The following is a 57212-nucleotide window of genomic DNA, read 5'->3' on the forward strand; positions in this document are numbered from 1 at the left end:
GGCCGCCGTCGACTTCGCGCGTCACGGTTGCCTTGCCATCACCGATTTCGATCTTCGAGGCGAAGGTTGCCTGCGCGGTGCCAAGCAGTGCCGCCAGCATCTGGCCGGTCTGGTTGGAATCGTCATCGATCGCCTGCTTGCCGACGATGACAAGACCCGGCTGTTCGGCGTCGGCGATGCCCTTCAGGATCTTGGCAACGGCGAGCGGCTCGACGGCATCGTCGGTCTCGACCAGGATCGCCCGGTCCGCGCCCATGGCCAGCGCCGTGCGCAGCGTCTCTTCAGACTTGGCAGGACCGATCGACACGACAACGACTTCCTCGGCCTTGCCGGCTTCCTTCAGCCGCAGCGCCTCCTCGACCGAAATCTCGTCGAACGGGTTCATCGACATCTTCACATTCGAAAGCTCGACGCCTGTGCCGTCCGGTTTCACGCGGATCTTCACGTTGTAATCAACCACCCGCTTCACGGGAACGAGAATTTTCATGACTGCACCTGTTCGTTAGAGTTCGGAAACGAGCCATCGCTTGTCGAACGCCATATTGCGGGTCCCGCAAGGTTCGTTGTGACGCCCTCTTGGCCTAAAGATCCTTTGCTATCCGCAGACCATCGTATATGGCCGCATGGGTATTGCGTGCTGCCACCGCATCCCCGATCCGAAAGAGCTGGAACAGACCTTCCCCGTTGCGGACCACCGACTGCGGCTCGCCAGCGAGGAGCTCGTCATAGGAGGTCTCGCCCAGATTGCTCGAAAGAGGCTTGAGGTCAAAATAGAGTTCGTCGAGGGGGATCGTGCCGTGGTTGACGACAATCTGGTCGACGACGCGCTGTTTTGACACGCCGCCGTAATCGCTGCCGACGCTGGCAACGATCTGGTTTCCGTTCCTTTCGGCGGATTCGAGGCGAAAGGTGACTGTGAACGTCACATCCAGTTTCTGAAGAGACCGCATATAAGGGACGAGGTTCATGGCCATGACCTCCGGCGCGAAAGAGCGATCCGGTGTCATGATCTCAACCTTCGCGCCCGCCTTGGCCAAAACCTCCGCGGCCTGCAAGCCCGCGTGATCTCCGGCATCGTCGAACACGAGGACATTCGAACCCGGTTTCACATCACCGGAAATGATATCCCAAGACGACACGACAAGATCGTTCCCCTTGGTCAGCACTTCCGTGTGAGGCAGGCCCCCTGTCGCGATAATGACAACGTCGGGCCTCTCCGCGGTGATCGTGTCTGCTTCGGCCCAGGTATTAAAGTGGATTACGACGCCGTATTTTTCGCATTGCGCCATCCGCCAGTCGATGATGCTGATCATCTCTCGGCGACGTTCGCTCTGGGCGGTCAGCCTGATCTGTCCACCAGGATTGCTTGCCGCCTCAAATACGATCACCTCGTGCCCACGCTCGGCGGCGACACGAGCGGCTTCGAGACCGGCCGGCCCCGCGCCAACCACTATCACTTTCCTGCGGACCTCAGTCTTCGGGATCACGTGGGGCATCGTCTGCTCTCGCCCGGTGGCCGCATTGTGAATGCAGAAGGCCATGCCCCCCTGGTAGATGCGGTCGAGACAATAGTTGGCGCCAACGCACGGCCGGATGTCTTCCTCCCGTTTTTCGATGATCTTGCGAACGATGTGAGGATCGGTCATGTGCGCGCGCGTCATGCCGACCATGTCGATCTTCCCTGACGCAATTGCGTAACGCGCCGTGGCAACGTCGGGGATCTTGGCCGCATGGAACGTCGGGAAGTTCGTCGCCGCCCGGATTTCCCCGGCAAAGTCCAGATGCGGTGAGTTGGCCATTCCCTGGATCGGAATGACGTCAGTGAGACCCGGATCAGTGTCGATATGCCCTCGGATGACATTCAGATAGTCGATCAAGCCGCTGTCGCGCAGCCGCTTCGATATCTCGATGCCCTCTTCCTTGCCGTTGCCACCAGGAAGGCGTTCGTCTGCGGTATATCGGACACCGAGTATGAAGTCGCTACCCACTCTCTCTCGCATCGCCTTGAAGACGTCGAAACAGAAGCGCATGCGGTTTTCGAGCGGCCCTCCGTACGGACCCCCGAGTTCGTTGGTCAGTGGCGAAGCGAACTGGTCGATCAGATGGCCATAGGCCTCGAGTTCAACGCCGTCCATACCGCCTGCTTTCATGCGCTCGGCGGCGTCGGCGAAGTCCTTGATGATGCGCTCGATATCCCAATCTTCCAGTTTCTTCGGGAATGCCCGATGCGCCGCTTCACGATGATGAGACGGAGCAACCACGGGGAGCCAGTCCCCCTTGTCCCAGCGTGTTCGCCTGCCAAGGTGGGTGAGCTGGATCATGATCGCAGCACCCTGTTCGTGGACGGCGTCCGTCATCTCCCTAACCCAGGGAACGATCTCATCTTTGTAGGCCAGAAGGTTGTTGAAGACGGGCGGGCTGTCCTTCGACACGGCGGCAGACCCTGCCGTCATTGTCATCGCGACGCCACCCTTCGCTCGCTCGACCGTATAGGCCCGGTAGCGCTCCTTGGGCATACCGTCCTCCGGATAGGCCGGCTCATGGGATGTCACGATGATACGATTGCGCAGTGTCAGATGCTTGAGTTTGTAGGGCTGCAGCAGGGGATCGTTCAACATCGGTCATGCTCCGGATTAGCATTTGGTCAGGACGCTAGGCGGAATGTACACATGTGTCAACATTGAAAACATACCAGTTAATTAATTTGACAGTAATGTACATTTTATTTGAATTGACCTTCCGGATTTGGTAGGAGTTGCTCATGGACCAGAGTTTGAGCGACAGTGGCTGGCGTGGATCGCAGGAGGGATGGCTCGAGGCAGCCTATGACTCCCTGCTGGAGTCTGGAATAGATTCCGTGAAGATCTTGCCCCTGGCAAAAAAACTCAACCTGTCGCGCACCAGCTTCTATTGGTTCTTCAAGGATCGCGAAGAACTTTTGGACGGGCTGGTCTCGCGCTGGCGGGAGAAGAATACAGGTTCCATCGTCAAGCAGTCGCAAGCCTACGCCGAGACCTTGGCAGAAGCGATGCTGAACGTCTTCGACTGCTGGCTGGACAGCCGGCTATTCGACAGCAAGTTCGAGTTTGCCGTGCGAAGCTGGGCCCTGCAGTCGGAGGATATCCTTCAGGAGGTCCAGGAGGCGGATCGAACGCGGATGGATGCGCTTGCCGGCATGTTCAAACGCTTTGGGCATCCTGAAATCGGCGCGGATGTTCGCGCACGGACAACCTACCTCGTTCAGATCGGCTATATATCGATGCAGTCGAACGAAAGCGTCAGCCTCCGCATGAAGCGCATCCCCGAATACATCGCAATCTACACGGGTGAAACGCCGCAGCAGCGAGAGCTTGACCGGTTCTTCGCGAGACATGGCTACAAGCCGGATTAGGGCCAGGTTAGGGCCGAGTTAGGAACAAGATGAGCGGAAAAGGAAGGATCGGGATCATTGGCGGCGCAGGTTGGCTTGGCGGTTCCATCGCAGGCTCGATCCTTCGCGCAGGCATTGCCGATCCCGCGGACCTTACGCTGTCCTATCGCCGCTCTCGACCAGACCGCTTCGCCGCGTCGCATTGGACGACGGACAATCAACTGCTTGCAGACCGTTCAGATGTCGTGATCATGTCTGTGCGCCCGCAAGACTGGGGTTCGGTGCCTGTGAAGCTGGAGCGGAAACTTCTGATCTCGGTCATGGCCGGTATTCGCGTCTCGGCGCTCATCGAAAGGCATGCGACCGAAAGAGTGGTCAGAGCCCTGCCCAACGCTGCCGCCGAAGTCTGTTGCTCCTATACGCCCTGGATGGCCTCGCCCGGCGTCGTTGCGGATGATCGCAAGCTGGTCCGAAAGATCTTTGGCGCCTGCGGTGTCGAAGACGAAGTGGGCAGCGAAACGGACATCGATTACCTCACCGGCATGTCGGGCACCGGGCCAGCCTTCCCCGCGTTCCTAGCCGCGGCAATGATGAAGCACGCGATTGCTCAGGGCTTGCCTGCAGATATCGCTGAGCGAGCCGTCGTGACGATGCTGACGGGAACCGGACGCCTCCTGGAACGACAGCAAGACAATCCGACCGACATCGTAAACCGTTTTGTCGACTATCGCGGAGTAACCGCGGCTGGCATCGAGGAAATGCGCGCGTCAGGATTCGACGAGGCTATTTCCAACGGACTGGCTGCAGCCTTCAAGAAATCGGTGAGTATGGGAGACGCTTCCTAACGACCGTTGAAGCGGGTTCGCGGCACCCCGCTCAAGAGACACGCCGCTAAGAAAAGGGAACGATAATGAACAAGTTATTGGCTTCTACGTGCATGGTACTTGGCCTGTTGGGAACGGCCTCTTACGCAAATGCAGCGGATTGTGGCAGTGTCACGATCGCGAGCATGAATTGGCAAAGCGCGGAAGTTTTGTCGAACCTCGACAAGATCATCTTGAACGAGGGGTATGGTTGCAACGCGGAAATCACCGTCGGCGACACGGTTCCGACCATCACCTCGATGGCCGAAAAGGGCGAACCTGACATTGCTCCCGAAGCCTGGATTGATCTTCTTCCGGATGTTGTGAAGAAGGGCACGGAAGAGGGACGCATTGTCAAGGTGGGCTCGCCCCTTCCAGATGGCGGCATTCAGGGTTGGTGGATTCCCAAGTATATCGCGGACGCCCATCCTGATTTGAAAACCATTCCCGACATGCTGAAACACCCCGAACTGTTCCCGGACGCCGAAGATTCCTCGAAGGGAGCAATTTATAACGGACCGCAGGGCTGGGGTGGCACCGTGGTCACATCTCAGCTCTATAAGGCATTCGATGCTGAAAAATCGGGCTTCAAGCTGGTCGACACCGGCTCCGGCGCGGGTCTCGATGGCTCGATCGCAAAGGCATATGAACGCAAGCAGGGCTGGGTCGGCTATTACTGGGCCCCAACCGCTTTGCTTGGCAAGTACGAAATGGTCAAGCTCGAAGCCGGTGTTCCGGCTGATGCGGCCGAGTGGAAACGCTGCAACACCGTCGCAGACTGCGCTGATCCGAAGCCGAACGCATGGCCGGTTGATACGATTGTCACGCTGGTTGCAAAGCCCTTCTCTGAAAAAGCAGGGCCGGATGTGATGGCCTACCTCGAGAAGCGTTCGTGGAGCAATGATACCGTCAACAAGCTGATGGCCTGGATGACCGACAATCAGGCGAGCGGTGAGGACGGTGCCAAGCACTTCCTGAAGGAAAACAAAGACGTCTGGACAAAGTGGGTGTCGGAAGACGCAGCGAAGAAAATCGAAGCCTCGCTTTGATGGGTGAATGGGCGGCGCGTTTTGACACGTGCCGCCACTTCAGAAGCCGGAAAGTAACCCAGGAGACTTGTCACGGCTCGTTCAGAGAAAGGGGACCCGAATGGAATGGTTTTACAAATTTCCGCACATGAACGACGACAGTCTTCGTGACCTCAAGAAGATGATCGACGACGGATTTCGAGGTTTCACGAGGGCATACGGCGACACCATCGAGACCCTCTTCTCTCCCTTGCAGCACTTCCTGATTGCTGTTGACCGGTTCATGACCCAGACGCCGTGGCCGATCATTACGCTGATGGTTCTGGTGATCGCATGGCTAGGAAGCCGCAGCCTTAAGATTGTGCTCGGCTGTCTCGTAACATTGCTGCTCATCGGCTATTTCGGCATGTGGGACGATACCATGAAGACCGTCTCGATGATCTTCGTCTGCACTGTCCTATCCATCGCGCTGGGCCTGCCGATCGGCATTCTGATGGCTCGATCGGACCGATTCCAGCGTATTGTCCACCCAATCCTCGACGTGATGCAGACCATGCCGAGCTTCGTCTACCTGATCCCGGTCGTCATGCTGCTCGGAATTGGCCGCGTTCCTGGCCTCATCGCCGTAGTCATCTATGCGATCCCTCCCATGATCCGATTGACCGACCTCGGCATTAGGTTGGTCGACAAGGACGTACTTGAGGCAGCCGACGCCTTTGGCGTTTCAAACTCCCAGAAATTGTTCAAGGTGCAGATGCCTCTGGCATTGCCAACCATCATGGCTGGGATCAACCAGACCATCATGATGGCGCTGGCGATGGTCGTGGTTGCCTCGATGATCGGCGTCCAAGGACTTGGACAACCGGTCCTTAAGGCCATCGCCAATCAGTACTTCACCTTGGGTATTTTCAACGGCCTCGCCATCGTCGGCATCGCCATCATCTTTGATCGAGTGAGCCAGGCATATGGCAAGCGGCTCCAAAAGCATCGGGAGATCGTTCATGGCTGATCATGATTTTGGCGGCATAAAGATCCGGCACCTCTTCAAGATCTTCGGTCCGAATGCCACGTCTCATATCGAGGCAGTCCAGAAGGGACTGACCAAGGCTGAATTGAATCGAAAATACGGCCACGTGCTCGGTCTGCGCGATATCAATATCGAAATGCCATCGGGTTCGATCCAGGTCATCATGGGGCTGTCCGGTTCGGGAAAGTCGACGCTCATTCGTCATATCAACCGACTGATCGACCCGACTGCCGGCGAAGTGCTGGTCGACGGCGTGGATGTGGTCAAGATGGATGAAAACGAGCTGCGTACTTTCCGTCGGCACCAAACGGCGATGGTGTTTCAAAAGTTCGCGCTTCTGCCGCATCGCAACGTTCTCGACAATACACTCTTTGGTCTTGAGGTTCAGGGCTTAGAGCGTTCGAAAGCTGTCGACGTCGCAATGCGGTGGCTCGATCGCGTCGGATTGAAAGGCTTTGAAGAGAAATACCCGAATCAGCTTTCAGGTGGCATGCAGCAGCGCGTCGGCCTTGCGCGCGCCCTTTCGAATGACGCGCCGGTTCTATTGATGGATGAAGCCTATTCTGCGCTTGACCCGCTGATCCGAACCGATATGCAGACTGTGCTGCTCGACATCCAGCAGGAAATCAAGAAGACCATCGTCTTCATCACACACGATCTCGATGAGGCATTAAGGTTGGGAGACCAGATCGCTATCCTGCGCGATGGCGAGATCATCCAGCAAGGCAGCAGCCAGGACATCGTGCTGCGGCCCGCAGATGAGTATGTCGCCAACTTCGTGAAGGAAGTAAACCGCGGGCGTGTGGTTCAGGTCAGTGCCATCATGAGCCCCTTGCGACCCGGCGCTTCCGGCAGCGGCTTCACCGTCGACGCCTCCATGACCGTCGAGGAGGCCGTTCGCCTGCTTGCGTCGGTTCCCGATGGCGATGTGACTGTCGTCGGTGAAGGATCTCGTCCTGTGGGGATTGTCACGTTCCGCCAACTTGCAACCGCGATGGTCAATTCGGATATTGCTCAAACGCCCGAAGAGGCGATTGCGCTTGTCCGGTGAGGCTATTCGCAACGACGTTCGACCCTGACGCCGCCAAACGCGAGCATGGGCTTCATCCCGGCTTGCATGAGGCGTTATTGGCGATCGCGGTTCTGCCGATCGATATCCCAGAAAGCAAGCTCAGCGCTGACGTCGGCGCTGTGCGTTTTCTCCCCGCAGCACCCCGCCAAGCTCGGTGACATCCAAAAGGCTTCGTAACCCCAAACCCAACGATGACCCGCATCCGGGAGTGACTATGCCCGAAACGTTTCCCCGCCTCTTTAGCCCGCTTCGGATTCGCGGGCACACGCTTCGCAACCGGATCGTCTTTGGCGCCCATACAGCCAACATGGCTGTCGAAGGCCTGCCGACGGAGCGCCATGTCGCCTATTACGCGGAACGTGCGATCGGCGGCGCTGCGATGGTCGTCGTCGAACCGATGCCGGTTCATGCTTCCGCCGTTCTGACCAGAGGAAACTTCCGGCACTCTGACGACAGTGTCGTGCCGCATTTCATGACCGTTGTCAGCGCCATAAAGGGCAATGGCGCAGTGGCGATCCAGCAGCTTTATCACGTCGGAGCCCACGGCGATTCCGACAATTCCTTCCACCCCCACTGGTCGCCGTCCGGACTGCCGAGCTACCACGACAGCGACGGCTCGCATCCGATGACCGAAGCCGAAATCCTTGAGACGATTGACGGCTTTGTTCAGGCGGCACGACGATGCCGCGAGGCCGGCTTCGACGGTGTTGAAGTCTGGGCAGCCTATCTGGGGATGGTCGACCAGTTCTGGACACCTTGGAGCAATCGACGCGAAGACCGGTGGGGAGGCTCTCTTGAAAACCGCACGCGCATGTCTCGTGAGATTCTTGCCCGGATTCGAGAGATCTGCGGACCGGATTTCATCATAGGCATTGCGGTAAGCGACGAGCCGGATGTCAAGGCAGCCCTCCAGCGAGACGAACTTGCGCAGATCGTGAAGCTTCACGACGAGCTCGGTCTGATCGACTATGTCACCTGTGGGTCGGGGGGCTACCTCGATTTCTACAAGCTGATGCCGACGTTCATCTATCCAGAAAAACTCGGCGCCGATCTTGCCGCTTGTCTCAAGAAGGTCGTTAAAAAAGCCGTGGTCGTCGCCGAAAGCCACATCCGAACCCCTGAAAATGCCGAGACCGTCCTTGGTGAAGGCGCGTCCGATCTAGTATCCATCGTTCGTGGGCAGATCGCCGACCCTCATTTGGCGCGCAAGGCCCGCGAAGGCCGACCTCAGGACATTCGTGGCTGCATTTCCTGCAACCAGATGTGCTGGGGGCGCCGGTCCAGGGACTACTGGATAAGCTGTCTGATCAACCCTTCGGCGGGCCGTGAATTCGAATGGAACGGCGATCGCTTCACCAAGGCGACTCATCCAAAACGAGTGCTTGTCATCGGTGGCGGCCCAGCAGGGCTTGAGGCGGCAAGGGTAGCGGCGGAACGTGGCCACAGGGTCGTCCTCTCGGAGGCCGGAACGCGCCTCGGCGGCAACTTTCTACTCGCGGGACTGCAGCCGAGGCGCGCGCAGATCCTTGATCTGCTCGGCTGGTACGAACGCCAGTTGGAGGCGCTCGGCGTTGACGTCAGATTGAATACATTTGTGGAAGCCGATGACATCGACCCATCTAGGGTAGACGTGGTGATCGTTGCGACAGGATCCTATTCAGCGGAGACCGGGTTCCAGAAAGCCCTCCCGACGATTGAGGTGATGCCCGGTTTCGACAAGGGCTGCATATTCACGGTCGAAGCCGTCATGGCTAAGCAGGCAAGGCCTGGCAAGAATGTCCTTCTGCTGGATGAGGCAGGTGGCTGGCGCGGTTGCGGAACGGCTTGGAAATTGGCCGAAGACGGGCATCACGTTACGATCGTCACGCCCGACCCGTTTGTCGGAAAGGAGCTTCAGAGAACGGCCGCCGATGTCCCGATGCGCCAGGCTTTGAAAAAGCTCGGCGTCCAGTGGAGTACCGAGACCAGCATTGTCGAATGGCACGGAAACGGCGCAACCGTTCTGGATCACAATACCGGTAAACGCAGTTTTATGGAGGCGGATGCACTCGTCACCGCAACCACCAACCACCCAATGGACTGGCTCATGCCAGGCCTGCTCGAATTGGGCGTTACCGTGCGACAAATCGGCGACTGCGCGGCACCGCGCCAAGCTCCCTATGCGTTCTTCGAAGGCAGAAAGGCCGGATTGGAAATCTGACATGTCTGACCAGGTGGTGCTGAAAATAAAAAACGCCGAGGACCTTGCAATGGAAGCGTGCCTGGCCTGCGGCGCAGCCTTGTCGAGCGCGCGTTCGCTCGTCGAAGCTACGCTGTCGGCAGCAAGCTACGGGCCGCCGACGCTCGGGTTTCCACACCTCGTGGACTATCTCCATGGTTTCCTGGAAGGACGGATAAATTGCGATCCAAAACCCCGATCGGACCGCGCTTTCCCCGCATTTCTCGTTTCGGACGCAGATCGGGGTATCGCTCAGTTGGGTTTTGATCTGGCCTTTCCGGATCTGCTCGAGGCGGTTCGCAATTTCGGAGTGGCCGTCCTCACGCAGACAAACAGCTATACGGCCGGCGAACTCGGGTACTACGTTCGCAGGCTTTGCAATGAAGGTATAATCGGTCTGGCGGCGACAAATGCAAATGCCATGATGGTGGCCAAGGCCGGCGGCCCAGTGGTCTATAGCACAAATCCCATGGCATTCGGATTTCCACTCGGCGAGCGCACACCTCCGCTGATCATTGACCAAGCGTCGAGCGCGACCGCCTTCGTTAATATCGTGAGAGCTGCCGAAGAAGGAAAGACGATCCCCGAAGGCTGGGCAGTAGACGAAGAGGGTAACGCAACCCATGATGCCGAAAAGGCGCTGATGGGAGCCTTGTTGCCTTTCGGAGGGCGAAAAGGCGCAAATGTCGCGCTCCTTGTGGAGATGCTGGCGGCTGGCCTTTCGGGTGGCCCCTGGTCGCTGGACGCGCCAGATTTCAGGTCGGGAACGCAGTCGCCTGCGGTAGGGTTAAGCGTGATCGCAATCATGCCAAGGGAAAACACAGACGCGCAGATCGAGCGGGCCCGCGCCCACGTCCGCCGCCTGCAGGATCACGGCGTGTTCATACCCGGGGTTGATAGAAATTACTCCCCTCGGCCGCCAATGGACGTCACCATCCCCCGCGGTGTCTTCGAAAGGATCTCGGCTATCATCGGCAAGTAATACTTCGAATACGCTCGTCGCCAACCATCGGGTGTAGGCTCAGCGGCCGCGTACCAACCACATGGTCTTTGCGTAAGTTTGCCGCCCGAGTGACGCAATTTTGGTTGGGCCAAAGGCCCAGCTTGCCAGCGGGCTGCAGCGGCCGTCGAGCGCCTCTGCCCAATTCTGGGCACGCACCTTGAAATCTTGGGCGCAAGCCCTCTATCTCGAGCGAACCGGAGACGACATGTGGTTTATGACTGGTCAGGGACACGAGCTCGCCGACTCCGGCGAGCTAAGATTTTCGCCTATTGTTTCGTTGCGGCTGTTGTTTCACTTTCGGCCGTGCTGAAGTTTGCCGCTGTTGATATTAACTGAGCGTTAAGTCGCTTAATTAATGGCGTTGGAGAGAACAAACTCTTATGACCATAGTCGGTACGCCAGCACCATCACCCCTTAGTGCTGCAACGGACCCGGCGCTCCAAACGGCAAGCGACGGGTCCTTTTTCTTAGCTGTCGACCACCATTCAATTTGAATTGGATCTGCCGCAAGGAGATTCATGCCCGAGCTTGCAGTGCGGGTTTATGTCGAGACGTCCCAACCTTTTCAGGAGGTTATTTAATCACCGGCAGGTGGAACGACTAGCGCCACCAGGGATTTTACGCTTGGGCTTGCGGATCCGCCTCCTGCAACTCCGGTTGCAGCGCAGTCGAAGAAAGGTTCAAGCGATGGAAATCCACCCTAAGTTGCTTCCAAAAGGTGATTGGGTTCCAAATAATCCATTACTGCCCGTCGTCGTCTATCAGTCAGCGGTAGACGCCACCGGCGATATGGCGGGGCGATTTGAAACCTTGTTCCGGGAGCACGGTTGGACAGGAATCTGGCGAAACGGGATATTTGACTATCACCACTACCACGTAAACGCGCATGAGATCCTCGGAATAGCGAGGGGTCATGGGTCCGTCCAAATTGGGGGTCCTGGGGGTATCAGCTACGCCGTGAAGGCCGGTGATTGCCTGGCCCTGCCGGCAGGAACGGGGCACTGCCTCGTCGTAGCAAGCGACGATTTCCTCGTTGTTGGTGCTTATCCGCCCGGTCAGCGCCCGGATATCAAAAGATCGAACGCAACCGAAGAAGACCTTGAAGCTATAAGAAAGCTGCCTCTTCCCCCAGCTGATCCCGTAACCGGCCGTGCCGAGCCATTGCTGACCCAATGGCGATCACCAAGCGCGGATGAAAAGTGACGCTACGCGAAGCGGTAACGCCATCTCTAGCAACCCGCTCTGGCGATCGGCGACCGCCCAGGGGCAATCTACATTGTCGAGGTCGCCAGTTTTTTCAATCCAGCGGGTGTGACGCTGTGTCCGTCTCTGAAACACGTTGCTATTGCCCTCCTCTACGTCAGCTTTGACCGCTACAGCCTGCGAAATCTAGCATTGACCTTTTATTGAAAGGCGCTATCTCGCGCCGACACTTCCTCATGATCCGACTGTGAGGCCGCAACTCAATCTGGCCAGGCTTCCCGGATCGACCTCACACATTTGCGAGAAGCGTTTATGTTGCATGCCGCAGTATCCACCAACAGGCTCAAAACTGGCCTTGAGCCTGTCGTGGCATTGGCGTTGGCGAGCGCTATCGTCTTCTTCATCGTCAGCGGCGCGATCGGCTACTTCAATCTGCATTCACTCCGGGACAACAACGCTCGGGTCGTCCACACGCACGAGGTCATCGTGTCCCTGGGTAAGCTGCTGTCGAGTGTCCAGGATGCAGAAACCGGCCAGCGCGGCTTCGTGCTGACGGGAAACGAACGGTATCTTGATCCTTACCAAGCTGCCCTGGCGGACATTCCGCAGCGGTTCGCCGAGATTGCAGACCTGACAAATGACAATCCCGACCAGCAGCGCCTTCTACCTGTGCTCAGGCAGCGTGTTGATGCAAAGCTCTCGGAATTGAAGGACACAATCCACGCAAGGCGCGCGCGAGGATTTGAACCAGCTCTCGCTTTGATCAATTCAGATCGCGGCAAGATCGAGATGGATGCGTTGCGTTCGCACCTCTTCTCCATGACGCAGGAAGAATCCAATCTTCGCTCGCAGCGGCTGACCGAAATGGAGACCGCCTACACGACCGCGCTGGTGACCAGCGCTCTCGCGGCGCTGCTTGGAATTCTTCTCACGATTGCAATCGGTGTCCTCGTGCGCAGGGCCACAAACGCTCGGCGCTACGGTGACTGGCAGAGGACTGGTCATCTTGGCCTGGCTGGCGCCATGATGGGCGACCAGCGGACTGACGAGCTCGGCAACAGCATCCTCGAATTCATGGCACGCTACGCAGGGGCAGTAGCCGGCGCGATCTTCGTCGGCGACAAGGACTGGTATCGTCGAGCCTCCACCTACGGCGTGCCTTCTGGGGCTGCCATCCCGGCAAGGTTCAGCGGAAGAGAAGGACTGCTTGGCCAAGCGGCCGCCGAACACCGGATCCTCACCATCAACGATGTCCCTGACGGCTACCTTGCCTTTGGTTCCTCGCTCGGCAGCGACAAGCCCCGGAATCTGGTGATCCTGCCGAGTGTTGTCGATGGGAACGTCAATTCTGTTATCGAGCTCGGCTTTCTTCGGCCAGTCCCCGAACACGTGCTCGTCTTCCTCGAGCAGGCTTCATCGACCATCGCAACGTCAATTCGCTCGGCGAGCTATCGAAGCGAACTCCAGAACCTGCTTGAGGAGACTCAGCGCCAATCTGAAGAACTACAGGTTCAGAGCGAGGAGCTGCGCGTGTCGAACGAGGAGCTTGAAGAGCAAGGCCGGGCGCTGAAAGAATCTCAAGCTCGCCTGGAGCAGCAACAGGCGGAACTGGAGCAGACCAACTCGCAGCTCGAGGAGCAGGCCCGGCAACTTGAAATTCAACGCGATGATCTCGAACGCGTCAACACTTCAATAGAGCTTAAGGCGCGAGAGCTCGAACAGGCAAGCCGTTACAAATCGGATTTTCTTGCCAACATGTCGCACGAGCTTCGGACACCGCTGAATTCATCCCTCATTCTCGCCAAACTGCTCGCCGACAACGCGGATGAGAACCTCACGGAAGAACAGGTAAAATATGCCCAGACGATCCAGTCATCGGGCAATGACCTCCTCAATCTGATCAACGATATTCTAGACTTGTCGAAGATCGAGGCGGGACATGTTGACGTAAAGCCGGAGCCGGTATCGGTCGAGCGGCTAGCGGACAACTTGTCACAGCTTTTCAGGCCGGTAGCATTGAACAAGGGGCTTGGGTTCCAGGTTGAGCTTGCCCCCGACAGCCCGACCGTTATCGAAACCGACCCCCAGAAACTCGAGCAGGTCCTGAAGAACCTTTTGGCAAATGCCTTCAAGTTTACCGAAAGGGGACATGTAACCGTCGCGCTTGCGCCAGCGCCTGCTGGCCAGGTCGCTTTTGCCGTTCGCGACACCGGCATCGGTATTGCCGAAACGCAGCAGCAGAGTATCTTCCAGGCTTTCCATCAGGCCGATGGAACCATCAGCCGCAGGTATGGCGGAACCGGCCTCGGGCTCTCGATTTCACGTGAGCTCGTTCGCTTGCTGGGTGGCACCATCCACCTCACCAGCCGCGAGGGACAAGGCAGCACGTTCACTGTTGTCATCCCGCAATCCTACGATCCAGCGAAGGTCGCTCCCCGGGATTCCCTTCCAGCGATACCAGTTACACCAGCCGTAGCCACCCCAATTGATGAGCGAGCTGGCCCGCAACTGCAGCGACCTCAGATTATCGAAGATGATCGAGCCGCCCCCTCGGACGCTCGGCATCTTCTCCTCGTGATCGAGGACGATGACAGCTTCGCCACAATCCTTCGTGATCTCGCCCGCGAGAAGGGATTCCGTGCAATCGTCGCCGGTACCGCCCACGAGGCTCTTGGTCTTGCCCGGCAGTTCATGCCGAGTGCGATCGTGCTTGATGTTGGCTTGCCCGACCAGTCGGGCCTCTCCGTCCTCGACAGGCTGAAGCGCGACGTGCAAACGCGGCATATTCCAATCCACATCGTATCCGCCAACGATTACACGGAAACGGCGTTTTCTCTCGGGGCGGTGGGCTACATGCTCAAGCCTGTAAAAAGGGAACAGCTGGTCGAAGTACTCGAAAGGTTGGAATCGAAGCTCTCGCAGCGCATGCATCGCGTGCTGATCGTGGAGGACAACGAGGTTCAGCGCGAGGCTGTGGCGAGATTGCTGACGTCCCATGAAGTTGAAACAGTCAGCGCGGGGACCGCGGCAGAATGTCTGAAGTTGCTGAAAGAGCAGACATTCGATTGCATTGTCCTCGATCTGTCGCTGCCAGATGCTTCCGGATATTCGCTCCTGGAAACAATCAGCCAGGACAGCGATCATTCCTTTCCTCCCGTTATCGTCTATACCGGGCGGGTGCTTTCGGCCGACGATGAGCAAAAGCTGCGTCGTTACTCGAAATCGATCATCGTTAAAGGCGCGAAATCCCCGGAACGTCTGCTTGACGAGGTGACGTTGTTCCTACACCAGGTCGTTTCCGATCTTCCCGACGAGCAGCAGAAAATGATCCGGAAGGCCAGAAATCGGGACGCGCTTCTCGAAGGACGCAGAATCCTGGTAGTCGAGGATGACGTAAGGAACGTGTATGCGCTGACCAATATTCTGGAGCCGCGAGGAGCAATGATCGAAATTGCGAGGAACGGCCAGGAGGCGATCGATGCACTTTCGAAATCCACTGACGATCCGTCAAATGCAATCGACCTTGTCCTCATGGACGTAATGATGCCGGTCATGGATGGGCTGACGGCGACGCGGGAAATTCGGAAAAACGCTGCCTGGAAAAAGCTCCCTATCATCACGCTGACGGCGAAGGCGATGCCAGACGACCAGCAGCGCTGCATCGAGGCGGGCGCCAATGACTACATGGCCAAACCGCTCGACGTCGAAAAATTAATGTCACTGGTACGCGTGTGGATGCCCCGGTGACCGAAACGAATACTGCAAACATCGAGGACATCGAAATCCGGCTGCTGCTGGAAGCGCTCTACGTGCGTTACCACTACGATTTCAGAAACTATGCGATGGCGTCAATCAAGCGACGCCTGAAACAGGCGCGTGAGAACCTCGGCTTCACAACTTATTCCGCGCTCCAGGAGAACGTACTCCACGACCCGTCGGCGTTGCCCTATCTGCTAGGTTACCTGACGGTCCAGGTCAGCGAAATGTTCAGGGATCCGACCTACTTCAAGGCAATCAGAGAGAGCGTCATCCCGCACCTTCGAACCTATCCGTCCCTGAAGGTCTGGATCGCAGGCTGCAGCAGCGGAGAAGAACTCTATTCGATGGTAGTCCTCTTTCGCGAAGAAGGGCTCGAGGAGCGCACCATCTTCTACGCTACCGATATCAATCAGGAGGCGTTGAATGCTGCTGAGACTGGGATCTACGATCTGGACCGGATCCGGATGTTTACGGAAAACCACCGAAAGTCCGGCGGTAGATCCTCGCTGTCGGACTACTACATGGCTGCGTACGGACGGGCAACATTTGACAAAACCCTGCGCCGCAATGTCGTCTTTTCCGACCACAGCCTGGTTACTGACGCCGTTTTTGGCGAGATGAACCTGGTTTCCTGTCGAAACGTCATGATCTATTTCGATCGATTGCTGCAGGACCGGGCACTTGGGTTGTTCAAAGACTCCTTGCCCCGAAATGGCTTCCTGGGTCTCGGGTCCAAGGAAAGCATCCGGTTTTCGTCGCATTCACGATCCTTCAAGGAATTTGTTCGCGAGGAGAAGATCTACCAGAGGGTGTGGCGATGAGTATTGAACGCCATGGAGCTGTTGTGATCGGCGCGTCGGCCGGTGCGCTGGATGCGTTGTCGGTCATTCTGCCGGGTCTGCCGACCGGATTTCGCTTGCCTGTATTTGTGGTGGTGCATGTCCCTCCTGACAAACGAAGCGTGCTTGCCGAACTGTTCCAGGCAAAATGCGAGCTTGAAGTGTGCGAGGCGGAGGACAAGGAACCGATCAAAGCTGGCACGGTGTTTTTTGGGCCGCCAGGCTATCATCTGCTTGTTGAATCACCCCAGTCCCTGTCGTTATCCACCGACGATCCGATCATGTTTTCGCGACCATCCATCGATGTGTTGTTCGAAACCGCCGCACAGGTTTACGGCTCGGGTCTGATAGCGATAGTGCTGACCGGTGCAAATCAGGATGGAGCGGCAGGCTTGAAGGCGGTTGTCGAGGCAGGGGGTACAGCTGTCGTCCAAAATCCGCACGACGCTTTTGCCAAGGCAATGCCCGAAGCGGCGATCGGAGCCTGCCCGGACGCGAAAATCATGTCGCTTGTTGCGATAACCGAATACTTGAAGAAGGTGTAATGCTCATGGACCCCGTGTCCTTCCTCCTTGTCGACGATCTCGAAGAGAACCTCATCTCGCTGGAGGCGCTCCTACGTCGCGAGGGTTTGAAACTCCTGAAAGCACGCTCGGGTGACGAGGCTCTGGAGCTCCTCCTGAAGCATGATGTAGCGCTTGCTCTCATAGACGTGCAGATGCCCGGAATGAACGGCTTCGAGCTCGCCGAGTTGATGCGAGGCAATGAGCGTTCGCGTCGTGTTCCGATCATGTTCGTTACCGCAGGTAGCCCTGATGGCACCTGGCGTTTCCAGGGATACGAAGCTGGCGCCGTCGACTTTATCCAGAAGCCGATCGAAACCGACATTCTCCGCAGCAAGGCGGACGTTTTCTTCGAGCTCTATCGGCAGCGCCAGCAGCTGGCAATGCAACGGGACGAACTCGAGGCACGGGCGAAAGCCCTGAAGGAGGCTGACCAAAGGAAAGACATCTTTCTTGCGACACTGGCTCATGAACTGCGCAACCCCCTCACCCCTTTGCGACATGGGCTCGACGTTCTGAAGAGAAACCCAGCCAGTACCGAGGCCGATAGGATCCGTGCTACCATGGATCGCCAGCTCTCCCACCTCGTGCGGTTGATCGATGACCTTCTCGACGTCTCTCGCGTGAGCCAGGGCAAGATCGAACTTCGCAAGGAGCCCGTCAAGGTTCAGGACGTTCTCAACGCCGCAGTGGAGGCAAGCCGCCCCGCAATTGACGCGGCGAAACATGCCCTCAGCACCGATCTGCCTAGCGAGCCGATCTGGGTAGAGGGCGATCCCGCGCGCCTTTCGCAAGTTGTCGCCAACCTGTTGAACAATGCAACCAAATACACGCCTGATAACGGACAGATCGCAATATCCGCGCATGCCGATGGAACAGATGCCGTCATCACGGTGTCCGACACCGGTATCGGCATTCCCGACGACATGCGATCGAAGGTGTTCCAGCTTTTCACGCAGGTGGATGATCACCTGAACAGGTCTCAGGGCGGCCTTGGTATCGGTCTATCGCTTGTGCAGCAGCTCGTGACCTTGCACGGCGGTCATATTGTGGCGACAGCTGCTCCGGTCGGCAACGGAACCTCATTTATCGTTCGCCTTCCTCTCGTTGCCGCGCCGTTTGAAACTTCGGCGACCCTATGCGGACCATCCAGCGGCACAGTTTTGGAGAGCGCGCTTAAAGTTCTCGTAGTGGACGACAACGTGGACGTCGCTCGGGTCGTGGGCTGGATGCTGGAGGAGGTCGGGCATGAGTATCACCTCGTTCACGACGGTAGGGAGGCTCTACAGGAAGCGCGCCGGTTTCACCCCGACGTCGTGCTGCTCGACATCGGCCTACCGCATATGGACGGCTACGAGGTGTGTCGGGCTTTTCGAGCCGACCACGAGTTCAAGGACATACCCATTGTGGCGCAAACGGGCTGGGGCCAAAGCAAGGATAAGGCACTCGCCGCCGCCGCCGGCTTCAACCACCATCTCACGAAACCCGTGAATCTGGAGGAGCTCAGCGGAGTTCTCGCTTCTATCACTTAGGGATCATACCAAATTGGGGCAACCTCAAAATCGGTCATCGCCCGGGACAGGTTCCCTGAAGTTGATGCTTCTAAAAGCAATCTTTTCAACAGAGCACGCAAGCCTGGCTGGCCCGCCTCGATCGCGGCGTCATTGATCAGAAACCACCTGGTTTCCCGCGTCTTGTATTCGGGGAACGTGTCCGCGACCGACGTGACATGCAAGATGTGCGAGGTGACCTTGTATCGCTGCATGTCGGCGCCCTTGAAGTAGGTGAAATCACCGAAAGGTCGCACCGACACCTTCCCCCGTATCCCGGCCTCCTCGAACGCTTCTCGTTCTGCGGCCGCGTACGTCGTTTCGCTTCCCTCGATATGACCTTTTGGCAGCCCCCACCGGCCGTTTCGCTTGCTGCCAACGAGCAGGATCTCGACGTCTTGTCCCGTGCGCCGGAGGCAGACTGCGCCAGCCTGTGGAATGTCTGGGAGGCGGTGCCGCAAAACGGATTGAAACTCCGGAGTGTGCTCCAACATGGCATCTCCTTTGACGTGGCTATCAATAGCGTCGGGGAGCCGACATCCACACCGTTGCGTCTGGCGTGTTTATCGAAAAAGGCCCACGATAACCAGATACGAAAAGTTGAACTATTTGCCGGCTACAAACGTTGGAAGTCGGCAATCGTACCGTGTGGTGGCGGAAAACTGCCCGGATACCGGCGCGTTTCATGAGACGGACAGCAAAAGCTGTTTCAGGTCCGGCTCCCTGACGCAGTTTGCGGCTTCGGCCGGCCTCATCCAGGCTACATGGCGCTCTGCCATCTCTGGGAACTGCTTTTTCCGTCGTTGAACTTTCAACATGTGCACAGCGACGACAACCTCAACCTCGCGGCGGTCGTCGAGCACCTTCGCATGCCGGAAATGGTCATACAGCTTTCGCTTGACCTTCCCGATCACACCCTCTTCTTCCCAAGCCTCCCTTTCCGCCGTTCTGTGAGAGGAAAGGCCAGGGATCGGCCATCCCTTTGGGATCGTCCAGCGTTTGGATTCGCGTGTCGTGATAAGCAGTAATCCGGCCCATCCGGCGTGTCACGCACGCAGAGCGCCCCGACCTGCATCAGGAGATCCGACTGGCCCTCAGTCGCCTCGAATGTTCGGTCCTCAAACAGGTGTATCAATGGACGCCCTTCGATACATCTCGGAGCCCGGGTCCGCGGTTGTGTCTAAGCGCTAGGATCAGTGATCGATGGCGTTGCGTGGCCGTGGCTGGACGGGAACTTCCGGATTCGCGGGTGAATCCCCGAGCGACACGGAGTGACAGCACTGCAGTGATTAACCTGCAATTTTAAACATCAGCCATGACGGTGAGATGACTGATACCAACCGGCACCATGCGAGAAGCGCCCCCAGGCATGTGCGGCCCGATGCGATTGCTCAAGGGGGCGGCACATCAAGGCAGGCAGGAGGCTGGTGTGAACGGCTGTCAGAGCAACCGCTTCCTTTGTGTCCGGTAGGCTCACTATGTTGAGCCGGAACCACACTTAACGATTTATTAATTAGTGCTTGCTAAAACTCGCTTCGGAACTACCTCCCAGTTCCATGTGGCGAAAACTGGCCCGCCTCGGCGGGTCTCTTTTAGAAGCTGCTGCCGTCAAATGTGGCGACCTATTGTTCGATCGACACGTTGATCCTGGAGCCTACCCCAGCCCCTCTTGGATCAATGAGCATCTGGCCGGAGACCAAAACGGAGTTTCTCCGGCCGGATGCGTGGCGCTTGATGTGTGGATCCACTCCCGCCTCGCCGTTAGGCTGCTACTTCTCGAGATGGGGCGTTGCAACACCAGCGTCGGCATCTCTGCACAACCATCCTTCATCCATTAAGGCGGTTCGGTATCGCTAGCGGTGGAAGCAAGTATTGTTCAATGGCGCGCGCTTGAGGACGGCGCATTGCCGATGGAAAAGGCCGATCCGACATGGGTTCGGATCAAATACCCGGTGATTTCAGTTTCGCTGATGCCTATGGAGCAAAGCCTTATTGCGTCGTCACATAGCAACTCCGCAATTTTCTCATCGAAGGGTGTGACATAAAAGCGGAACCATGCGGCAACAGCCTCCACGACAATCGAGTTCTCGCTGTTGCTCATATCACCGTCGTTGTCCCGGCCTCTTCCGTGCTTCATCGACCAATCTCTCTCCTGTCTCGGAACGAAAGGCTCAACATTAAGTTACGCGTAAAGTTCCAGAGGGAGTTTTGACCATGGCCGCTAATCGTGCCCAGTGGAAAGGACACATCAAAATCGGCGAGATCAGCTGCGCTGTCGGGTTGTACACGGCCGCCTCAACGTCTGAGCGCATCTCATTCCATACGATCAACAAGGCGACCGGCAATCGCGTACGCCGCGAATTTATCGACAGCGAGACCGACAAGGTCGTCGAGCGCGAAGATCAGGTCAAAGGATTTGAAACCACCGCCGGCGACTACATCATGATTGATCCGGAAGAGGTGGCGGCCGTCATTCCTGAATCGGACAAAACGCTTGATCTCGAAGCATTTATACCCTGCTCAGAGGTAGATGACCTATATTTTGACAAGCCCTATTACCTTGTTCCGTCGGATGATGTCTCCGAAGAGCCTTTCGCCGCGCTCCGTGACGCCATGATCAAATCGGATGTTGTGGCGATCTCACGCACGGTACTGTTCCGCCGGATGCGGACGGTTCTCATCCGCGCCCACGATCGGGGAATGATCGCGACCACCCTCAATTTCGATTATGAGGTTCGGCCATCCGATCAAGCATTCAAAGACATACCGGACATAAAGGTCGAGGACGAAATGCTCGATCTTGCCAAGCATATCATCGAGACTAAAAAAGGGGATTTCGACCCGTCCACGTTCGATGACCGTTACGAAAATGCTGTAGCCGAACTGGTGAAAGCGAAAGCCGAGGGGCGTGCCCTTCCGAAAGCCAAGCCTATCCAGGTCTCCAAGCCCAATGAACTTCTGAAAGCGCTGCGCGAAAGCGCGGGCTTCGGCGGTGCGAAATCCGGCGGAGCAAAGCGCAAAACGAAAGCTGCAAATGCCAACGCCAGCAAGTCTGGAAAGACCGCAGCTTCGAAGTCTGCTGCGAAAGCCACGCGCAAGAAGGCGAGTTAGGGAGAACATCAATGGCAGCGCGCCGCCCGTACTGGAAGGGTTACCTGAAACTATCCCTCGTCACATGCCCGGTCGATCTGACACCTGCGACGTCCGAGAGCGAAAAAGTGCGGTTCCACACGCTCAACAAGCAAACCGGTCATCGTGTTGTTTCCCGATATGTCGATTCCGTGACCGGCAAGCCGGTCACAGAGGAGAACGAAGCCAAAGGCTATGTACGAGGTGAGAACGACTATGTGCTCCTGACAGATGAGGAGCTCGAGTCTGTTTCGCTCGATACGGTCAGGACGATAGACATCGAGACATTTGTTCCTAGGGAAAGCATCGAGTGGATCTATCTGGATACCCCCCACTACATGGTACCCAATGACAAGATAGGGAATGAAGCCTTCGCCGTTATCCGCGAAGCCATGAAGGCGGAAGGGGTGGTTGGCGTTTCCCGGGTAGTGATCGGACGCCGCGAACGGGCCATTGTCCTGGAACCGCGCGGCAATGGCATCGTTGTCTGGACGCTTCGATTTGGCGATGAAGTCCGACCTGAGGCGGCCTATTTCCAGGATATAGACAAAAAGGCCGAAGCAAAAACCGTTGCCTCCATCCAGAAGATGATCAAGCCGCGAACTGAGAATTGGTCGCCCTCGATGGTCACCGATCCCATTCAGGAAAGTCTGCTGAAGCTCATCGCCTCTAAAAAGAAGGCAACGAAGAAGACAGCCCCGGTGAAAGGCAAGAAAGAGGGCGACACCCAACCTTCCAACGTCATCAATATCATGGACGCCCTGAAAAGAAGCGTGCAGGCCGACCTGAAGGGGAGAAAGAGATCGGATTGAACCAGCGATCTCTATCTGTTGCGAGCATACATCGCTATAGGACGAGGTCCAATGAAATCTCGCTTGCCCACCATTTGCCCACTAGGGGAGAGATCCTCGACGATAGGTCCTAAACGCCGTGAGTTCCATCATAGCCGTTGACCTGCGATGGAATCCAACCCTCTGGCAGGCTCGACGGGCGATAGACTTCGACTTCAAGCGGAAAGCAGGCGGCAGCATCTGAAGAATGCTCAGTCGAGCAATCACCGCCTGGACAGGCGGACATACACGCGAGCAGATCTATTTCTGCGAAGAACTCCAGGTAGTCGCCAGGGCGCACCGGGCTCGCCTTCATGAAGTACTGGCCCGTGTCCCGGGTAAAACCGGTGCACATGAAGACGTTCAGCACATCGTGGATGTGTGTCGACGCTTCGTCCAAGGGCATTCCCGTTTCCTCAGCAAAGGCCCGTGTCAGATTTGAATGACAGCAGTGATGATACTGTCCCCCTTCGCTTAGAAGGTTATACGTATAGGGATCGCAGCGCGTACCAATTACGTCGTGCACCGAGCCCCCAAACGCGTCGAAGCCATACCAGTCAAGCGTATCATGGGTGATCGTAGCGATTGGCCTGAGATAAGGCATATTCGAGAACAGCTGGTCGCCAAGCCCAACATGGGTCCCGTTCAAGGCGCGGGTTTTGCCCGTATAAAGCCGCTCATTGATGTTGTTGGCATTGAACAGATTGAGATCACCGACCTGCGCACCCTCGCTGCAGACTATGCGACAGAAATACCCTGTCGGCACCGTCCAGCATGCCGCATCTCGCGCCGGAACCGTCACGCGCTTCACAAGCCTAAGATCGGCCCGCAAGGCCCGGTAGCCCTTGAGATCGGGACGTCGCAGGGCTTGCACCGGATAGCAGAGCACAGGAGCAATCCCCCTGCGCTCAGCGGCATCTGGGGGGGCGTCAGTGATGGGTTGAGGCTTCATCCCAGTCCTCTCCCTAGTGTTGTTGGAGGACATCTACCCATAACCGTGGCCGGTTTCAACCGACTCTTTTGCCCCAGCGTTACATTCACCGACGTCACCGGATCGTCGCCAGCTTGGCGCCGACGCCAAGGACCGCGTCGATCTCGGCGATAAGACTGATACGCCCGGACCGTGGTGCAGAAATCCGCGTTTCCATTTTCATAGCCTCCACGATCGCAACGACATCGCCTTCATTGACATCAGCACCATCATCGACAAGCCACTGACGAAGCGTGCCGGGAATGGGGGTCGTGACCGCTCCTTCGCTGACACGAGCCGTTTCGCCAGCCGGTTTGATCGCAGCGGCGCCAGAGGCCGAAAACAGGCCAGCTGGTAAACCGAGTTCATGGCGCTTGCCGTCGATCTCGAGAAAGCTGCGGATGAGGCCGCCCTCAACAGGGTCGACACGTGGTGCGGGCAGGACCCCGGCAAACTCCGTTTCAATCCAGTTTGTGGAGATCCTGAACCCATCCTCACCTGTGAAGTCACGCTCGTTGACAACTGCGCGGTGAAACGGCAGAACCGAGGCAACTCCCTCAATATGAAACTCGGCCAGTGCACGGCGTGCACGCTCAAGCGCCTGGGTGCGCGATGATCCGGTCACGATGAGCTTCGCCATCATGGAATCGTAAAGGTCCGGAATTTCGGAGCCTGCTTCGACGCCTGTATCCAGGCGAATGCCAATGCCCGACGGGGCTCGAAAGCCGGTGATCAGGCCTGGTGTCGGCAGGAACCCTCTTCCAGGATCCTCGGCATTGATACGGAATTCAAACGCGTGGCCGCGCGGTTGCGGTGTTTCTGTGACAGAGAGCGGCAGCCCGTCGGCGATGCGTAGCTGTTCGACCACGATGTCAATGCCCGTCGTCTCCTCGGTCACGGGATGTTCGACCTGGAGGCGGGTATTGACCTCGAGAAACGAAATGACGCCATCTTGCGACAACAGGAACTCGACGGTACCAGCCCCGCAGTATCCGACCTCGGCACAAATCGCCCTGGCGGCCTCATGAATGCGGTTGCGCTGCTCCTCGGTGATGAAGGGCGCAGGTGCTTCCTCGACAAGCTTCTGATTGCGACGCTGCAACGTGCAGTCCCGCGTCCCGAGTACAACTGTGTTGCCATGGGTGTCGGCGATCACCTGCGCCTCGATGTGGCGCGGTTTCTCGAGGAATTGCTCGCCATAGCATTCGCCACGGCCAAAAGCTTCGGTCGCCTCACGAACGGCGGAACTGAAAAGCTCGCCAACCTCATCGAGCCGGCGAGCGACTTTCATCCCACGACCGCCACCGCCAAACGCTGCCTTAATGGCAAGAGGTAGGCCGACTTCGCCTGCAAAGGCGACCGCGTCGGCCGCGGAAGCAATCGGGCCCTTCGATCCCATGACCAGCGGCGCGCCGACCTTTTCGGCAACGCGCCGTGCCTCGACCTTGTCACCAAGAGCTGCGATGACCTCAGGTGAGGGACCGACCCATGTCAGCCCGGCATCGATCACAGCGCTTGCGAATTCGGAACGTTCCGACAAGAACCCATAGCCCGGATGGACGGCATCCGCGCCTGAGCGCCTTGCAACCTCAAGGATACGCCCGATATGCAAATAGGTCTCTGCTGGACGGCCAGAACCCAGGCCATAGGCTTCGTCAGCGAGTTCTGCGTGCAGCGCGTTGGCATCCGCATCAGAATAAATGGCGACCGAAGCGATGCCATAGTCGCGCGCTGCGCGAATGATGCGGACGGCGATTTCACCTCGATTGGCGATCAGCAGCTTTTTCATCAAATCAGTCTTCCTGTGGGATCGAAGCGACCGGGGCAAGTGGTTCTGCCACCCTCACCTGTGGATCGAAGGCGGCAATCAGCTTGAAGCGGATTCGCGCCCCGATCGGGATCTGGCCAGCAAGATCCAGATGGTGGCCGGCCACGACACCGATAACGGGATAGCCGCCGGTTAGCGGATGGTCGGCCAGGAAAAGAACCGGTTGGCCATCGGCAGGAACCTGGATAGCGCCGAGCACGGTGCCTTCGGAAGGAAGTTCTTTTTGAACACTTCTCTCGATAGGAGAGCTTCCGGACAGCCGCATGCCGATGCGGCTCGAGTGTGGCGTGACGTGCCACTCCTGCGTCTGCAGCGTTTCAATTCCCGCCAGCGTGAACCAGTCAGTCCGCGGCCCGGGAATGACGTCAAGCTCGACCACGTCACCCGCACGCGGCAGGTCATAAGGTTCTAGCGGGATCGGGTCGACGGCAGAGGCCAGCTTTGCAGCTGGAACCAGAAGACTGCCCGCCTGGATGACTTCTGGCCCAACCTTTGCCAGCGTATCGGTTGCGGCGGAGCCAAGCACCCGCTCGACCACAAAACCTCCACGAAGCGCAAGATAGCTTCGCATCCCGGCGGACGGAACACCCATGGACAACTCGTCTCCCGCGTCGAGCGCAAAGGCGCGGGCAAATGGCGCTTTGACCTCGCTTCCAGCTTGCGTTCGGATCGTCAGGGAGCAAGGGGCACCAGTCACCGCGACGGTCACTGCCCGGTCCGCCTGAAGGGCGAATCCGCCAAGGGTCACTTCGATGACAGCTTCGTCGCGAGAATTACCGAGAAGAAGATTGGCAGCCTGCATTGCACCGCGGTCGACGGCCCCGGATTCCGAAACGCCCTGGCTTGACCGGCCCCTTCGACCAAGATCCTGATAGAGGGTGGGGCGATCCGACCGTGTCGCGCGAAGGCCCTCCGTTGCGAGCGGAGGCGCGGGTGTCGTCTGGCCTTCCCCCGAATTCAAGGCAATGGCCGCGCTCTCAGGCAGATTCCGAAATCGGACGCGATCGCCTGGCGCCAGCAGGGCCGGGCGGTCACGCGTGGTGTCCCACATTTTCAGAGACGTCGATCCAAGCAACTGCCAGCCTCCAGGACTGTCGGACGGGTAGATCCCGCCAAACTTTCCAGCCAATGCCACCGACCCGGCAGGGACCCTTACACGCGGGCTCTTGCGTCGCGGCACATCAAAGCCCTCGTCATCGCAGGTCATGTAGGCAAAGCCGGGAGCAAAACCGGTGAAGGCGACCGTATACGTCGCGTCTGTGTGCCGGCGGATAACCTCTTCCACCGACCAGCCAAGCAGCTTCGCCACCTCCTCGAGGTCAGCACCATCATAAGTTACCGGGATTTCAAACAGACCGCCCTGCCGGACACTGCGCTTCGACAGATCCATTCGCGAAATCGAATTCGTCAATGTCGGGCGATCGGCCAGAAACGGATCGAACTTTATCATCACGGTGCGCGCTGCAGGAATTGCCTCTACCACACCATGAAGCGGTGTGGCGAGAAGCGCATCGAGGAGCGTCAAGGTCGCGTCGAGATCCTCGAGCTCGACGAGAAAGCTGTCGCTGCCAGCAGGAAGAAAGCGGAACAGTTCACCCATTTGAGACGCCAGCGAAGGACTTCAGTTCAATACCGCGCTTTTCAAATGTTTCACGCAACGTGTGGGCGATGCCGACCGCCGCCGGAGTGTCGCCATGAACGCAAATCGACTCCGCCTCAAGCGGAATATCGATGCCGTCGATTGTCGTGACGCGCTTTTCTCTCACCATCTTGAGCATGCGTTCGGCAATGATCCCCGGATCGTGAATGACCGAACCCGGCAGCCGACGGCTGACAAGACTTCCGTCAGCATTGTATGCCCGGTCGGCAAAAGCCTCAGACACAACCGTCAAACCAGCGTCGCGGGCTTGCTTCACGACAGGGGCACCGGCAAGCGCCAGGAATACCAGGTCGGGATTGATCGCCTTTATGGCGGCAATGACATCCGCGGCCTGTCGAGCGTCGTTGGCTATGGTGTTGTAGAGCGCTCCATGGGGCTTGACGTATCGCACCGATGTTCCCGCCGCCCGAGCCAGGCCCTGCAATGCACCGATCTGGTAAATCGTATCCCCAACGAGCTCATCACTCGACGGGTCCATATTGCGGCGACCGAAGCCCGCAAGATCGCGATATCCAACATGCGCTCCGACTGCCACCCCTCGATTGGCCGCTTCGCGCAAGACGCTCAATATTCCAGCAGGATCACCAGCGTGAAAACCGCAGGCGATGTTGGCACTCGTCACGATCTGCAGCATGGCAGCATCGTCCCCCATTCGCCAAGGTCCGAAGCTCTCGCCGAGATCGCTGTTCAGGTCGATACTTGTCATGTCGCACACCACCGGAAAAATGAGGATTCGAGAGTATTGTTCTATAATTCCTCAGGGATCAACGGCGACAGAAATAATGCGCGGGCTTGTTGTTGCCGGCTTCTGAGAATGCCAGACCTGCCATGGAAAATCCGAGCGGATACGCGCGGCACAGGATTTCCAGGCGATGAGCGAGCTGACCCCCTCCCCCGTGGAAGAGCTTGGCCGATCACGTATCGGTCCGGCCATGCCCGCAGTCGATAAGCAGGACCGGTAGCCACCGAAAAATCGGGAGTGATGATGTTTACGGGTTTCGCGCCGTGACAATCAAACCGAAAGAGCGCTTCCCACCCAATACTAAACCTGATGCTTGAAATAGTAGGCCTGCTCTTTGGCTTCCCGCCAGGCCACACGGCCGTATCGACCTCCGGTTGCCACCTGATCGACTGTCGAAAGGAAGGCCATGAGGCCGATGAGAAAGATGAAACCGCGCATGCCTGGACATTAGCCGCATGACATTTAGAAACTTCTAACGCGACACCGCGATGGTTCTTTTGGCAGGCTGGACCAGGATTGAACTCGAACCAGGCCAGAACTTGCGCCGGAGATCGATGACCCAAGCCATCGTTCCCGCCGCAACAGGGTTGCCAGATAGGTCGACGGATCGGCCGAAGAGGTTCATTGGTGGCTGGGTACTGCCAACGGGCCTTGGAGACAGTCCACGACAGGCGCGTCTGATCGGGTGAGATTCGAGGTTTCGCGGGGCAGCGACACACCAAACCTCACCCTCCCTAGACTGCCCGTTCTTCACAGACAGATGATAGGATATTCTGTGCTTCAGAAAAGAGAAAGACGGACCAAAGTCCCGCAGGGAATCTCACGCGGTATCTTGGTCAGTCATCAAAACTGTCGCAAAACCTTCATAAGTGATTTCGTATGTCCGCCGAGGAAATTCCGGATGCGATTCTCTGAAATCTTGGCTCCTTCCTATTGGACGTGTCACATGGGCGCTGACAATATCGAGGCGACGAGCGGCGGGTTCACCTCCACACCTTCGTTGTCGGGTCGGCGATCTCCAGCGACCGTATTCAGCTGAGCCCGAAGCGGCCCCCCGCCGAGTGGAACTGCCTCGAGGCATCGGTCGTCGGAGAAGAGTTCGTCGGCGCAATCGCCGTGGTTCATCTCGAAGCTTCGGATCGTATCGAAATCAAGGCACAAAAGAGCCATGACGAATTGGATCGCCTTAATCTCGAACCTAGCCCGGATCTGGGTGTCATGGCGCCCGGAGGCATCACATATCCTGCCTGGCGAAAGTTAAGCTCATTATTGTTTGCCAAGTTCGGCCGATAAGTCATGCCGTACGCCTTTTGCTGGTTGGGGCGCCGACAATAACCCGAGGGCTGAACCCGGTACTGTAACTTCCTCCTTCACTGTCATGGTATCGTCGTCCCTACGTCTGGGGGCTCCAAACACAGCGGCTGGCCTCCGGCCAGACCCGGTCCAACCGATTGCCAACGTAATGGAATTACACGCCGATCGCCGATCTGATATTCCAACCCGCTGGGCACGCACGATGTTGAGACCGACAACTGGCGATGCACATTTTTTAAACCTGAACCTCGCTTGACACTTTTTTAACCCCTCCATATGGTTTTGAACCAAACGGTAAAAAAGGGGAACAATCATGACAAAAGACCTTCTCATGTCACGTCGCACGCTTATGGCCTCGGGCCTTGCCCTGGGCGTCAGCGGGTTGGTCCCGCTGGCCCGCGCCGCTGCACCCGTAAAGGTGGCGGGAATACATGCCTCGCCTGTCGAGAATGCTTGGAATTCCTGTCTTCACAAGGCCTTGCAGGATGCCGCCAAGGAAGGTGTGATCGAGTATGTATTCTCAGAAGGTGTTTCCGGCACGGACTATCCCCGCGCGATGAGCGAATATGCCGAGCAAGGCAACAAGCTGATCATTGGCGAAGCCTATGCTGTCGAAAAGGAAGCTCGTCAGGTAGCGGCCGATTACCCCGATACCGCTTTTGTTCTTGGCTCAAGTGGCAAGGAGGAGGGCAGCAATTTCGGTGTCTTCGGCACGTGGAATTACGACGGTGCCTATCTCGCGGGAATGCTGGCTGGGAAGATGACCAAGTCGAACGTGGTCGGCTCGGTTGGCGCGATGCCTATTCCTGAGGTCAACATGTTGATCAACGCCTTCGCCGAAGGCGTAAAATCTGTTAATCCTGGGTGCAAGCATCTCGTCGCCTTCATTGGTACGTTCTTCGATCCGCCGAAGGCCCGTGAGGCGGGTCTTGCCCAGATCGATGCTGGCGCCGACATTCTGTTTGGTGAACGCATCGGCACTGCCGATGCGGCCAAGGAGCGTAACATCAAGGCTGTCGGATCGCTGATCGACTATACCCCACGTTATCCCGACACCGTCTTTGCAAATGCCCTCTGGGGATTCCGGCCGATACTGAATGCGGCGATTGCCGATGTGGCTGCGGGCAAGCCCGTCGGTCGCAACTACACCGCCTTTGGCCTGATGAAGGAAGGTGGAAGCGACATCGTCTTCGTCAAGGGGGTGGCACCGGCAGAGGCGGAAGCGGCCATGGAAGCCAAGCGCGCCGATATCAAGGCCGGCAAGTTTGAGGTGCCACAGAACATGGAACAGCCAAAGTAATACGGCCGATCAATGCCCGGGGAACGTCCAGCAGACGCCACCGACGTTTCGGAACTGATCCGTTCCGGCCAACTGACTGCAACGGAGGCAATGCAGCTGTCACTGGCGGCTGCGGCCCATCAATCCAGTTTGGGTGCAATTGCCCATCTTGACGCGACGATAGGAATTTCAGCGGCCCGGGCGGCGGACGACGAACGTCGGTCCAGCCCGACGCGTTTCAACCCGCGCGCCTTTGGCGGCGTGCCGACGCTTGCCAAGGACCTTGGCGGCCCGTTCAAGGGTCTGCCGGTGGCAGCCGGTTCGCGCCTTTTCAAGCGAGATGCCGGCAACGCGGATTCCGAGCTTGCGGCTCGGTTCCGCGCGGCCGGCTTTTGCCTGTTTGGCCTAACCACAAGCCCCGAGTTCGGCCTGTCGCTCGCAAGCGAGCCGGCGATTGGTCCGGTCTGTCGAAATCCGCATGACCCGTCCCGAACTGCTGGCGGATCCTCGGGTGGTGCTGCCGCAGCTGTCGCCGCCGGCATCGTTTCCATCGCACATGCAACCGACGCCGGCGGCTCAATTCGCGTTCCTGCCGCTTGCTGTGGCCTGATTGGGCTGAAGCCCAGTCGTGGCGCCATGCCGGCGGGTCCTTCGTTCGGCAATCACCTCGGTGGCATCGCAAGCGAATTCGTCGTGACGCGCTCGGTCCGAGACACGGAGCTGGCGCTTAAGTCCTTGAGCGGTAAAGCCCGTGGCCCCTTTCCCGATGTGGTGATGACAGGCCACTCCCCGTCTGGACTGAGGATAGGCCTTTTGACCGATACCGGCGTGCGATTTCCAACCGCCGGGGACCGGCTAGATGCCGTCGAGGCGGCAGCCATTTCGCTGGAGGCCGATGGCCACGCGATCGTTCGTCTGCAGTGGACTGATTTTGAAACAGCCGTGGGATACAGCGCCCGCGCTTTCGAAGACATTGTTGCCGTCAATCTGATCAATTTGGTTCAGGACTTTAACCTCGACATGACAATGGCCGAGCGCCTGACACAGGCGGTTGTTGAACAAGGCTCTGCAATGCCCGCTGCGGCGCTTTGGGCATCCCTGAACAAGGCCCTTCTCGTCAGCCATCACATGTGGACCGTTTTCGACAAGGTTGATTGCGTTCTATCCCCAATGCTGTCTTCGGCGCCACTTGCAGTCGGTTCGTTCCCATCGGATCATGGCGACACCGAGCTGCATTTCGAACGCATGGCTGCTTTCGCACCGCTCGCACCACTCGCCAATGTTTCAGGGGTTCCTGCCTTGACCCTACCTTTCGGATCAGATGCTGCCGGTTTGCCGCTGCCGATCCAGCTGATGGCACCAGTGGGCCGCGACCTGCAGCTCCTGTCGCTTGCCCGGAGACTGGAAGCCGAAGAACGCTGGCGGCATCCCTTTCCAATCGCGGAATCGGCTGCATGAATACGGTTCTCGATATTTCCCGAGTCTCAAAGCGTTTTGGTGACAACCTTGCCAACGACGACATTTCGCTCTCCCTCAAGGAAGGAGAAATTATCGCACTCCTTGGCGAGAACGGCGCTGGCAAGACGACGTTGATGAGTATTCTCTTCGGCCACTATGTGCCCGATTCCGGGCGCATTATCATACACGGTCGTGAGCTGCCGCCTGGCAAGCCCCGCGAAGCAATCCGGGCCGGCGTCGGAATGGTGCATCAGCATTTCTCGCTGGCTCCAAATCTGACGGTTCTCGAGAACATCATGACCGGGACGCAGAAACTCTGGGCGTTGCGCTCGAAGACAAATGCTGCCCGCGAGAGGCTTCTGGCGATTGCGGACCGGTTCGGGCTTAAAGTCGATCCGGACGCGCGTCTCGGCGATCTGTCGGTCGGGGAGCAACAACGCGTCGAGCTTCTCAAGGCACTCTTCAACGATGCTCGAATCCTGATCCTTGACGAACCCACCGCCGTTCTCACCAATATTGAGGCCGAACGGCTGTTCTCGACATTGAAGGAGATGGCCCGCCAGGGATTGTCGCTAATCTTTATCTCTCACAAGCTGGACGAGGTCATGGCTGCCGCCGACCGGATTGTCGTGCTTCGCGGCGGCAAGATGGTCGCCGAACGTCTTCAGTTTGAAACCAGCAAAGCCGAACTCGCCGAACTGATGGTGGGACACCGGGTCAGCCGCCCCGTGCGTGAACCTTCGACGCCAGGCGCCCTTGTCTTGAAAGGCGTTGGCATCACGGCCAAAGTTGCCGGGGTTGACAGACTGAAGAGCATAAACTTTCAACTCAGCGAAGGTGAAGTGCTCGGGATTATCGGCGTTTCTGGCAACGGCCAGGCCCCCTTGGCAGCTTTGTTATCCGGTTTGCTATCCCGTACAGCGGGCGACCTCATGCTGTTTGGAAAAAACGTCGGCAATCTAGATGTTGGGGAAGTCGTTGCAGCTGATATCGGCCGCATTCCCGAAGACCGAAACAACGAAGGGGTGATCGGGGAAATGGCGATATGGGAAAACGTCGTGCTCGAGCGTCTTTCCGCGTTCTCCAGGGGTGGAATGGTGGACCGCAAGGCAGGCATGACGTTTGCTCGGGAGATCATCGATGCCTTCGACGTGCGAGGTGGTGCGCCGCGTAGCCGCACCCGGCTCTTGTCAGGTGGCAACATGCAAAAACTCATCCTCGGCCGAAATCTTCAGCAACGCCCGCGGATCTTGGTTGCCGCGCAGCCGGCACGCGGGCTCGACGAGGGCGCGGTTGCAGCCGTCCATGCCCGGATCCTGGAAGCCCGCAGGCAAGGCACCGCCGTGCTTTTGATCTCTGAGGACCTTGATGAAGTGATCGCGCTTGCTGACCGCATCCAGGCGATCGTTGGTGGGAGGCTGTCTCCACCGGTCGACGCTGGAGACATCGATGCCCGCCGCCTGGGCCTGATGATGGCAGGCGACTGGAGCGAGACGCCCACGGAGGCCACACATGCGCCTTGAACGCCGTGAGCATCGGCCGGTCTATCTCCTGGTCGGTACGCCGATTGCTGCCGTCATTGCGGCACTTCTGCTTGCCGGCCTTCTCATCGCAATTGCCGGCGCGCCAGTCCTCGAAGCCTATCGGCGCATTCTGGTCGGCGCCTTCGGCTCACGTCTCTCAGCGACCGAGACGTTGACCCGGGCCACTCCCCTTATCCTGACCGGTCTTGCAGCCGCGACTGCTTTTCGGGCAAGGCTTTGGAATATCGGCGCGGAAGGCCAGTTCTATCTCGGCGCTATCGCGGTCGCTGCCTGCGGCTCCAAACTGCTTGCGGGCCTACCGGGTCCGATCCTCATTCCTGCCTTGCTGATGATTGGTGCCCTCGCGGGCATGGTGCTGATCCTTATCCCGCTGTGGCTCAGACTACGGTTCTCGGTTGATGAGGTGGTGACCAGCCTCCTTATCAATTTCATCGCGGTGCTTTTTGTCTCCATGCTGATCAATGGTGTGCTGAAAGATCCAATGGCCTTTGGGTGGCCACAGTCGCAGTCTGTGGTCGACCATGCCATGCTGCCAAAACTGGTAGCCCGCTCGCGGCTACATGTCGGCTTCCTGATTGCGGTCGTCCTTGCCGTCATCATCCATTTCGTGCAAGCCCGGACTGTCTTCGGCATGCAGTCACGCGCGGCGGGTCTTAGTCCGCAAGGTGCAGCCTTTGCAGGCGTGCCTCTGACACGGACACTGGTCAAGGTCGCCTGTCTTTCGGGAGGGCTCGCCGGACTTGCGGGTGCAATTGAAGTCTTGGGCGTCAAAGGCTACGTCACCACAGATCTGTCTCCTGGTTTCGGCTATTCCGGCATTGTCGTCGCGATGCTCGCCAATTTGAACCCACTCGGCGTCGTGCTTGCCTCACTGTTCACGGCAACCATGTTCGTCGGAGCCGACGGCATGAGCCGTAGCCTCTCCATACCGACCTACATCGCCGACGTAACGGTAGCGTTGTCGCTGCTGACGATGCTCGTTGCCCTGTTTTTCACCCAATACAGGATCCGGCGATGAACATTATTTTCGACATCATCGCATCGGCGGGCCTGTGGGCGGCAATCCTTCGCATTGCCACTCCTCTGATCTTTGGAACACTGGGTGCGCTTCTGTGCGAGCGGGCCGGCGTTCTCAACCTCGGCATCGAGGGCATCATGACTTTCGGCGCGATGATCGGCTGGCTTGCGGTCTATCACGGTGCGGATCTTTGGACCGGTCTTTTTGTGGCTGCGCTGGCAGGCATGGTGTTTGGTTTCCTGCATGCCACAATGACTGTTTCCCTCGGCCTGTCCCAGCATGTTTCGGGCCTTGGCGTGACCCTTTTTGCCTCAAGCTTCAGCTACTATCTTTTCCGACTGATCGTGCCAGTGGCCGGTACGCCGCCAACGATCGTCCCCTTTCAGCCGATCAGCATACCTGGCCTTTCCACCTTGCCGTTTGTTGGCCCGGCCTTTTTTACGCAGACAGCACCGACCTATCTCGCCATCGTCACTGCGCTGCTGCTTGCCTACATCGTCTTCCGCACTCCACTTGGTCTTGCCATTCGCATGACCGGTGAAAATCCGCATGCGGCAGAAGCGCAAGGCGTCGATCCTGTACGAATACGCTATGGTGCAGTGATCATCGGCAGTGCGTTGATGGGCGTTGGCGGCGCATTCCTGACACTGTCTGCCTTCAACAGTTTCTTCCCGACTATGGTCCAGGGTCGTGGGTGGATCTGCATTGCGCTTGTCGTGTTTGCATCATGGAGGCCGGGGCGTGCGCTTTTTGGAGCTCTCCTCTTTGCTTTCTTCGACGCGTTCCAGCTGCGCCTGCAGACCGTGGTCCAGGGCATCCCCTACCAGATTTTTCTGATGACCCCGTATATCCTGTCGATCCTGGCGCTGGCCGTCATGGCGCGTCGCGCGCGCGTACCCCAGGCCCTGATGCAATCCTATCGCCGTGGCGAACGATAACAAGGAGACCCAATGTTCGAGCTGATCATCAGAAAAGCAAACCTTCCCGATGGCCGGACCGGGATCGACATTGCGGTGGAGAACGGTAAAATTGCCGCCATCGAGCATCAGATCGAGGCTTCTGCCGGAACGGAAATCAATGCGACTGGGCGGCTGGTAACGCCCCCCTTCATTGATCCTCATTTTCACATGGATGCTACGCTGTCACTCGGCCTGCCGCGAATGAACATTTCCGGCACCCTTCTCGAAGGCATCTCGCTCTGGGGCGAGCTTCGTCCGTCGTTGACACAGGAGGCGCTGGTCGAACGCGCCCTTCGCTATTGCGACCTTGCTGTCAGCCAGGGCCTGCTGGCTATTAGAAGCCACGTGGATACGTCCGATCCGCGCCTGATCACCGTCGAAGCACTGGTCGCTGTTCGCGAAAAGGTGAAGCCCTACATCGACTTGCAGCTCGTTGCCTTCCCGCAAGATGGCTATTACCGAGCCGAAGGAGGCGTTGAGTCGCTGAACCGCGCCCTCGACATGGGGGTAGACATCGTCGGTGGCATTCCGCACTTCGAGCGGACAATGGACGACGGGCGCGCCTCGGTAGAGGCGCTTTGCAGGATCGCCGCCGATCGCGGACTTCCAGTCGACATGCATTGCGACGAAACAGACGACCCGATGTCACGTCACATTGAAACGCTTGCAGCCCAGACCATGCGTTTCGGACTGCAGGGACGTGTTGCAGGCTCCCACCTCACGTCGATGCATTCGATGGACAACTACTACGTCTCAAAGCTCATTCCACTGATGGCCGAGGCTGAAATCAATGTCATCCCAAATCCCCTGATCAACATCATGCTACAGGGGAGGCACGATACCTATCCGAAACGCCGCGGCATGACGCGCGTCCGTGAACTCATGGATGCCGGCCTTAATGTCTCCTTCGGACACGACTGCGTTATGGATCCCTGGTATTCCATGGGCTCGGGCGACATGCTCGAAGTCGGACACATGGCGATTCATGTGGCGCAGATGGCCGGGATCGCTGACAAGAAAACGGTCTTCGACGCTCTTACGGTGAACTCGGCAAAGACGATGGGTCTTGAAGGCTACGGGATGATGAAAGGCTGCAACGCGGACTTTGTTGTTCTACAGGCCGCCGACCCGATCGAGGCGCTTCGGCTAAAGCCGACCCGGCTTTGGGTCATCCGTCGCGGCAAACTTATCGCGCAATCAAAGCCGCGTATCGCCGAGCTCTTTCTCGAAGGTCGGCCCACCAAAATAGACAGCGGCCGGGATTACGTGCCGATGACGCCGTCGTGAACGGCAACCAGCGTACCAGTCTGGCGCGGGAAACCCCAAGCTTTAGAGCAGAAGTTGGCGGAGCCAAGAAGGCCGATGCACGGTCTGGCGTCTCGGCTCATTTCGCCCGCTACATGTCCGCGAGGTCATCGGGAGGTCGTCCAGCAGCGCCGGGTCGATGGATGCTACAGCAGCATTACTCACGACGACTAGTGGATCGCAATCGAGGAGGTGACCAGTATCGCCGCGAGGCCCGGATATCGCTCGATTAGAATGGCGGTCAGCTCCTCCTCGGTTCGGTGGCCCTGATTAAACAGGTCGATCGCCGCACTACAGAGTGTCTCCGAAGCCCGTAGGTCAGGGGCCGCTTCAAAATGCTTGTACCAAGTCTGAACGGAATGCGACAGCAATGCCAATTCTGCGTTAAGGATCGGTCTGAAAATCATACCCGCCTCCCGGTTCTAAGAAAGAGGCGGATGGTAGTCGTTACACGTCAAAGGTCAATGCGACGACGTGTCCAATAACACTCACGAGCGCAAAATCATCGTTTCGAAGCCGCCAGACATCCACTATCGGCTCGACGCCTTGCTTCGTAGCGATCATTGGTCGATCTGCATGGCTGACCGGCCAGTGACTTCACGCTTGTGAATGCCGAAGAAGAGATGAGGAGAAGTATGGGCCGGCGGGACGACATCCGGCTTCAAGGATCCAATCTCCCACCAATCTATGTGTTTCTGCAGTAGCGACCACGCATGTAGCCTCTCCTCGTGCCACGCATCATTATCAGGCAGTTCCTGGAATTCACCGTGGAGGACCACGCTTCTCCAGCTGCCCTTTAGTTGCCGCTCCTCGACTTGCAGGCAAACCTTGGGATTTTCGCGCATCCACTCGACCTTGCGCCCCGGCATCGAGAAGCTGTAAGCGATGCTTGCCTCGAAAGCGAAGTACACTGGAACCACGTAAGGTTGGCTATTGTGGCAGCATGCCAAGTGGCCGTAGTGACTGGCTTTCAGCATCTCCAGGCATTCACCATGCGTCATGTTCCTGATTGCCATTGGCATTTTCTTCACTCCTATCTTTCAAGCCGATCCTCGACGGATAGCTGCATACGTCCGTCGGGCGACGTCCCCGCCCAGCCGGTAGAAAAGAACGCTAAATATCGTCGCGATCATCACCACAATGATCAGCAAGACCGCGTGATCCCGATCCAGTCCTCGTCAAGCATCCTTGGCCCGAATTAGCAACATTGTGATCGTCACGGCGGGCTTTGGTCAGCTCGCGCCTCCGAATGATTATTCTCCTCCATTGTCTGGGGATTTGCCATTGTTGCATTGCGATGGATCAACCAGCCGAAGTTTCTGCTTCCATGCGAGTTGGTGGCAACTGATGTTAGGCGCATATCGCCCTGGAAATCGAAGAATGTTCCTTGCGCCCTGATCACCGGTGGTGATTGAAATTGCTAAACGCCGCGCTGGCGGGCGTACCATCCCGTGGGACGCTGTCACCGTAAGAGTAGTGATTTCGTGATTGTGCCCCGGCGAGGGCCCCGCAGCCGTGGACACGCCGATTGCGGTGCTGGCGTCCACGCGCTGCCAGTGGGAGCGAGATTTTTTATTGTTGGTCGGTGAATTTGATCGAGCGCAATGTGGGACAGGCCAGAAGTTCTATTCTGATCGTGCGGTTCAAGCTGGTCGGAGGGTGAAGTGAACGGACTTGATTGCAGGATCCGATCATGGTGACAGTGGGAACGTTGATGTTCGCGGGCCCATCGGCCTTGCCGTCAATCTTCGGGGATCCCGTCGCAGGCGACGCATTGCATGGGCGCTTGTCCTTACGGCATAGCGGCCAGAGGAATTTCAGTGGGGATCGTGCTTCCGGAAAGATGGGAAGCCTTGATCGAATTCGCACTCAGAACCTGGCTGTATCGCCGTGGGTCATTGTTCCTTTCCACGAAACGACTGCGGCCACTTGGGCGGCCGTCGTCATCGCTGCATCGTCGCCGTCACTTCGGCTTTCTCAGCATTCTCAGGGTCCAAACACTGCCCGAAGGAGGCGTGAAATGGTGAGGATGAACTATCCAACGTGTAAAAGGGACGCTCTGCTTTCAGCAGCGGGATGCCTATCAAAGGAGATGATAAAATGGGTCTTAAGGTGCTTCCGAAGTCAGACTGGCCGGCCTACTTCTCGGAACTTCACAAGGAGGTCGAGGGAAAGGAAGTCAAGATTGAAATCCTTGGCCAGACGCTTGGCGACCAGGTTCTGGTGAGGTCTGCAAAGCTCATTGGAGCAACTTACGAGCCGAAGGAGGATGCTCTCGAAATTTCGGTTAAGGGGATTACCCACGTTGTCGATCGTCCACAAAAGATCTCCATTCTGCAGGAGAATGGATCAATCGTCGCAATCGACGTGATCGACATCGGGGACAGGCACCAACTCATGACATTTGCCTAGCCGCGGGCCTGACTTATCGCGCACAGCCGGCGTGCCAAATCCGGAGGCTCAAGCCGCGCAATGCATAGAGCTGCCGACCCGGCTCAATTCTCAAGGCACCTCTCCCGCAATGGCTCATGGTAATTCCAGACTCCTGCGAATAGGCGTTGAGGAACCATGATTCCGGAGCCTTGATCAGAGCGAGCGATTGCTAAGAGAACGAGAACCAAAATCCCGTCTACTGACCGGGATTTCATCCTTGTCCTGCGAACTCGTCGCCGGTGCCTGCCTGCGCGAAACTTCTGAAAACGGAGCATGCCCACGTGGTGGACCTAGCCTGCCTTCCACCTCGCCCTGTGTGGGAATGGCGAGACGTTCGCTTCCTGGTTTGGGACCTGGGCTCGGTGTGGCCGGGTGCTTGCTTCGCGTTTTCGGTAGATGCTTGGTTTCTGGATTCGGTGCTTATCAAATACGCCTGCCCCAGACGCAGGGACGTGGCACCGTTCATGGCCCCTTGATGAGACGGATTCCTTGCCGGAGCCAGGGCGCGCTCGCCAGTGTTGTCGCTCAACGGCCTCAGCCGGATGACCATCGTCTACCTTGGCGAGGTCTCGGGCGCGTGAACAGGATGGAAGGCGGAAGTTGGCGAATGCATGGCGTTCCTATCAAACAGTGGAATGTGCGGTATCGTACCCTCTGAGGCCCGGGCCTTTACGACATCCCTCAAACACAGTCACATTAACCTCATCATCGATGCTTCAGTGACGATCAGTTGATTTATAACGCAGGCCCTTCTTCCCATGAACAGTGTTCGACACGGTTGGTTGCTACTTCAACTGAGGTGTCCCTCACTTCGGTCGATGCCGGAGGCAGTCCGAAGCGACATCCGCGACCTCTGCGAGGACTACAGTCTCCTCGCTCGCCAGATTGACCATCTTCGGCGTAGTAAATCTGTTTCGATGATAGGCGAGTATGAAGAGCTTTCTCGCTTCCTTGAAGAGGACGTCAAAGAGCGGTTGGGAATAATCGACGACAAAGTCCGACCAAGCAGCGCGCGGTCGAGACTTTTTGTTCTTGATCGTTTATCGGCCGTGGCCAATTGGGCTCGCAAGCTCTGGCGTTTTTCAAACGAACTGACTTCAATCGAGACTCGGACAAAACAGCGAATGGTCGATTGAGGCTGGCACGGCAGGGACATGGCGCCGGCTCCCGCTCTCGACGAAACGCGCTTTGACCTGCGCCGATTTCAGTCTCGGGATCAGGGATTGTCAGGCCGATAAGGCGTGAAGCCGCCGGCCGCAAATTTGCCGGCCCGGGTGCGATATCATGTGGTGATGATGGTCGTTAGTTGCCAGAGGCGCACCGCACTAACCGACGGAAAGCGCAATAGCCGACTATAAACTCTTTGGTGGTCCCGGAGCGTGCGCTTTTTCAACTCCATTTTGGATGAGTGTCGGTTATTTGATTGCCAGCTAATTTGCGCTTCGTTAGCGTCTCCGGCAGGAGGACCACCATGAAACACATCGATTCGATTGCCGCTGAGCCGACTGCAGCGACAAGGGTTTGGAACGTCGCTGAGTTTTGCTTACAGCATCGCCTTGACGGCAAAGAAGAGGCCAAGCTTGTTGCCCTGTTCGGTCAGTTCGCCACCACAAGCGAGCTCGTCCACAATGTGACGCGCCGCGCGCGCTCTCGATAAAATAAAGCCCAACCACGGCGCTAGCCAGACATGGTGGCTGAGATCAGGCTCGGGATGCGTGGGCGTGGCTTAGTTCGCCTGCCGTATGGGCATCAAACCGTATTCCAGCCCTGCGAGCAAAAGATAGTTCATAGCCTCGCTGTCACTTGCCGCGGCGAAGCTACTTGCGGCAGCGGAATCATTTGCGCCCTGTATGCGGTGTTGTCAGACGACAGTGGCGTGTGACTGTCAAAGCGAATGACCCACGATATCCTGCGAGGGTCAAGGACGGCCCCGCAAGATCGACAGTCGAGCGAGAGCAAAATCCCGCTGGAGTGTCGGGAGATCCACGCTTTCGTTTCCGCGTCGCACAATGATACTGCGTTGCCCACATTGTTCGCCCTGTGAATCTTCCGATGACAAACTGTTATCAACTTCTGCGCCAGCTGGTTGACATACGCCATTTTACCACGCTAGAACTTGTCTGACATCTTACAAAGTCGAGATGTTTTATTGGGAGGAAAAATGGATATTCTTACGAAGCTCCTCGCCGGTGCTGCGCTACTGACAGCTGCGCACTCTGCGTTTGCCGGCGAAACGCTGGATCGCGTAATGGAAAAGAAGGCGATGGTCGTTGCAACCAACAGCAGCTGGCCCCCGCAAAGCTTCCTGAATGACAACAACGAAATGGTCGGTTTCGATATCGACGTTTCCCGGGAGATCGGAAAGCGCCTGGGTGTAGATGTCAGTTTTCAGACCCCCGACTGGGCTACGCTGACCGGTGGACGCTGGCAGGGACGATACGACGTCGGCGTCGGTTCCGTTACCCCGACCAAGGCTCGCGCTCAGGTCATCGACTTCGCTGGTATTTATTACTACAGCCCCTACGTCTACGTTGTTCACAAGGATAGCTCCGCCAAGACCGTCGCAGATCTGAACGGCAAAGTAATCGGCGTCGAAACGGCAACGACCTCGGAAGACTTTATCCGACGTCAGCTCGAGATCGATGCGCCAGGCCTCCCGCCGGTCGAATATAAGCTGGAGCCCGGCGAGATCCGTACCTTCGCCGATTCCATGCTGCCCTTTGATGACCTTCGCCTCGGCGACGGTGTTCGTCTCGATGCAGTGATCGCGCCGGAGCAAACGGCAAAGAACGCGATCAAAAACGGTTATCCACTACGCATCCTTGAAGATGGCTATGCCTTCCGCGAACCTCTCGTCGTCATCGACGAGAAGACCGATCCCGACTGGACCAAGAAAGTCGGTGAAATCATCTCCGAGATGAAGAAAGACGGCACACTCGCTGCCCTCACCACCAAGTGGTACGGCAAGGATTACAGCACCGACTGAGACGCAAGAGCAATGCCAGGTTCATCGCCCGGCATTGCCTTTCCCGCCTGAAGCGAGCTCTACATGACCTATCCCGATACCTATTACCGCCGCACAATGGCCAACAGTGCGGAGCGGCCGCCCCTTTCCGGTGCCACCGAATGTGACACCCTGATCATTGGTGGGGGTCTTGCTGGCCTGACCACGGCACTACAACTGGCCCGCGCCGGGGTGTCCGTTGCCTTGCTTGAGGCAGAAAGCATTGGCTTCGGCGCATCGGGTCGTAACGGTGGCTTCGTCAGTCCTGGATTCGCAACCGGTGGCGGTGCGATTGCGCGCACCGTGGGCAAGGATGCGGCCCACAAGATTCATCGCCTATCGATCGAAGGCGTGGAGTTCGTCCGCAACACGATCCGTGATCTCGATATATCGGATGCCCAGCCGCAGCCCGGAATTATGAGCGTATTGCGTTATGACGGCGGTGACGGCCTGAAACGGCACGCCGACCAGATGCGACGTGAATATGGCTACGAACTGGAATATCTTGGGACGGACGCGGTTCGCAGCCGTTTGCACTCAAAGCGTTATTTTCAGGCCCTGCGCGACCCAAACGCATTCCACATGCATCCTCTGAATTATCTGCGGGCCCTCGCAAGAGAAATCGAGCGTCTCGGCGGACGGGTCTACGAGAACTCGGCAGCGACGACATGCGAGCTTGACGGTGTCGAGAAGCGCGTCGTGACGACCGGCGGCAAGGTGAATTCGCGCCGCGTCGTCTTTACCACGGGCGGCTACACAGGCCCCCTCGTCGCCCGGCTTCGTCGTTCGTACCTTCCCATTGCGACCTACGTGATGCTGACAGAAGAAGCGCCTGACCTTATAAGCGAGGCAATTTCGACCCGTGATGCGATCGGCGACAATCGCCGGGCCGGGGATTACTACCGTCTCGTCGAGGACGGGAAACGCATTCTTTGGGGCGGGCGAATTACGACCCGCGCCGCATCTCCTGCAGCACTCGCCCGAGAACTGCGCCGGGAAATGACCAGCACCTATCCGCAGCTCAAGGAGTTGCGGACCGAGCTCGCCTGGTCGGGTCTCATGTCCTATGCCCGTCACCTGATGCCCCAGATTGGGCAGATGCAGCCGGACGTTTGGCACTGCACCGCCTTTGGCGGCCACGGCCTGAACACGACGGCAATCGGTGGCAAGCTGATTGCGGAGGCTCTCCTCGGACAATCCGACCGCTACAAGCTGTTCGAGCCCTTTGGCCTCGCCTGGGCCGGCGGCATTGCCGGGCTTGCCACCGCGCAACTGACCTATTGGAAATTGCAGGCACAGGATTGGTGGCGCGAACGCGCTGCCTGATCCACCGGGGGAAATCATATGCTCGGAAAACTTATTCTCACCTATCCCACGGCGATGCGCCGTCTCGGCACGCTGCTCATTTTGTTGGTCGTTGCCGCCAGCCTTTATGCACTTGGCATCAGCTCGGCCTGGCTTGGTAAGATCTTCCCGTCTGCCGTCGTCTGGCTGAAGGAAAACAGGCAGCTCGGTCGTGCCGTCTCGGCTATCGCGCTTGCCTTGATCGTTGCATTCAACTGGAAGCTCCTACGGCTCCTTTCAAGACGGCAACAGGTTGCGGCTGTCTGGCTTGAACTCTTCGCACTACTGATGCTGTTCTTCTACTCATTCGACCTGTCAATCTCGTTTATCGCCCGCAAGGTCGGCTTCATGATCTCTCAGGGTGTGGTCACGACACTCTATATTTCGGCCATTTCGATCGCCATCGCGACTGTCATCGCCCTGGCGGGTGCTATTGCGAAGCTGTCCAAGAATGGCGTCATCTATGGCCTTGCCACCTTCTACACGTCGCTCTTTCGCGGCCTGCCGCTTTTGATGCAGATCTATATTATCTATCTCGGACTGCCGCAGGTCGGCTATGTCATCAGTGCGGTTCCGGCCGGAATCTTGGCGCTCTCGCTCTGCTACGGCGCCTATATGACTGAGATCTTCCGTGCAGGCATCGAGAGTATCTCGCGCGGCCAAACCGAAGGTGCCACGGCGCTCGGCCTCACTCCGAACCAGACCATGTTTCTTGTGGTCCTGCCCCAGGCTATGCGCGTGATCGTGCCACCGACTGGCAACCAGTTCATCGCCATGCTGAAGGATTCCTCCCTCGTCTCGGTCGTTGGCGTCTGGGAAATCATGTATCTCGCCCGCACGCAGGGTCAGACCGAGTTCCGCCATATCGAGATGCTGATCACCGCTTCCATGATCTATTGGGTTCTGTCGATCGGCCTCGAATTCCTGCAGGCCCAGATCGAGAACCATTTCGGCCGCTTCAATGCCCGCTGAGTTCACTTAACGGCGATCGGGTCAACGTCGGCCGGATCCTTGCAAGGCTGGCTTCTGCTGAAATAACCGAAGGGAAATACATGTCGCAATCGTCCAATCCCGAAATCAAGCTTTCCGGGGTGCATAAATGGTATGGGCACTACCATGCCCTCGACAATATCAACCTCGAAATCGCCCGGAAGGAGCGGATCGTTATCTGCGGCCCTTCCGGCTCGGGAAAGTCCACCCTGATCCGTTGCATAAACAGGCTGGAGTCGCATCAGCAGGGCGAGATCATCGTCGGCGGCGTCGAACTCACTGAAAACGAGAAGAACATCGACGAAGTGCGCCGCGAGGTCGGCATGGTCTTTCAGCATTTCAACCTTTTCCCGCATCTGACCATCCTGGAGAACTGCATTCTTGCACCCGTCTGGGTCCGGAAGATGAAGAAGGCGAAGGCGACGGAGATCGCCATGCATTTTCTTGAACGGGTACGGATTCCAGATCAGGCAAACAAGTATCCGGGCCAGCTCTCCGGTGGCCAGCAACAGCGCGTGGCAATCGCTCGCGCCCTCTGCATGAACCCGAAGGTCATGCTTTTCGACGAACCTACCTCGGCACTCGATCCGGAAATGGTCAAGGAAGTACTCGATACGATGATCTCACTCGCGGACGAAGGGATGACCATGGTCTGTGTTACCCATGAAATGGGATTTGCGCGTCAGGTCGCCGACCGCGTGATCTTCATGGATCAGGGACGAGTGATCGAGCAGGCATCCCCGGCCGAATTCTTCGACAATCCGCAAAGCGAGCGCAGCCAGCTCTTCCTCAGCCAGATACTGCACTGACATCCAGTTGGAAAAAATGCCGACGATGGAAATCTGGGGTGTTGACGCTTTTTTCTCGGGGTGTGAGCCAGGCGGTTGTCCGGCGCCAAACTTTCGAGGATACGGATTTCATCGCCGGTTTGAGCCGGTAATCGGCCGCAGCCTTCTCGCACCCAGCAGCCTTGATCGTGCTCAGGTGACTGGTTTCACGCGCAAGCTTCTGTTCTACGATTATCGGATGGGCCGAGGCTCCTGTGGGAATCCCCCGACGTAGCAGCACGTCCGCGCCGCGCACTCCCGACCGGAAGCGAGGCTGGCCTGAAGAGTGTCACCAGCAATGTGGGCTTGAAGAAAGCCGGCAATGAAACTGTCGCCCGCACCCGTGGTGTCGACGATGGAGACGGGCGTAATTCCAGTTTCCGCATATTGCCTTCCGTCACTTGCCGCTGATCCCTCGCTACCGCGTGTTACCACGGCAAGCTTCGCACCCTTGGTGAGAAAACCCCGCATCATCGTAGCAGCCTTGCCTCGATCCTCGCCCGCGGAGCCGAAGGCGACATCGAGCCCTTCGGTACCAAGATGGATCCCGTCGTTGTTGACCGAGACGTCCTGAGACACACAGGTGCCGGCATCGGCGAGCCTGCGGCGGGTCGTGCCACAATCACAAATCCAACCTATGTGCACATGGTTCATGCTGAACAGGATCCGGAAATCTTCATCGCTTGGAACATAATCCTGGCAGACACCGAAATCCTCATAAGCAAATATTCGATCTCCAGATGGCGTGACATCGATGTTGGTAAAGGCGGTATTGCCGGGCAACATGCGGAGATTATCGACGTTCACCCCATTCGAAGCAATGAGGTCGCGCGTGCGCTCGCCATCGGCATCGCGCCCGACCGCTCCGAAATAGTAGGCTTCGTGCCCGAGTAGCGCGAGCTGGACAGCAACGTTAATGGCGTTGCCACCGATGAGGGCCAGATTGACAGGCGACTGGAAGCGATCGACGCAGTTATCGCCGACAACGGCGAAGCGGAGACGGGACATGGAACCTCGGGTTGACAATCATTGCTGGCAGGGCCGCGAGCTTCCAAAGGTTGCCCACGGTCCTAGCTGAGGGAAAGCACCTGCAGATTGCTTCCCGGATCGGATCATGACGTCAAGACCGTTCAGTAGGCAACCCGCTTGTAGTATCGGCGCGTCGTCAGCGGGTGACTGCGGATGACTTCGAGGTGGGCGCTGATGCGCTCCAGGACGGTGGCAAGCAGGATCGGTGAGATCAGGCTGCGGACTTCCGGCGAAATGCCCGGGAGATCAAAGGCGGCGGTGTCTAGGACAGTCACCTTGTCGGTATAGGCTGGCGCGAAGTTTTCAAGGCGCTCGGCGAGCGGACGGCATGCATCCTCACCCTTGAAGAGGATGACGCTGACGCCCTTCTCGACAAGTTCCAGCGTCCCATGGAAAAAATCGGACGCGTGGACGGGACGGGTGCGGATCCACTGCATTTCTTCGAGGATGCACATGCCGTAGTAGAACGCTTCGGCCCAGACGTTCCCAGCACCCGTAATGATATGGTAGTCGGATCCGGCGAGGATATGGGCAAAGTCTTCCGCCTTGTCCTCGTACGCACGCTTGACGTCGATCAAGAGCCTTGGCAGCTTCTGAAGCTCGCCGATAAGGTGGTCGTAGTTGGCGATCTCGCCGCGATGGTTCATGATCGACAGCGCGATGAACAGCGACTGCAGATAGAAGGACTCGCAGGACGTATCATCTTCCGCAAAGTTTACGAATACATGGTCGCCACCCTTTCCAAGGGGTGTTTCCTGATGACCGACCAGTGTCAGTACAGTGGCACCGATTTCTTTGATCTTGGAAAGAAGAGCCACGCTTTCCTTCGTCGTACCGGACAACGATGGCATGACAACAATGGAGTTTTTTGTAAGGTTGGCCGAGCCCGTGATGGAGAGTTCAGCCGTCAGGTCGATGAAGGCGGGGAAACGTGAGCTGCGTTGAAGCAGCTGGTGAGCCGGTTGCATGAGGATGGCTGCACCGCCGGTCCCCAGAAAGAAGACATTCTCGGCCCCGGCCGCAAGGCAAGACGTTATGACCTCGTCGAAGCGCTTGGCAAGGCCCGCAGCGCCCGACTGGATGCGCAGGAATCTCTGTTCGTCAAAATTAAGCATGGATAACTCTCTGTTGTCATGATCACGATAGCCCGATCGCCGCTTCCCTTGTCGACCGAAACAAGTTGTAAGACAACTGACATCTATGTCGGATGGTGTCAAGAGGCTTGGGATCAACTTGAACGCCAGCACACCGGAGTGCCGTTCGACGAGGCCCATCGGCGAAAAATCAGCTTCGCTTGACCTTTTTAGATTTGTCAGACAAGAAGGGCCACGTCTATGAAACATGCGAGGTCTGCCTTGGACGAACCCCTGCGCGATACGCGCACCCTGGTTATCCAGCTCCGCGATCGCATAGCCGATCTGATCCGCGATGAAGGCTTGAACCCTGGCGACAAACTGCCGACCGAGGCACAGTTAACGGCGCGCTTCAAGATTTCGCGACCCGCCTTGCGCGAGGCCTTAAAGCTCCTGGAGCAGGACGACATCATCTATGTCGAGCATGGGCGCGGCCGCTTCATTTCGGCCATGTCGGCTGTGCAGGTGGATCGACCCATTACCGTGTTCGAAAGCGTCACGGATATGGCACGCCAATACGGTTACAAGCCCCACAACAAGGTGCTCTCGATCTCGGAGGAGGCGCCTGAAGCTACCGTTGCCAAAGCCCTTCACCTCAAATCGGGCGAACGCGTCATTCGCGTCGAACGCCTCAGGCTGGAGAACGAAACGCCGATCATGTATTGCGTCGACTACGTGCCACGCAGCATTATTCCAACAAGGCTTTACGACATCGACTGGAGCGGGTCTCTGCTTTCTTTGCTCGAACAGTACAAAAACCGGCCGCGGATGTCGGCTGCTTCGGTTGCCGCGGTCATGCTTCCGGATGATGTCGTCGCCCGCAACGACCTGAGGGATTTTGGTCCAGCCCTCTTGATCACGGAGACCTGCTTTAATGCTGCCGGCGTGCCCGTGAATTATGCGATCGATTATCATCGAGGCAGCCATTTCACCTTCAGCCTCGTGCGGAAATAGCACTGTTGCCCAAACCGGAATTCTTGACAGACGTCTTACAACGCCTCGTTGGGCCCGATACGAGCGCTTGGAGATAGTTCATCTCCATGACTGCCCGAAGGTGAATTTGACTGGCGCCGATGACGCGCATCATCGGGCCGGGCGCAGGAGAGCCTGACGCAACCGGCCGGAATCTGGACTTCGAGCACGTTTATGGGATTCTGTGCTGATAACATCACGTCTTGAATCGCTCTATAGTTCCGCCATAGTTGTTGGGATTGAATCTCGCAAGTCGGAAGGGGACGCATCAGGGAGCACTATGGATTGGGTCCACCTCAATCGGCGGATCGGCTGGACGAAAGGTCCCAGTTATCTTCTTCGACACCTTGCCTTGCCGGCGAATCCATTCTTCTTTTAGACGTCATGGCAGACCTCAGCCGTCCGAGACCACTCGACATTGCGATAAATCATAACAGGTCCATAATGGATCTTGGCCTTTGTTTTGGTTCACTCTGGAGGAGGACTGATATGTCGACTTTGATAGCTATTGTTTATCCGACCGAGGCCAAGGCAGAGGAAGTGCGTCAACGCTTGTTCGAAATGCAGAAGGAGTATCTGATCAAGGTTGGAGACGCAGTGATCGCAACCAAGACAGACGGCGGAAAGGTAAAGCTCAACCAGTTAGTCAACACGACGGCTGCCGGCGCTGCATCTGGAAGCTTCTGGGGCCTCCTGATCGGCGTACTCTTCCTCAACCCGCTCCTGGGAGTGGCTGTCGGAGCAGCATCCGGCGCCATTGGCGGGGCGTTGACGGACGTCGGAATAAACGATGACTTCATGAAAGAGCTTGCCGCTAATCTTGATCCGGGCAAGGCGGCGTTATTCGTCCTGATCCAGGAAATGACGGAAGACAAGGTACTGAAACAGATATCGGCCTTCGGTGGTGTCGTGTTGAAGACCTCGCTCGATGAAACCAAGGAACACGTCCTGCGGGAAGCGTTGCAAAAGGCGGCCTCGGCCAGCTAGGCTAAAGCGTCATTTTTGATCGGATGCAAGGATGTACCCCCGATGTTTCTTTGCATCGTCACAACGCGTATTGCGCGTCACAGCGCCGCCGCATTTTCCTCGATGCGTTCAGGACCCGAGACCGCAAGCGGGTTCATGGCCGATCATCATAGTTCCACCGACGACGATCGCACGCTTTGAACCCAAGAAGCGATCGGTAATCCAACACCCTGGATCAGCATATCGGCAGATGCCGTATAAAGCCCGTAGATCGGTGCCGCGTCGCAGTGGTCAGACCAAGTCCGCCGGACTGAACGTTTGAACCATCAAGGGATCAGGATGGCCCGCATGTCGTGGAAGCCCACATCTAGACAAGAAGGGGCAACAAGACCCGGAGATACTTCACGGACGTCGGCATCGGCAGCAGGAGCAAATCGTCCTCGGAAGGGGACAAAAAGCATACTTCGGGCGTCCAAAGAAAAGCTGGACGATGGAACGCTTCGCAGTCCGAACAGACTACCTTCCGGAAATCGGTAAAACGTCGCCGATTTAAGTGCGTACCCGAAGCGCGCGCTCGGTTCTGTCGGCAATCTGGGTGACCGCATAGGCAATCACCATGTAGATAACGACGGCCACGAGGAAAGCCTCGAGATAGTAGAAGTTCAGCGCTGCGGTCAGTTGTGATTGGGCGAAGATGTCGACGACCTCGATCGCGAAACCAAGGGACAAGGCCTTCATGATGACCATGAACGAGTTGGCAAGATCCGGAATCGCCGCCACGATGACCTGGGGCAGCATGACCCGCCGAAAGAGCTGGCTGCGCCTGTAACCTAAGGAGAAGGCTGCATCCGCCTGGCCCTTGTCGAAGGAGTTCAGGGCACCTTTAACTACCTCCGCCTGGAAGGCAGCGACACAGGCCGTCAGGGCGACAATGAGAGTTACCCAATTCGGCGTCGAATGGCCATTGTACTCCACACCGACGAGCGACGTCAGGAACTCCAGGGTCGACGGTAGTCCGTAGTAGGCGAGGAAGATCACCACCACCATCGGAACGCCTTTGAAGGCTACCTTGTAGGCGGCGACAAGCTGGCGAAGCACGGGAATTCGTCGATACTCGACCATAGCGAACAGGCTGCCGATAATCGTCGATAATACGAAGATGGCTAGCGCCATCGCAAGCGTCAGCGGTACCGCGCCAAGGATGTCCAAGAGGTCTGGAAGAAGAACTTCGATATCGAACATGATGCGCTCCTCCCTTCGATTAGACGCTTGCCATCAGCGTGGTACGGGCCGGCGGCGTGCCCGGAACGAACTTCGCGGAACGAAGCTCGAAGAAGCGGACGACCAGCCAAGCGAACAGGCACATGACCGAGTAGAGCGCCGCTAATACGAGGTAGGTCTCGAACTGGTACTGGTTGTAATCGCGTTCCATGACAAGATGAGCCGTTGCCATCACATCGGCCGCCCCGATGTACATGACCAGTGCGACGTTGTGGATCAGATAGATGATGGAATTCCCATAGCCCGGCAGCGCGATGTGTACGGCCTGTGGGGCGATAACGCGTAAGAGTTTCTGCCGGAAGCTGTAGCCAAGACTGTCCGCCGCCTCATGCTGACCACGTTCGACAGCGAGATAGGCAGGACGCATTACCTCCGACAAATATCCCCCGTGGTACAGGCTTAGTCCCAACATTGCAGCGACCGTCGGCGATACGAAATCCTCAAGGCCTAAAACATCCACCAACACAGGAAGTCCGTAGAAAGCCACGAAGAGCTGAAGCACGACAGGAACGCTCCTGGCATAGGATACGTAGAGATCGGCCAGCTGACTGATGAAGGGTATCCTGCGGACCCGGAACGTCGTCGCAATCAATGCCAGCACAAAGCCGGCGACCATGGCCGTGAGCGTGATCGCAAGCGTCAGCGGCAAAGCCGAGAGCAGCTCGGGGATCATTATGGATAGGTCCACGTCGGAACACTCCTTCTTTCAGTCTTGGGCCAGGTCTCCGGCTTTAGAGCCCGGCGTTACTTCATGTACGCCGTGATGTCCTCGCTGAACCACTTCTGCGAAAGCTTGGCGAGCGTACCATCGGCGTGAAGTTCCTTCAGAGCCTTGCCGATACCATCCGCCAGTTCCTGATTCTCTTCGGACCGGTGGATTAGAACGAACGTTTTGTTGATGGCGACTGGCTCGCTTGCCTGGACGTTGAGCTTCTGCTGGTCGATCACCGTCTGCTCGCCAAGATTGGACGGGAGGACGAGCGCATCGTACTTGCCGTTCTCGACTTCCTTCAGGCGGTCCGGATAGGGAATGCCGGCACTCGAAGCCGTAACTTCGATCTTGTAGTCGGGATTCTTTTCCTGCCAAGCGGTAGCGAACTTGTAGATGCCACCACCCGCCGTCACCGGTACGATCTTCTTGCCGACAAGATCTTTCATCTCCTTGATGCCGCTGTCTTTGCGGCTGTAGATCTTGATCAGGCTGGCGCCGATCGGAGCTTCAGGGATGAGGAACTGCTTCTCCCGCGCGGGCGCCCGATAGTAGCCGCCGGTCGCGATGTCGTACTTGCCGGTTGCAAGTCCCGTCTCCTGGGCTATGTCGGCCGCACCTTCCATGACGAACTTGTACTGGGGAAGCTTCGCGTTGATCGCCTTCAGCACATCGGGCTCATAGCCTTGCGGCTCTACGCCAATCGCACCCCAGGACAGCGGCTTTGATTCCGCAGCGGTGGCAATCTTGATCGTCCGGACGGCGTCTTGGGCATGGGATGCGCCCGCGATTGCGAGAGCGACGGACATGCTGGCGACGGCAATGCCGAGACCGCGGCGGGAAAGTGAACTCGGAGAAGTCATTTCTGGCATCCTTTCTCTATTGGATGGTTTTTTCTGAATTGAGGAACTGGGCAAGGCGCGGGTTGGAGGGCGTATCGAAGATCTCGGTCGGGCTGCCGTCGGCTGCGACGACGCCGCGATCCATGAAGACGATTCGGTTGGAGATGTTCTTCGCGAATTGCATCTCATGGGTGACGAGGAGTGAGGTAATCCCCGAGGAGGTCACGTCCTTGATCACCTTCAAGACCTCGTTGACGAGTTCAGGATCGAGCGATGACGTCGGCTCGTCAAAGAGCATCACGTCCGGCTTGACCGCGAGTGCTCTGGCGATTCCCGTTCTCTGGAGCTGGCCGCCGGAAAGCTGGGACGGATAGCTGTTCAGCTTGTCTGAAAGCCCGACCCGGTCTAGCTCCTCCAGTGCAATGGCGCGGGCCTCATCCTTAGACTTGCCCTGCACGACCACCAGCGGATCCATGACGTTCTGCATCACGGTCATGTTCTTGAAGACGTTGAACTGCTGGAACACCATCGCGGTGCGCAGACGGATCGCCTGGACGGCCGCTTTATCCGGTCGGGCGAAATCCATCCTAATGTCGTCGAACGTGATCGATCCGGATGCGGGCTTGGCCAGATGGTTGATGCACTTCAAGAGCGTCGTCTTGCCGGTCCCGCTCGGTCCAATAATCGAAACGACGTCACCTCGCTTTACCGAGAGATCGACCCCCTTCAGGATATCGGTGCTACCGTAGGACAGCTTCAGGTTCTTGATCTCAAGCATTTCTGGTCTCAGGTCCTTTCGGATGATAGTTCGGGAAGCACTCCGGTCTTGTCCTCTTCCCACTCGTCTCCGAGGAGCTCCGGCGTGTCGAATGCCTCAAGATTTTCGAAGTGCTTTTCGCGGTCGCTGACGAAAAGCGACCTGACAATGCCTCGGGCCAGGCGGTCGGCACCTTCACTGATCGCCGGAATGTCGCCTGTGAGTTTCCCATGGCTGAGCGTCGCCGGGAAATTGAAGCAGTGGATCTTCGCCAGCGCCGGGCATGCGCCAGGTTCCGTCTCAAGGAATTCAAATGCTTCTCCGAGGTCAGGCGAAGCTTCGAGTTCTCCGTTCGACATTCCCGCGGGCGTAGGAAAGCGATCCCGCCAGAGCCGGATATAAGGCGCGACAGCGGCGAGCTCCGGACGGCCATTCAAGTCGATCTTAAAGCCAGTTCCGAAGACTATGAAGTCTACCGCGTAGCGACCTTTCGGCGTCCTGACGACCACATGGTCGCCTTCCTGTTCCAGACCGATAATGGGGCTTCCAAGGTGTAGGTGGGCCTGTGGGAAGGAACTGACGCGCTGGACACTTGGCCGAGGCGGCGGTGTCTGCTGACCCATGGCGTAATTGAGGAACCGCCACTTCCATTCGTCAGGAAGGCCTGCAAATCCATGCACGACGCCCTGGCTCCCTATACCGGTGAACTTGTTGATGCGCGGCAATTCCTTGCGACGGACGAACATGTCGAGCTGAGCGACGCCGGCTTCCAGAGCTGTCGCGGCGTTGTCCATGGCCGACGCACCTGCGCCGATGACCCCCACCCGCTTTCCCGTAAGCGCCGAGAAATCAATCTCGTCGGCCGTATGAGCCCAGAATTTACGATCGATGCCGTTCGCAATCGGCGGCACGAAGGGTCCGCCCAAACCGTCGCGGCCAGTCGCAAGCACGATGTGTCGGGTGGTCATCGTTTCCTCGCGACCGCCCTGACGACAGATGAGATCGAGCATCCCATCGTCGCGCGGCAGGATCGCATCGACAGAGATGCCATTTTGCACGGGGAGCTCGAGGACCCGGCGATACCAAACCAGATATTCCATCCAGGTCTCGCGTGGCGCGCGGTCGAGCGCGATCCAGGCTTCACGACCGTAACGCGCTTCGAAATAGGCGCGAAACGTCAGAGCCGGCAGGCCCATCGCCGGGCCGGTGAGTTGCTTGGGAGAGCGAAGGGTTCGCATTCGCGCGAAGGTGACCCAAGGGCCCTCACGCCCAGCCGGCGCCTTGTCGAGTACGACGTGGTTGGCGACCCCCATGCGCTTCAGCATTCCCGAGGCTACGAGGCCGGCCATTCCACCGCCGATAATCACAACGTCGACGACCGGCCGACCATCAACCACGCGTGGCGGCACCCATGCCTTGGCAGGCAGCTCAAGCCATGCGAGATCCTGACGGAGTCGGTCCTCGAGGGCCTCAAGTCCATTCGGGAATGCGCCGAGGTCGCTCATCGCGGCGCTCCTTCAGAAATTTCCGGCGACCCATAGACTGTGTCCGCAAGCGCCTCTGAGCCGTTCGAATCGATTATGCGGCAACCGGACATCGCCAAGGCCTCGGCTCGTGTCGTATCGATCAGGGCGGCGACCGTCGGGGTGAGTGGCAACGCCGCGGCTGAGATGGCTCCAAAGAGAAAAGGTATTGTCTGATCGATCGCACGCATCGCGATCCCATCCAAAGGAATGCCCCGGACAGTCGCCGGTTCAACGATCGCTACTCCTAGCCCTGAGCGAACCAGCGAGAGCGCTGTCAGTGATGCGTTGACGTCTATGATGCGATCCGGTGATACGCCTGCCCGGTCCAAGGCTTCATTGACGCGGTGCCGCAGTCGATAGGGATTTGCAAGGGTAATGATGCGGCGGTCGGCGACATCCGTGAGCCGCACCACGTCTCTCGCGGCGAGCGGATCGCTGGCACCAATCGCCACGACGCAGGGCGCCTCGGCAATCCAATGGATTTCCAGCCCAGGATGTTCGAGCGGAAGGCTTGATATACCAACGTCGGCCGACCGGGCAAGGACCGCCTGAACGACATTCTCTGCGGCAAGCGCCTGTATATGAAGATGACGCGGGATGAGGTTAGCAGCGACAGCGGCGAGCGCTTGCGGCAAGATCCCAGCGGCTAGTGACGGTGTTGCCGCGACCGTAATCGTCATCGGCTCGTCAAGCGCAATCGCCTCTGCCCTCTCGCGGATATGGGCCAGGCTGGCGAGGTGACGCTCGACTTCCGCATGAAACAACAGGCCGCGGGAGGTCGGCGTGATACGCGGACCGCTCCGATGTAGCAGAGCATAGCCGAGATCTGCCTCGAGGTCCTGGATCAGCCTCGTAACCGCGGGCTGTGAGCGGCCAAGCAAACGCGCGGCGCCGGTCACACTGCCTGCAGACATGACAGCTGCAAAGGCCTCCAGTTGGCGAATATCGAGCGGAGTAGAATGCATATTGGACATCAACCATCCTCTTTCATGTCAGTAAAGCATGGGTTTTCCCTGAAAGCGACCCAGAGTAGATAATAATTTCGCATCAATGTGATGCTATCATCGCGGTTTGACATAATGGCTTGCCCCGCATACCTATGAGGTCCCGTAATATCGAGGAGCCAGTTTTGACACTCATCGAAACCCTAGCCTCCGTGAAGCCGGGCTCAGCACTTGCCGAAGCCATGGAGAGGCGTGCAGAAATACTACGCCTGAGCGAAGCCGCGCACGATGCGGTGCTCCTGCCCCGTGATCCCGGCGGTCTGTCCCATGGGCTCAGGGCGGCGCTCGCTGCTCGAATGGCCCGGCAAAACAACAACGAAGCGCTTGCGCGACATTACGACAGTTTGCTCACACGGGCTGGCGAGCCACTGGTCGCTACGCTTGTAGACCCGGACACGACTGTGGAGGACCTCCGCGTCGCGGAAATCGTTCGGCACGTCGACAGGCTGACACTCGCGCCGCGAGAGGCGACCCGCGCCCACATCCATGCACTGCGCGACGTCGGCGTAACGGATGCCGACATCGTCCGGCTTTCGGAGCTCGCCGCGTTTGTGAGCTACCAGGTGCGCGTCATTGCAGGCCTTGCGCTGATTGGGGGAAAACAATGAGCCACGTTATTCACAGCTTCACGACAAGAGTGCCGCGGTGGCAGCCCTATATCGTTCCCGTGAGCCTGGAGACTGCTACGGAAGAACAACTCGCGGCCATGCAGGTCACGCCGTCGAACAAGGGTATTTCGCCATACGTTTTGACGTTGGCGCACGATCCCGAGTCCCTCGCCATCCGCTCGCCCCTGTTCAACCTGATCATGTACGGGAAGGACGGCTTGGCGTCGAGCGAGCGCGAACTCGGCGCAACCGCCGCCTCCGTTGTCAATCGCTGCGTCTACTGTGCAGCCGTTCATGCTTCACGCTTCATCGGCCATACAAAGCGTAGCGACGTCATCGAAGCGATCTTTGCCTCTGGAACCGACGTGGAGCTCGACGAGCACCTGCAAGCAATTTTCGACTTCTCCGCGCGATTGTCCACCACCCCGCCGGAAGCGACTGAAGCTGACGCCCAGGCGCTTTCCAACGTTGGCTTTTCTGAGTTGGAGTCTCTCGACCTCGTCCTGTCGTCCGCCATCTTCGGCTGGGCGAACCGGCTGATGCATACCCTCGGCGAACCAATTGAGGGCTGAAAGGTCGCGACCATCGGTGAATGCGGGGGCGAGTGAGATCTCCAGGATTGGCCCGGCGGACCGACGTTGCTTAGGGCATGAAAATCGACCTCCCTTCGCTCCGATAGAGCGTGGGATGCCGTCCCTTCTGGGGCCGGTCCACGTGACCTGACTGACGGGCGACCCGAAACCAAAACAACCCAATCCCTGTAAAGCTCCAGCGTCAGCGCCGATAAAAAGGTGCTTGTGAACGATCGAGGAATTAGCGCAAAACTACCCTGTAGCGACGATACCGACGATCCTGCATCTGACGGTTGAGAAATTGGCTCAAAGAGACTAGATTGCTTTCAGAAGGACGGGATTGTTTACAGCTTGCGTCTTCGGACCGGACGGGCGGCCTTTCCTGCGGCAGCAGACCACGAAAACATTCGATTGCATCATTCAGGCGTTATCTCTTTCCCGGGGCCAAGGAGGAAAGTACGAATGAAGTGCATATCTCTTTCGATTATTTGCAACCGGCTTTCCATCGACAACCCTGTTTGCACAGCCGCAAAGCGCGTATTGGGCGACCAAACCACCCCCGCAGCAGTTGCAGCAGCGACAATGCGCCGGTACTTGAAAACGTTGTCACTTAATCGCTGGGCTTCGCCTGCAATCACCGGAGGGCTGCACGCCAGAACTTCATCCTCAAGCGCCGAAACCTCT

Annotated in this window: 50 protein-coding genes and 1 pseudogene; 30 read left to right on the forward strand and 21 right to left on the reverse strand. The window is 57.8% G+C overall.

Features of this window, described 5'->3' with window-relative positions; translation table 11 throughout:
- Together RGCCGE502_RS17545 and RGCCGE502_RS17550 are read right to left on the reverse strand one after the other, a co-directional pair.
- Positions 1-487: electron transfer flavoprotein subunit beta/FixA family protein (locus tag RGCCGE502_RS17545; RefSeq protein ID WP_016555526.1), on the reverse strand; the 487-nt coding region annotated here is incomplete at its 3' end.
- 94 nt (positions 488-581) lie between these two features.
- Complete coding sequence (locus RGCCGE502_RS17550; RefSeq protein WP_016555527.1) at positions 582-2618, reverse strand: NADH:flavin oxidoreductase; 2037 nt, start codon at positions 2616-2618, stop codon at positions 582-584.
- 143 nt (positions 2619-2761) lie between these two features.
- On the opposite strand from RGCCGE502_RS17550, the gene RGCCGE502_RS17555 reads away from it, so the two are divergent.
- The 12 genes from RGCCGE502_RS17555 to RGCCGE502_RS17615 all read left to right on the forward strand — a co-directional run bounded on the left by RGCCGE502_RS17555 (position 2762) and on the right by RGCCGE502_RS17615 (position 18477).
- Positions 2762-3391, forward strand: a complete 630-nt coding sequence (locus RGCCGE502_RS17555; RefSeq protein ID WP_016555528.1) for a TetR/AcrR family transcriptional regulator — start codon at positions 2762-2764, stop codon at positions 3389-3391.
- Between the two features lie 29 nt (positions 3392-3420).
- Positions 3421-4215: a pyrroline-5-carboxylate reductase family protein gene (locus tag RGCCGE502_RS17560; RefSeq protein WP_016555529.1), complete on the forward strand. Its 795-nt coding sequence runs from the start codon at positions 3421-3423 to the stop codon at positions 4213-4215.
- A 65-nt stretch (positions 4216-4280) separates the two neighbouring features.
- Positions 4281-5282 carry an ABC transporter substrate-binding protein gene (locus RGCCGE502_RS17565; RefSeq protein WP_016555530.1) on the forward strand — a complete coding sequence of 334 codons (1002 nt, stop codon included), beginning with the start codon at positions 4281-4283 and terminating at the stop codon, positions 5280-5282.
- Positions 5283-5382: 100 nt separating this feature from the next.
- A complete protein-coding gene (locus tag RGCCGE502_RS17570) occupies positions 5383-6270 on the forward strand; it encodes an ABC transporter permease (RefSeq protein WP_016555531.1) in 888 nt (295 codons plus the stop codon).
- Positions 6263-7339: a quaternary amine ABC transporter ATP-binding protein gene (locus RGCCGE502_RS17575; protein WP_016555532.1), complete on the forward strand. Its 1077-nt coding sequence runs from the start codon at positions 6263-6265 to the stop codon at positions 7337-7339. Before RGCCGE502_RS17570 ends, RGCCGE502_RS17575 begins: the two co-directional genes overlap by 8 nt.
- 235 nt (positions 7340-7574) lie before the next feature.
- Positions 7575-9560 (forward strand): oxidoreductase, encoded by a 1986-nt coding sequence (locus RGCCGE502_RS17585; protein ID WP_016555534.1) that lies wholly within the window; start codon positions 7575-7577, stop codon positions 9558-9560.
- A gap of 1 nt (position 9561) precedes the next feature.
- On the forward strand, positions 9562-10560 hold the full coding sequence (locus RGCCGE502_RS17590; RefSeq protein WP_016555535.1) for an Ldh family oxidoreductase: 999 nt from the start codon (positions 9562-9564) through the stop codon (positions 10558-10560).
- A gap of 645 nt (positions 10561-11205) precedes the next feature.
- Positions 11206-11784 (forward strand): cupin, encoded by a 579-nt coding sequence (locus RGCCGE502_RS17595; RefSeq protein WP_341875036.1) that lies wholly within the window; start codon positions 11206-11208, stop codon positions 11782-11784.
- Between the two features lie 312 nt (positions 11785-12096).
- Positions 12097-15531: a response regulator gene (locus RGCCGE502_RS17600; protein ID WP_016555537.1), complete on the forward strand. Its 3435-nt coding sequence runs from the start codon at positions 12097-12099 to the stop codon at positions 15529-15531.
- Positions 15528-16364: a CheR family methyltransferase gene (locus tag RGCCGE502_RS17605; RefSeq protein WP_040674951.1), complete on the forward strand. Its 837-nt coding sequence runs from the start codon at positions 15528-15530 to the stop codon at positions 16362-16364. Before RGCCGE502_RS17600 ends, RGCCGE502_RS17605 begins: the two co-directional genes overlap by 4 nt.
- Entirely contained in the window at positions 16361-16927 is a 567-nt protein-coding gene (locus RGCCGE502_RS17610; RefSeq protein WP_019280092.1) for a chemotaxis protein CheB, read from the forward strand. Before RGCCGE502_RS17605 ends, RGCCGE502_RS17610 begins: the two co-directional genes overlap by 4 nt.
- Positions 16927-18477: an ATP-binding response regulator gene (locus RGCCGE502_RS17615; protein ID WP_016555540.1), complete on the forward strand. Its 1551-nt coding sequence runs from the start codon at positions 16927-16929 to the stop codon at positions 18475-18477. The genes RGCCGE502_RS17610 and RGCCGE502_RS17615 overlap by 1 nt, the downstream gene beginning before the upstream one ends.
- On the opposite strand, the gene RGCCGE502_RS17620 is transcribed toward RGCCGE502_RS17615, so the two are convergent.
- From RGCCGE502_RS17620 to RGCCGE502_RS17630, 3 genes are all read right to left on the reverse strand, one after another.
- On the reverse strand, positions 18474-18989 hold the full coding sequence (locus RGCCGE502_RS17620; RefSeq protein ID WP_016555541.1) for an NUDIX hydrolase: 516 nt from the start codon (positions 18987-18989) through the stop codon (positions 18474-18476). The genes RGCCGE502_RS17615 and RGCCGE502_RS17620 overlap by 4 nt on opposite strands.
- 189 nt (positions 18990-19178) lie before the next feature.
- Positions 19179-19520 carry an NUDIX hydrolase gene (locus RGCCGE502_RS17625; RefSeq protein ID WP_341875038.1) on the reverse strand — a complete coding sequence of 114 codons (342 nt, stop codon included), beginning with the start codon at positions 19518-19520 and terminating at the stop codon, positions 19179-19181.
- An 851-nt stretch (positions 19521-20371) separates the two neighbouring features.
- Positions 20372-20632, reverse strand: coding sequence for a hypothetical protein (locus RGCCGE502_RS17630; protein WP_016555543.1), 261 nt, complete (start codon positions 20630-20632; stop codon positions 20372-20374).
- A 77-nt stretch (positions 20633-20709) separates the two neighbouring features.
- Here RGCCGE502_RS17630 and ku (RGCCGE502_RS17635) point away from each other — a divergent pair, with 77 nt between their 5' ends.
- Together ku (RGCCGE502_RS17635) and ku (RGCCGE502_RS17640) are read left to right on the forward strand one after the other, a co-directional pair.
- Positions 20710-21606, forward strand: coding sequence for a non-homologous end joining protein Ku (gene ku, locus RGCCGE502_RS17635; RefSeq protein ID WP_016555544.1), 897 nt, complete (start codon positions 20710-20712; stop codon positions 21604-21606).
- A gap of 11 nt (positions 21607-21617) precedes the next feature.
- Positions 21618-22436: a non-homologous end joining protein Ku gene (gene ku / locus RGCCGE502_RS17640; RefSeq protein ID WP_016555545.1), complete on the forward strand. Its 819-nt coding sequence runs from the start codon at positions 21618-21620 to the stop codon at positions 22434-22436.
- Positions 22437-22545: 109 nt separating this feature from the next.
- Here the strand turns inward: ku (RGCCGE502_RS17640) and RGCCGE502_RS17645 are convergent, their stop codons facing one another.
- The 6 genes from RGCCGE502_RS17645 to RGCCGE502_RS17665 all read right to left on the reverse strand — a co-directional run bounded on the left by RGCCGE502_RS17645 (position 22546) and on the right by RGCCGE502_RS17665 (position 28824).
- On the reverse strand, positions 22546-23406 hold the full coding sequence (locus RGCCGE502_RS17645; RefSeq protein ID WP_019280093.1) for an urea carboxylase-associated family protein: 861 nt from the start codon (positions 23404-23406) through the stop codon (positions 22546-22548).
- 94 nt (positions 23407-23500) lie between these two features.
- A complete protein-coding gene (locus tag RGCCGE502_RS17650; RefSeq protein ID WP_016555547.1) occupies positions 23501-25213 on the reverse strand; it encodes an acetyl/propionyl/methylcrotonyl-CoA carboxylase subunit alpha in 1713 nt (570 codons plus the stop codon).
- Positions 25214-25217: 4 nt separating this feature from the next.
- Positions 25218-26852 (reverse strand): 5-oxoprolinase subunit B/C family protein, encoded by a 1635-nt coding sequence (locus tag RGCCGE502_RS17655; protein WP_016555548.1) that lies wholly within the window; start codon positions 26850-26852, stop codon positions 25218-25220.
- Positions 26845-27618 carry a LamB/YcsF family protein gene (locus RGCCGE502_RS17660; protein WP_016555549.1) on the reverse strand — a complete coding sequence of 258 codons (774 nt, stop codon included), beginning with the start codon at positions 27616-27618 and terminating at the stop codon, positions 26845-26847. The genes RGCCGE502_RS17655 and RGCCGE502_RS17660 overlap by 8 nt, the downstream gene beginning before the upstream one ends.
- A gap of 336 nt (positions 27619-27954) precedes the next feature.
- Positions 27955-28092 (reverse strand): hypothetical protein, encoded by a 138-nt coding sequence (locus tag RGCCGE502_RS37335; RefSeq protein WP_019280094.1) that lies wholly within the window; start codon positions 28090-28092, stop codon positions 27955-27957.
- 504 nt (positions 28093-28596) lie between these two features.
- Positions 28597-28824: a hypothetical protein gene (locus RGCCGE502_RS17665; protein ID WP_016555550.1), complete on the reverse strand. Its 228-nt coding sequence runs from the start codon at positions 28822-28824 to the stop codon at positions 28597-28599.
- 457 nt (positions 28825-29281) lie between these two features.
- On the opposite strand from RGCCGE502_RS17665, the gene RGCCGE502_RS17670 reads away from it, so the two are divergent.
- The 6 genes from RGCCGE502_RS17670 to RGCCGE502_RS17695 are packed head-to-tail and all read left to right on the forward strand — an operon-like array spanning position 29282 to position 36513.
- Entirely contained in the window at positions 29282-30268 is a 987-nt protein-coding gene (locus RGCCGE502_RS17670) for a BMP family protein (RefSeq protein WP_016555551.1), read from the forward strand.
- A 12-nt stretch (positions 30269-30280) separates the two neighbouring features.
- The gene (locus RGCCGE502_RS17675) at positions 30281-31705 is read left to right on the forward strand and encodes an amidase (RefSeq protein ID WP_016555552.1); all 1425 of its coding nucleotides are present in this window, start codon (positions 30281-30283) and stop codon (positions 31703-31705) included.
- On the forward strand, positions 31702-33228 hold the full coding sequence (locus RGCCGE502_RS17680; protein ID WP_016555553.1) for an ABC transporter ATP-binding protein: 1527 nt from the start codon (positions 31702-31704) through the stop codon (positions 33226-33228). The genes RGCCGE502_RS17675 and RGCCGE502_RS17680 overlap by 4 nt, the downstream gene beginning before the upstream one ends.
- Entirely contained in the window at positions 33218-34267 is a 1050-nt protein-coding gene (locus RGCCGE502_RS17685) for an ABC transporter permease (RefSeq protein ID WP_016555554.1), read from the forward strand. Before RGCCGE502_RS17680 ends, RGCCGE502_RS17685 begins: the two co-directional genes overlap by 11 nt.
- Complete coding sequence (locus tag RGCCGE502_RS17690; RefSeq protein WP_016555555.1) at positions 34264-35205, forward strand: ABC transporter permease; 942 nt, start codon at positions 34264-34266, stop codon at positions 35203-35205. The genes RGCCGE502_RS17685 and RGCCGE502_RS17690 overlap by 4 nt, the downstream gene beginning before the upstream one ends.
- Positions 35206-35217: 12 nt before the next feature.
- Positions 35218-36513 carry an amidohydrolase family protein gene (locus RGCCGE502_RS17695; protein WP_016555556.1) on the forward strand — a complete coding sequence of 432 codons (1296 nt, stop codon included), beginning with the start codon at positions 35218-35220 and terminating at the stop codon, positions 36511-36513.
- 188 nt (positions 36514-36701) lie between these two features.
- On the opposite strand, the gene RGCCGE502_RS17700 is transcribed toward RGCCGE502_RS17695, so the two are convergent.
- The gene (locus tag RGCCGE502_RS17700; RefSeq protein WP_016555557.1) at positions 36702-36938 is read right to left on the reverse strand and encodes a hypothetical protein; all 237 of its coding nucleotides are present in this window, start codon (positions 36936-36938) and stop codon (positions 36702-36704) included.
- Between the two features lie 153 nt (positions 36939-37091).
- On the reverse strand, positions 37092-37553 hold the full coding sequence (locus tag RGCCGE502_RS17705) for a pyridoxamine 5'-phosphate oxidase family protein (protein WP_016555558.1): 462 nt from the start codon (positions 37551-37553) through the stop codon (positions 37092-37094).
- A 1078-nt stretch (positions 37554-38631) separates the two neighbouring features.
- Between RGCCGE502_RS17705 and RGCCGE502_RS17710 the strand changes: the two genes are divergently transcribed.
- The 6 genes and pseudogenes from RGCCGE502_RS17710 to RGCCGE502_RS17740 all read left to right on the forward strand — a co-directional run.
- On the forward strand, positions 38632-38943 hold the full coding sequence (locus RGCCGE502_RS17710; protein ID WP_016555559.1) for a DUF5335 family protein: 312 nt from the start codon (positions 38632-38634) through the stop codon (positions 38941-38943).
- 1492 nt (positions 38944-40435) lie between these two features.
- Complete coding sequence (locus RGCCGE502_RS17720; protein WP_016555561.1) at positions 40436-40621, forward strand: hypothetical protein; 186 nt, start codon at positions 40436-40438, stop codon at positions 40619-40621.
- A gap of 504 nt (positions 40622-41125) precedes the next feature.
- Positions 41126-41950 (forward strand): transporter substrate-binding domain-containing protein, encoded by an 825-nt coding sequence (locus RGCCGE502_RS17725; protein ID WP_016555562.1) that lies wholly within the window; start codon positions 41126-41128, stop codon positions 41948-41950.
- 63 nt (positions 41951-42013) lie between these two features.
- Positions 42014-43294 (forward strand): NAD(P)/FAD-dependent oxidoreductase, encoded by a 1281-nt coding sequence (locus RGCCGE502_RS17730; RefSeq protein WP_016555563.1) that lies wholly within the window; start codon positions 42014-42016, stop codon positions 43292-43294.
- A gap of 18 nt (positions 43295-43312) precedes the next feature.
- Positions 43313-44284: an amino acid ABC transporter permease gene (locus RGCCGE502_RS17735; protein ID WP_016555564.1), complete on the forward strand. Its 972-nt coding sequence runs from the start codon at positions 43313-43315 to the stop codon at positions 44282-44284.
- A gap of 119 nt (positions 44285-44403) precedes the next feature.
- A pseudogene (locus tag RGCCGE502_RS17740) lies at positions 44404-45111 on the forward strand (amino acid ABC transporter ATP-binding protein); the annotation flags it as partial.
- 210 nt (positions 45112-45321) lie between these two features.
- Here the strand turns inward: RGCCGE502_RS17740 and RGCCGE502_RS17745 are convergent.
- Both RGCCGE502_RS17745 and RGCCGE502_RS17750 read right to left on the reverse strand, forming a co-directional pair.
- The gene (locus tag RGCCGE502_RS17745) at positions 45322-46137 is read right to left on the reverse strand and encodes a PfkB family carbohydrate kinase (RefSeq protein ID WP_016555566.1); all 816 of its coding nucleotides are present in this window, start codon (positions 46135-46137) and stop codon (positions 45322-45324) included.
- 122 nt (positions 46138-46259) lie between these two features.
- Entirely contained in the window at positions 46260-47273 is a 1014-nt protein-coding gene (locus RGCCGE502_RS17750) for an SIS domain-containing protein (RefSeq protein ID WP_016555567.1), read from the reverse strand.
- Positions 47274-47513: 240 nt separating this feature from the next.
- On the opposite strand from RGCCGE502_RS17750, the gene RGCCGE502_RS17755 reads away from it, so the two are divergent.
- Both RGCCGE502_RS17755 and RGCCGE502_RS17760 read left to right on the forward strand, forming a co-directional pair.
- Positions 47514-48245 (forward strand): GntR family transcriptional regulator, encoded by a 732-nt coding sequence (locus RGCCGE502_RS17755; RefSeq protein ID WP_019280098.1) that lies wholly within the window; start codon positions 47514-47516, stop codon positions 48243-48245.
- A 507-nt stretch (positions 48246-48752) separates the two neighbouring features.
- Complete coding sequence (locus RGCCGE502_RS17760; RefSeq protein ID WP_016555569.1) at positions 48753-49250, forward strand: DUF1269 domain-containing protein; 498 nt, start codon at positions 48753-48755, stop codon at positions 49248-49250.
- A 528-nt stretch (positions 49251-49778) separates the two neighbouring features.
- Here RGCCGE502_RS17760 and RGCCGE502_RS17765 read toward each other — a convergent pair.
- Genes RGCCGE502_RS17765 through RGCCGE502_RS17790 form a run of 6 tightly spaced genes read right to left on the reverse strand, consistent with a single transcriptional unit; the run spans position 49779 to position 55318 of the window.
- Positions 49779-50471, reverse strand: a complete 693-nt coding sequence (locus RGCCGE502_RS17765) for an amino acid ABC transporter permease (RefSeq protein WP_016555570.1) — start codon at positions 50469-50471, stop codon at positions 49779-49781.
- A gap of 19 nt (positions 50472-50490) precedes the next feature.
- Positions 50491-51198, reverse strand: coding sequence for an amino acid ABC transporter permease (locus RGCCGE502_RS17770; protein ID WP_016555571.1), 708 nt, complete (start codon positions 51196-51198; stop codon positions 50491-50493).
- A gap of 56 nt (positions 51199-51254) precedes the next feature.
- Positions 51255-52082, reverse strand: a complete 828-nt coding sequence (locus tag RGCCGE502_RS17775) for an amino acid ABC transporter substrate-binding protein (protein WP_016555572.1) — start codon at positions 52080-52082, stop codon at positions 51255-51257.
- A 16-nt stretch (positions 52083-52098) separates the two neighbouring features.
- Complete coding sequence (locus tag RGCCGE502_RS17780; RefSeq protein ID WP_016555573.1) at positions 52099-52839, reverse strand: amino acid ABC transporter ATP-binding protein; 741 nt, start codon at positions 52837-52839, stop codon at positions 52099-52101.
- A gap of 8 nt (positions 52840-52847) precedes the next feature.
- Positions 52848-54323, reverse strand: coding sequence for an NAD(P)-binding domain-containing protein (locus tag RGCCGE502_RS17785; protein WP_016555574.1), 1476 nt, complete (start codon positions 54321-54323; stop codon positions 52848-52850).
- Complete coding sequence (locus RGCCGE502_RS17790) at positions 54320-55318, reverse strand: LysR family transcriptional regulator (RefSeq protein WP_016555575.1); 999 nt, start codon at positions 55316-55318, stop codon at positions 54320-54322. Before RGCCGE502_RS17790 ends, RGCCGE502_RS17785 begins: the two co-directional genes overlap by 4 nt.
- 155 nt (positions 55319-55473) lie before the next feature.
- Between RGCCGE502_RS17790 and RGCCGE502_RS17795 the strand changes: the two genes are divergently transcribed.
- Both RGCCGE502_RS17795 and RGCCGE502_RS17800 read left to right on the forward strand, forming a co-directional pair.
- Positions 55474-55956 carry a CMD domain-containing protein gene (locus tag RGCCGE502_RS17795; protein ID WP_016555576.1) on the forward strand — a complete coding sequence of 161 codons (483 nt, stop codon included), beginning with the start codon at positions 55474-55476 and terminating at the stop codon, positions 55954-55956.
- The gene (locus RGCCGE502_RS17800) at positions 55953-56528 is read left to right on the forward strand and encodes a peroxidase-related enzyme (protein WP_016555577.1); all 576 of its coding nucleotides are present in this window, start codon (positions 55953-55955) and stop codon (positions 56526-56528) included. Before RGCCGE502_RS17795 ends, RGCCGE502_RS17800 begins: the two co-directional genes overlap by 4 nt.
- Positions 56529-57212 lie beyond the last annotated feature (684 nt).

Source organism: Rhizobium grahamii CCGE 502, from assembly GCF_000298315.2.
GTDB lineage: Bacteria > Pseudomonadota > Alphaproteobacteria > Rhizobiales > Rhizobiaceae > Rhizobium > Rhizobium grahamii.

Excerpts from the sequence above, each read along its gene's own strand:
- RGCCGE502_RS17550 (WP_016555527.1), bottom strand. The coding sequence starts at position 2,618 with ATGTTGAACGATCCCCTGCTGCAGCCCTACAAACTCAAGCATCTGACA.
- RGCCGE502_RS17555 (WP_016555528.1), top strand. The coding sequence starts at position 2,762 with ATGGACCAGAGTTTGAGCGACAGTGGCTGGCGTGGATCGCAGGAGGGA.
- RGCCGE502_RS17560 (WP_016555529.1), top strand. The coding sequence starts at position 3,421 with ATGAGCGGAAAAGGAAGGATCGGGATCATTGGCGGCGCAGGTTGGCTT.
- RGCCGE502_RS17565 (WP_016555530.1), top strand. The coding sequence starts at position 4,281 with ATGAACAAGTTATTGGCTTCTACGTGCATGGTACTTGGCCTGTTGGGA.
- RGCCGE502_RS17570 (WP_016555531.1), top strand. The coding sequence starts at position 5,383 with ATGGAATGGTTTTACAAATTTCCGCACATGAACGACGACAGTCTTCGT.
- RGCCGE502_RS17575 (WP_016555532.1), top strand. The coding sequence starts at position 6,263 with ATGGCTGATCATGATTTTGGCGGCATAAAGATCCGGCACCTCTTCAAG.
- RGCCGE502_RS17585 (WP_016555534.1), top strand. The coding sequence starts at position 7,575 with ATGCCCGAAACGTTTCCCCGCCTCTTTAGCCCGCTTCGGATTCGCGGG.
- RGCCGE502_RS17590 (WP_016555535.1), top strand. The coding sequence starts at position 9,562 with ATGTCTGACCAGGTGGTGCTGAAAATAAAAAACGCCGAGGACCTTGCA.
- RGCCGE502_RS17600 (WP_016555537.1), top strand. The coding sequence starts at position 12,097 with ATGTTGCATGCCGCAGTATCCACCAACAGGCTCAAAACTGGCCTTGAG.
- RGCCGE502_RS17610 (WP_019280092.1), top strand. The coding sequence starts at position 16,361 with ATGAGTATTGAACGCCATGGAGCTGTTGTGATCGGCGCGTCGGCCGGT.
- RGCCGE502_RS17615 (WP_016555540.1), top strand. The coding sequence starts at position 16,927 with ATGCTCATGGACCCCGTGTCCTTCCTCCTTGTCGACGATCTCGAAGAG.
- RGCCGE502_RS17620 (WP_016555541.1), bottom strand. The coding sequence starts at position 18,989 with ATGTTGGAGCACACTCCGGAGTTTCAATCCGTTTTGCGGCACCGCCTC.
- RGCCGE502_RS17630 (WP_016555543.1), bottom strand. The coding sequence starts at position 20,632 with ATGAAGCACGGAAGAGGCCGGGACAACGACGGTGATATGAGCAACAGC.
- ku (WP_016555544.1), top strand. The coding sequence starts at position 20,710 with ATGGCCGCTAATCGTGCCCAGTGGAAAGGACACATCAAAATCGGCGAG.
- ku (WP_016555545.1), top strand. The coding sequence starts at position 21,618 with ATGGCAGCGCGCCGCCCGTACTGGAAGGGTTACCTGAAACTATCCCTC.
- RGCCGE502_RS17645 (WP_019280093.1), bottom strand. The coding sequence starts at position 23,406 with ATGAAGCCTCAACCCATCACTGACGCCCCCCCAGATGCCGCTGAGCGC.
- RGCCGE502_RS17650 (WP_016555547.1), bottom strand. The coding sequence starts at position 25,213 with ATGAAAAAGCTGCTGATCGCCAATCGAGGTGAAATCGCCGTCCGCATC.
- RGCCGE502_RS17655 (WP_016555548.1), bottom strand. The coding sequence starts at position 26,852 with ATGGGTGAACTGTTCCGCTTTCTTCCTGCTGGCAGCGACAGCTTTCTC.
- RGCCGE502_RS17660 (WP_016555549.1), bottom strand. The coding sequence starts at position 27,618 with ATGACAAGTATCGACCTGAACAGCGATCTCGGCGAGAGCTTCGGACCT.
- RGCCGE502_RS37335 (WP_019280094.1), bottom strand. The coding sequence starts at position 28,092 with ATGCGCGGTTTCATCTTTCTCATCGGCCTCATGGCCTTCCTTTCGACA.
- RGCCGE502_RS17665 (WP_016555550.1), bottom strand. The coding sequence starts at position 28,824 with ATGGCTCTTTTGTGCCTTGATTTCGATACGATCCGAAGCTTCGAGATG.
- RGCCGE502_RS17670 (WP_016555551.1), top strand. The coding sequence starts at position 29,282 with ATGACAAAAGACCTTCTCATGTCACGTCGCACGCTTATGGCCTCGGGC.
- RGCCGE502_RS17675 (WP_016555552.1), top strand. The coding sequence starts at position 30,281 with ATGCCCGGGGAACGTCCAGCAGACGCCACCGACGTTTCGGAACTGATC.
- RGCCGE502_RS17680 (WP_016555553.1), top strand. The coding sequence starts at position 31,702 with ATGAATACGGTTCTCGATATTTCCCGAGTCTCAAAGCGTTTTGGTGAC.
- RGCCGE502_RS17685 (WP_016555554.1), top strand. The coding sequence starts at position 33,218 with ATGCGCCTTGAACGCCGTGAGCATCGGCCGGTCTATCTCCTGGTCGGT.
- RGCCGE502_RS17690 (WP_016555555.1), top strand. The coding sequence starts at position 34,264 with ATGAACATTATTTTCGACATCATCGCATCGGCGGGCCTGTGGGCGGCA.
- RGCCGE502_RS17695 (WP_016555556.1), top strand. The coding sequence starts at position 35,218 with ATGTTCGAGCTGATCATCAGAAAAGCAAACCTTCCCGATGGCCGGACC.
- RGCCGE502_RS17700 (WP_016555557.1), bottom strand. The coding sequence starts at position 36,938 with ATGATTTTCAGACCGATCCTTAACGCAGAATTGGCATTGCTGTCGCAT.
- RGCCGE502_RS17705 (WP_016555558.1), bottom strand. The coding sequence starts at position 37,553 with ATGCCAATGGCAATCAGGAACATGACGCATGGTGAATGCCTGGAGATG.
- RGCCGE502_RS17710 (WP_016555559.1), top strand. The coding sequence starts at position 38,632 with ATGGGTCTTAAGGTGCTTCCGAAGTCAGACTGGCCGGCCTACTTCTCG.
- RGCCGE502_RS17720 (WP_016555561.1), top strand. The coding sequence starts at position 40,436 with ATGAAACACATCGATTCGATTGCCGCTGAGCCGACTGCAGCGACAAGG.
- RGCCGE502_RS17725 (WP_016555562.1), top strand. The coding sequence starts at position 41,126 with ATGGATATTCTTACGAAGCTCCTCGCCGGTGCTGCGCTACTGACAGCT.
- RGCCGE502_RS17730 (WP_016555563.1), top strand. The coding sequence starts at position 42,014 with ATGACCTATCCCGATACCTATTACCGCCGCACAATGGCCAACAGTGCG.
- RGCCGE502_RS17735 (WP_016555564.1), top strand. The coding sequence starts at position 43,313 with ATGCTCGGAAAACTTATTCTCACCTATCCCACGGCGATGCGCCGTCTC.
- RGCCGE502_RS17745 (WP_016555566.1), bottom strand. The coding sequence starts at position 46,137 with ATGTCCCGTCTCCGCTTCGCCGTTGTCGGCGATAACTGCGTCGATCGC.
- RGCCGE502_RS17750 (WP_016555567.1), bottom strand. The coding sequence starts at position 47,273 with ATGCTTAATTTTGACGAACAGAGATTCCTGCGCATCCAGTCGGGCGCT.
- RGCCGE502_RS17760 (WP_016555569.1), top strand. The coding sequence starts at position 48,753 with ATGTCGACTTTGATAGCTATTGTTTATCCGACCGAGGCCAAGGCAGAG.
- RGCCGE502_RS17765 (WP_016555570.1), bottom strand. The coding sequence starts at position 50,471 with ATGTTCGATATCGAAGTTCTTCTTCCAGACCTCTTGGACATCCTTGGC.
- RGCCGE502_RS17775 (WP_016555572.1), bottom strand. The coding sequence starts at position 52,082 with ATGACTTCTCCGAGTTCACTTTCCCGCCGCGGTCTCGGCATTGCCGTC.
- RGCCGE502_RS17780 (WP_016555573.1), bottom strand. The coding sequence starts at position 52,839 with ATGCTTGAGATCAAGAACCTGAAGCTGTCCTACGGTAGCACCGATATC.
- RGCCGE502_RS17785 (WP_016555574.1), bottom strand. The coding sequence starts at position 54,323 with ATGAGCGACCTCGGCGCATTCCCGAATGGACTTGAGGCCCTCGAGGAC.
- RGCCGE502_RS17790 (WP_016555575.1), bottom strand. The coding sequence starts at position 55,318 with ATGTCCAATATGCATTCTACTCCGCTCGATATTCGCCAACTGGAGGCC.
- RGCCGE502_RS17800 (WP_016555577.1), top strand. The coding sequence starts at position 55,953 with ATGAGCCACGTTATTCACAGCTTCACGACAAGAGTGCCGCGGTGGCAG.